Consider the following 57671-nt stretch of genomic DNA (forward strand, 5'->3'; position numbering starts at 1 on the left):
GCGAAGTTCCCCTTGCCGACCAGTTCGGTCTCCTCGGCGATGGTGACCCCGTCCTTGGTGACGTGCAGGCTGTAGAAGCAGTCTTTTTTAGGCAGTCCTTCGATGATCAGCGCCTTGATCCCCAGGCGGGCGAACTGATGGGCCGAGGTGCCGCCGGCGTTGCTTTCCTTGATGGTGCCCGTCAGCGGGCTCTTGGCCCCGCAGGACATGCGGCCGGACTGGGCGGCGGGGGTTCCGGAGAGCAGGCCCGGGGCGAAAACAAGCTTGTTGAGCTCTCCGAGGGGGTGACAGGTGGGCACGACCTCCTCGGCAACGATGGTCGAGGTCAGCCCGCGGCCGCCGAGTCCTGCCCACTTCTGGGGGACTTCTTCGACACAGGTGGTGAGGTCGGACATATTGACGCGAAAAATCTTATCCATTTTTTTATTCTCCCTTCCGGGGTTGACGAAACAAAATCTCCTTTCCGAAAGGGAGGCTCCGCCGTTTCCAGCGAAGCCCGTTGGCCCTGCACCCTGGGACGTTTCCTTTAGGCGGCTGGGCTCGGAGATATCTATTGTTGTAGGGGCAGGTGGGGGAACTATGTAGGGGCAATTCATGAATTGCCCCTACGAAAGGTCATCCGTATTACATCGCCGCCTTGTAGACACCGACGACGCAGTCGAGGGTGGCGGTGCGGGGGTTGGTCAGCATGCAGGCGTCCTTCATGGCGTTTTCGGCCATGATGCGCAGGTCGGTTTCCTGCACGTTGAGTTCTTTAAGGCCGGCCGGGATGCCGATGTCGGAGGAGAGCTGGCGGATGGCGGCGATCCCTTTGGCGGCAGCATCAACATCCGAGAGTCCGTCGATGTTTTCGCCCATGGCCACGGCGATGTCGGCGAAGCGCTTGGGATTGGAGATCATGTTGAACTCGCAGACCGAAGGAAGCAGGATGGCGTTGCAGACGCCGTGGGGGAGGTTGTAGAAGCCGCCGAGCTGGTGAGCCATGGCGTGAACGTAGCCGAGGCTGGCGTTGTTGAAGGCCATTCCGGCGAGGTACTCGGCGTAAGCCATCTTGTCGCGGGCCTCGAGGTTCTTGCCGTTGGCCACGACCGGACGCAGCCACTCGGCGATCAGCTCGATAGCCTTGATGGCGCAGGCGTCGGTGATCGGGGTGGCGATGGTGGAGACGTAGGCCTCGACGGCGTGGGTCAGGGCGTCCATGCCGGTGGCGGCGGTCAGGGCGGCGGGTTTGCCGACCATGAGAACCGGGTCGTTGATGGCGATGTTGGGGGTGCAGCGCCAGTCGACAATGGCCATCTTCACCTTGGTGTCGGTGTTGGTGATGATGCAGAAACGGGTCATCTCGCTGGCGGTGCCGGCGGTGGTGTTGATGGCGACGAAGGGGGGCATCGGCTTGATGGTTTTGTTGACCCCTTCGCAGTCGCGGATGTGTCCGCCGTTGGTGGCGACCATGCCGATCCCTTTGGCGCAGTCGTGAGAGCTGCCGCCGCCGAGGGAGATGATCGAGTCGCACTTCTCGTCCTGATAGACCTTCAGGCCGTCATGCACGTTCTTGTCGGTGGGATTAGGCTCAGCGCCGTCGAATATGACGACGGAAACGCCGGCTTCCTCCACCTGCTTCTTGATCTGGTCGGCCATGCCGATTCCCGAGATTCCCTTGTCGGTAACCAGCAGCGCCTTCTTGGCGCCGAGTGCCTTCACCTGCGCGCCGGTCTCCTTGGAGGAGCCGACACCCATGAGCGAAACGGTAGGGATGAAAAATCCGAAAGTCTGGTCTGCTAATGCCATTGTCCTGTTCTCCTTTTTTTGTTGGGGAATTCATTGTTCTGCCCGGACCTGCGCCGCAAGCAGATTAAATAAAACGATGGTTGGGTATACAGCAACAAGAATGCCATTTTCTCAACCAGCTATAAGCTGTTGAATATATAACAAATCTCACCCGGTAACGAAGGGATGGCTGAGAATGTCTAGTTGTTCAATCATGGATCTCATGGTTCCATTTTGGAACGAAACGTCCTTTATTGTTCCCCTTGAGCTGGTTGTGCCGATCGGGTTTTGGTGAGGAACCCGACATATACTCTAAAAAAACGAGTTTGCGCCGCGGATTTCCATTTCCCACTGGACTTTCTCCCGCAGACGGGAACACCCTGCCGGACAGACTTCGTGATTCGATCGGAATTTATTTGTGGTAAAAAGAAGAACAATTTTTTAGAATGGCGTATGGTTTGTGCATGAGAATTGCAAAACTGATTGATGCGAAAACATAAAACTCCGAACCGTACCGCCTAAGGGTCAGACCTACGGCGGACGGTCCGGGCCCTGCTGGAAACGGCACGGCCTCCCATTGTGGAAAGGAGACCTCTGGCTTCGCATGTGCGTACAGGCGAAATCGGCAGGGCTCTTCCACCAGGGAGAGCCCTTTTTGATGGCGTCGCAAAAAGTTCGCCCTACGGCGTTACGGCGTTTTTTCAGGACCTCGACATACCTGATGTATGCCTTCGCCCCTGAAAAACCACCAAGCCTTGTAGGACGAAATTTTTGCTTAGCCATCTTCTGAGTTTTTGCGAGTGCATCCTTTTTTATTCTTTGTTTTTCAAGATGGATTGTCTTGAATGGAGTTCCTGAGCGAATCGCTGCGCGCCGCCCTGGCGATGGTCCTAGCCGCCGACCGGGAGGTGGTGCATGCTGTCTGGACCTCCGTGTATACCTCGGGTTGCGCCATCGTCCTGGCGGCGCTGATCGGGATTCCCGCCGGCACCGGCCTCGGCCTCGGCCGCTTCGCCGGGCGACGGGCGGCGGTGACGGGGCTCAACACCCTGATGGCGCTGCCGACGGTGGTGATCGGGCTGGTCCTCTATGGCCTTCTCAGTCGCCAGGGGCCGCTGGGAGCGTGGGGCCTGCTCTTCACCCCGGCGGCGATGATCGTCGGCCAGACGGTGCTGGCGGCTCCGATCGTCGCCAACTACACCCTGGCGGCGGTCGCCGGCGCCGACCCCCGCATCATGACGACGGCCCTGACCCTCGGGGCGGGTCGCTTCCGTGCCGTCTGGCAGTTGCTGCTGGAGATCCGCTTCGGCATCATCGCCGCCGTGGTCGCCGGTTTCGGACGGGTCATCGCCGAGGTGGGGGTGGCCATGATGCTCGGCGGGAACATCCGCGGCTACACGCGGACCATGACCACCGCCATCGCCCTGGAGACGAGCAAAGGGGAATTCGCCTTCGGCCTGGCCCTGGGAATCGTCCTTATGGCGGTGGCGCTTGTCGTGAATCTTTTTCTGAACCTGCTGCAGCAGCGATAGCTCCTATGGAATCGATTCTTGCCGTACACAATCTGGAGTATCGCCGCGGGGACGGGGATTTCGCCCTGACCATCGAGCGGCTTGAACTGTTCTCCGGAAGGGTTCATCTCCTTGCAGGTCCCAATGGGGCCGGCAAAAGCACCTTGCTTCAGCTCCTTGCCCTGCTGCTGCCGCCCGATCGGGGAGAGATCCTGTTCGCAGGCGCCGCCGTAAAGGGAGCGGTGCAGCGACATAAGCTGAGACAGCAGATCACCCTGGTCGAACAGTCCCCTTTCCTGTTCGACACCACCGTCAATGAAAACCTCGCCTTTGGCCTGCGGCTGCGGGAAATCCGCGGCGATATGCAGCGTCACCGCATCGCCAGGGCTCTGCAGGCAGTCGGGCTGGAGGGTTTCGAATCCCGCCGCGCAAACACCCTCTCAGGCGGAGAGACGCGGCGGGTGGCCCTGGCCCGCGCCCTGGTCCTGAAACCCAAGGTCCTCCTCCTCGACGAGCCGACGGCCGGTCTCGACCGCGAATCTCTGCCCCTCTTCGAGAGCTGCCTGGCCGCCCTCCCCGGCACCGGGGTCTCCATCATCATCTCGACCCATGACATCGACCAGTCCCGCCGACTACAGGGACAGGTCCTCCACCTCGAAGCGGGCCGCCTGGTAGCGGCAGCCGTTCCGCCTTCCAAGTTCCGCACAATGGAGAGTTCCTCATGACCATCCGTTTCGAAGATGCCCGTTCCCTGATCCTGGAAAACGTCCCTACCCTCGGAGTTGAACGGGTGCCGCTTCTCGATGCCTCCGGGCGGGTCCTGGCCGAAGATGTCATCGCCCCCTGGCACATGCCCCTCAGCGACAACTCGGCCATGGACGGGTTCGCCGTACGTGCCGCCGACTGCGAAAGCGGAGAACCCCTCGTGATCACCGGCTACATCCCAGCCGGAGGCCGTCCCGAGCCGGCCGTGGTCTCCGGCGGTGCGGTCAAGATCATGACCGGGGCGCCCATTCCACCGCAGTGCGATGCCGTGGTTCCTTTCGAAGAGGCGGAGGAGTCGGGGGAGACGGTGCGAATTCTGGCGCCCGTGACCCTCCGGCAGCATATCCGCTTCCGCGGCGAGGACGTCTCCCCGGGAGACGTGATCATCCCGGCCGCCACCGTGATTCGCCCCCCCGAGGTCAGCATGCTCGCGTCCATGGGAATGGTGATGGTCCCCGTTCATCGCCGGGCGCGCGTCGCCATTCTTTCCACGGGGGACGAGCTCATCGAGCTTGGGCAGGCGCCGGCGGAGGGTAAGATCATCAACTCGAATTCCTTCTCCCTTGCTGCCGCGGTGCGGGAGTGCGGGGGCGAGCCGGTGATGCTCGGCATCGCCCTCGACACTCCCGAAGATCACCGGAAGAAACTGGCCGAGGGGCTCTCCTGCGACGCCCTGATCACCTCGGCCGGGGTGTCCGCCGGAGACCGCGACTTCGTCCGCGACGTGCTGGCCGATCTTGGGGTGAAGCAGCTCTTCTGGAAGGTCGCCATCAAGCCGGGAGGGCCGACCGCCTTCGCCCTCAAGGACCGCACCCCCGTCTTCTCCCTCCCCGGCAACCCGGTCTCCACCATGATCACCTTCGAGGAGTTCGTCAGGCCGGCCCTGCTGAGAATGATGGGGCATCGCCGGGTGGTGCGCCCCTTCGTGAAGGCGACCCTGAAAGAGGACGCCAGGAAGAAGCCCGGCAAGGTCAATTTCATACGGGTGAGGGTGGAGATAAAGGAAGGGCGCTACATCGCCTCCACGGCCGGCGACCAGCACACCGGCATCCTGCGGACGATGGTCAATGCCAACGGACTGGCCGTCCTGCCGCAGGAGGCCTCCTTTTTGCCTGCCGGCACCGAAGTGGATTTACAGATCCTGCGCGAAGAAGTGGCGATGCTGGAGAAATAGGCGAATAGTGGCTGTGCACCCATGTTTCAGGGCTGATCAAAAATGCCCAGGTGCAAGGCGGACGAAATCCTTCGGAATAAGGCGTACCTGCAAGGTACGTCGTTGACGAATGATGAGGACAACGCAGCAGATGGGCGTTTTTCATCAGCTCCTTTAGTGATCGACCGCCAGCATGACGTTGGAAGCCTTGATCACGGCGTAAGCTTCCTTACCTTCCTTAAGATTCAGGGCCTCCACCGCATCCTTGGTGACGATGGAGGTGATGGTGACGCCTCCGGGCAATTCGAGGAATATCTCCGAGTTGACCGCGCCGGCCACGATTTTCTTTATCGTCCCCTTGAGGCAATTGCGTGCGCTCAGTTTCATTTCGCTCCTCCGTTCCGAAAAGTGTTTCCCTCTTGCTCAAACCATATCAAGGGGAAAGCACTTTACAACGAGGGCGCTCTCGAACGCGCCGGAAATGACTCCCAACCGGCAGGTATGATATCTTGATCAACAGGAGATGCCGTGAACATCAGTAAATTCGTCACACCCGAGATCATCTTCGGCCGGGGCTCCCTGAGTCAGATCGGCGAAAGCGCAGCGCGCATAGGTGCATCGAAGGTCTTTTTGGTCAGCGATGAGGATGTGATCCATGCCGGCTGGGTCGATCAGGCTCTGCACTACCTGCATGCCTCCGGCCTGGAAACCGAAATCTTCTCCTCCCTCACGACGAATCCAAAGGACTGCGAGGTTACCGAGGGGGCCTTGAGGTATACGGCTTCCGGCTGCGACGCCATCGTCGCCGTGGGCGGCGGCAGCCCCACGGACGTGGCCAAGGCGGTCGCCATCCTGGCCAGCAACGGCGGCACTCTTCAGGACTACGAGGGGATCAACCGGATCATACGGCCGCTGCCGCCGATGCTGATCGCCCCCAGCACCGCCGGGGCCGGCTCGGAGGTGAGCCAATTCGCCATCATCGTCGATACCGCCCGCAAGCTGAAGATGTCCATCATCTCCAAGTCGCTGGTGCCCGACATCGCCATCGTCGACCCGGAGCTGCTCAAGACCAAGGACGCCGTGCTGGCGGCGGCCACGGGACTGGACGCCCTGACCCACGGCATTGAGTCCTACGTCTCTCTGGCATCCACCCCCCTGACCGACATCCATGCCCTGAAGGCGATCGAACTCATTTCCCGGAATTTGCGCCAGGCGGTGGCGGACCGAGGGGACATGGAGGCCAACACCAACATGGCCATGGCCAGCCTGACCGCCGGGATCGCTTTTTCCAATGCTATTCTCGGCGCCACCCACGCCATGACCCACCAGGTCGACGGGCTCATCGACCGGCATCACGGCGAGACCAACGCCTCTATTCTCCCCCACGTCATGGAGTTCAACCTGCCCGCCTGCCCCGAGCGGTTCAGGGAGATCGCCGTCGCCCTGGGAGAGGATGTGCGCGGGCTGGATCTTGCCGACGCCGCCGGACGCTCCATCGAGGCGATCCGCCGGCTCATCGCCGACATCGGTCTCGCCAAGGGACTGGGGGATATCGGACTGGAAGAGAAATTCATCCCCCTGCTGAGCCGCAACGCCATGAAGGACGCCTGCCTGGTGACCAATCCGCGCAACGCGACGCTGGAGGACATCGAAGCCATTTTCCGCAAAGCGATGTAAAACAAACGCAAGCTATAAGCTGTAAGCTGCAAGCTTTAAGATTAAAAGCTTCTGGCTTACAGCTTACAGCTTCCAGCTTACAGCTTGGATTTATGAAAAACAGGGAAAAACTGCTCGAACAGCTGACCGGTGTCGACTCCTCCAAGCTCAACTACTATGTCGAGCTGAAAAAGCGCAACCAGGAGGTTCTCACACAGAACAAACGCCTGGAGATCCTCCATCAGCTGGCCCGGGACATCAATATCGACATGTCGTTCTCCGACATCATCGGGCGGGCTTTCGTCAAGCTGCCTCAGACCCTCCCCTGCGACTTTCTCGGTCTGGTCACGGTGAAGGAGGGAAATCTGACGCTCAAGGCGATGATGCCGGAGGATTTCTGCCGGATTGACGACTTCCCGGCCCAATCTCCTTCGCTGAACGTCATCCGCAGTAAAAAAGCGGAGATCTTCCGGTTGACGCCGGAGGAACTCGGTCATGTCCGGATCGATCCTCGGTACCCCGACCCTTTGCGGACGTTGGCGGTGGCGCCGATGTTCAAGCGGGAAGAGGTGATCGGCGCCCTCATCGTCGCCAGCGCCGTCGAGTCAGCCTACAGCGAGACGGATCTCAGCTTCATTCAGCATCTGGCCGACCAACTGTCGATCAGCATTCAGAACGCCCGTCTCTACAAGCAGGTCTCGCGGGCGAAGAAGGAGTGGGAGGAAACCTTCAAGGCGGTGACCGATCCGATCTTTCTGGTCGACACAGACTACAACGTCCTGCTCCACAACGGCCGACTGCCGCCTGAGATGAGCGATTCCTGGAACCGCGCGCTCGGCAACAAGTGCTTTGCCAGGCTCCACGGCCGCACCGATCCCTGCCCCGAATGCCCTATCAAGGAGGTCCAGCGGACCGGCAAGCCGGTTTTCCAGCGCTGGCAGACCGAGTCCGGACTGCTCCTCGATCTCTCCTATTATCCGGTCCTCAACGAGGAGAAGCAGCTGGCGGCGGTGACCATCATCCTCAAGGATGTCACCCGCAAGACCAAGATGGAGGCACAGCTGGTCCATTCGGCCAAGCTGGCCGCCCTCGGCGAAATGGCCGCCGGGGTTGCCCATGAGCTCAACAGTCCGATGACCGTCATCATCGGCACCGGACAGATGCTGGCCCGGGAACTGCGTGATGAGGCCCTCGACGATAAAGCCGAGGTCCTCTCCGACATCATCAACTGCGGCCTGCGCTGCAAGCGGATCATCCAGAACCTGCTGACCTTCTCCCGCCAGGATCAGCTTCCAGCGACGGAGATCGACCTCAACGCCGAGGTGGAGCGGGTGCTGAGCCTTATTCAGTACCAGATCAATCGCAACCAGATCCGCATTGTCGAGCGCCTGAACCCCGACCTGCCGAAGATGCTCGCCAACGGCCCCCAGATACAGCAGGTGCTGACCAACCTCCTGGTCAACGCCCGGGATGCTCTGACGGAAACCGAGCATGAGGAAAAAATCATCGAAGTTTCCACCTTCCTTCGCGGGGAGGGGGGGGGAAAGTCCGTGGTGCTGAGTGTACGGGACAACGGAACGGGGATTGAAGAGGAGGACCTGAAAAAGATTTTCACGCCCTTCTACACCAGCAAAGAGGCGACCAGGGGAACCGGCCTGGGCCTTTCGGTGAGCCTTGGAATCGCCGAGTCCCACAACGGAACCATCGAGGTGGAGAGCCGGGCGGGCGAAGGGAGCACCTTCTCCCTCGTCATTCCACTGGAGAGGCAATAAGGACAGAGGACAGAGGACAGAGGACAGAGGACAGAGGACAGAGGACAGAGGACAGAGGACAGAGGACAGAGGGGAATTTGCCATCTTCGCCTTCCATGCTCAAGGGTTTTGTTTTGGCCGTCACCCGTCCTCCGTCTTCTGTCATCAAGGTTTTCAAGAACGAAGGTGATACTGAATTGACCCCGATCCGGATACTGATTATCGATGACGAAGCGGATGTCTGTACCTTTTTTCGTCGACTGCTGACGCGGAAGGGGCATGAGGTCGTCACTGCGGAAAACGAACGGGAAGCGGTGCGCGCGATCGAGTCGACCGGCTTCAATGTGGCCATGGTCGATCTGAAGCTGCCGGACACCGACGGGCTGACTCTTCTGCAGAAAATCAAGGCCCGCCAGCCCGGCTGCGAAGTCCTCATCATGACCGGCTACAGCACGATCAAGACGGCGGTTACGGCGATCCAGCTCGGCGCGTACGCCTATCTGGAGAAGCCTTTCGACGACATCGGTGAAATCGAGGCGCTGGTCGAAAAGGCGGCCTCCTATGCCCTGAGCCACCAGTTGGGGACGCATGTCGAAGAAGAATGGTCGGATATCGCCCGGGCCGTCGGCTTTCAGGTCGGCAATTCGCCGGAGATGCGGCGCCTGACTTCCCTGGCCTTCAAGATCGCCTCCAAGAACATCAACGTTCTGATCCAGGGAAAAACCGGGACCGGCAAGGAGGTCCTGGCCCGCTTCATTCACGCCGCCTCCAACCGGGCCGAGCAGGCCTTCATCCCCGTCAACTGCGGGGCCCTTCCGGAAAACCTCCTCGAAAGCGAACTTTTCGGCCATGAAAAAGGAGCCTTCACGGGCGCCGGCCAGACCCGGCGCGGCATCTTCGAACTGGCCAACCGAGGCACGCTCTTCCTCGACGAAATCGGCGACGCCAGCCCGCAGATCCAGGTCAAACTTCTGCGGGTCCTCGAAACCGGGGAATTCATGCGGGTGGGGGGAGAAAAACCGATCAGGACCGACGTGCGGGTGCTCGCCGCCACCAACGTCGACCTGGAAGGGGCGATTCGGGATAAGACCTTTCGAGAGGACCTCTTCTACCGCCTCAACGTGGTACGCCTTTCTATCCCCTCCCTGCACTCCCGGGCTGAAGACATCCCGCAGCTTGCGGAGCATTTCATACGGCAGCTCAGCCCCGAATTTCGCCTCTCCCCGGGCGCTCTGCACCAGCTGCAGGGGCATCACTGGCCGGGGAACATCCGCGAACTGGCCAACGTCCTCAAAAGGGCGGCGGTCCTCTGCCAAGGCGACACCATCCTGCCGGCGCACCTGGGCAGGGCCCTTGAAACGCCCTCTTCCGGGAAATCCGGAACGGCGTCCCCGGCCTCCCAGGAACGTCCCCCCCTCGCAGAATCGACTTCATTCGAGAGCTTCTGGGAGCATTACGGCAAGGAAGATGTTCTCGAGGAGATGAGCGCCGGCGAACTGAGCCAGATGCTCCACTCCCTGCGCGGCCTCGAAAACAGTCTGGTTTCGGTAATGCGCAGAAAAGGTTTCGGACCGCCGGCCCAAGAGGCGCTCAGGGAAAAAGAAGTGGAGACCATCAGAAAGGCCCTGGAGACGCATCGGTGGAACATCACCGAGACGGCCCAGGCACTCGGGATCGCCCGCAACACCCTGCACCGGAAAATAAACAGATTCAACCTGCGGGATTCCTGAAAAAACAATTTTACCGCAGAGAACGCAGAGGCCGCAGAGACAACCGATGGCTTTAACAGGGTTTTCCTCCGCGAACTCTGCGGTGAGATCAAATTTTTTGAAGCAAGGAGCCATGCCGTGCCTGAGAACAAACTGGTCTGCCCCCATTGCGGTAAGACGGTTACGACCTACCGCAACCCTTTCCCCACCGTGGACATCATCATCCGCCATGAGGGGAAGATCGTCCTGATCGAACGGAAAAACGAACCGAAGGGGTGGGCGCTTCCGGGCGGCTTCGTCGACTACGGCGAAAGCCTGGAACAGGCGGCCATCCGTGAGGCGGCTGAGGAAACCGGGCTGGAGCTGAACGATCTCCGCCAGTTCGGGGCCTACTCCGATCCAGACCGGGATCCACGCCAGCACAACATCTCCTTCGTCTTCACCGCGGAAGGCCGCGGAGAGCTGTGCGGAGGCGACGATGCGGCCAGGGCGGTGGTCTTTTCCCTGGACGAGCTCCCCTCACCGCTCTGTTTCGACCATGAAAAAGTTCTTACCGATTACCGCAACTGTTTATTTTCAACTGGAATCAAGGAGAAGAGATGATGAAGATCAAGGCTTTATCTTTCGTGGCAAAGTCCGGAACCGGCAAGACCACCCTTCTGGAGAAAGTGATCCGGGAACTGAAGGACCGTGACTACAGGGTGGGAGTCATCAAGCATGATGCTCACCGCTTCAACATCGACCATCCGGGCAAGGACAGCTACCGGCTCACGGCGGCCGGAGCGGACACGATGCTCATTGCTTCTCCGGAGAAGCTTGCCCTGATCAAGCAGCATCCGGTCTCTCCACCCCTTGATGAGCTGCTGGCAACCTATTTCTCGGATGTGGACATTGTTCTGACCGAAGGTTTTAAAAAAAGCGGCCTGCCCAAGATCGAGATCAATCGGCGGGAGCGCAGCGCCACATTGATTTGCCGTGGAGAAGAACATGATCCTACGCTCATCGCCGTCGCCAGCGATCAGTCACTGGAAGTAGATGTGCCGCTGCTTGATCTCAACGATACGTCCGCAATCGCCGATTTCGTCGAAGAGAGATTTCTGAAGTAACATCGAAAACTCCCAAAAGGTCATCAATAATGGCGACTCCGCTTGCGATGAAGATAATTTTTTATATGGTATTTATCTGACGCTTTTTTCGCCAGCCGGAAAGGACGGAGAGATGGGATTTTTTGACAGGATGTTCGGAGAGAAGAAGGAGTACCCGGAACTCGACCCATACAGCCCGACCTTGAACTGTCTGGAAAAGTTCCGGCCTCAGCTGGAGGCGTTATCGGCGGAAGCCAAACAACCCCTTGAGGTTATCCCCGGTGACGAGCGTGCCTTCGTATTCATCGGCAAGCCTCCGAAAAAATTCGGGATCGCCTGGATTGAAGAGGGGCAGGTCAACAACCTCAAAAACCGCGTGGATCCACAGAAGGTGCAGGCGTTGGCCGAACGTCTGCGGAAAATCTACGAAGCTAATCAGCAGGATGAAAGATTTTCCGCAAAGCTTGGCACCTGCAATCTTGTGGTGACGCCATCGGACAAATTCCGCAACGAGCTGAGAGAGGTCATTCAGGAAGCGACCCACTGAAGCTTACGCTGTTTTGAGCGTTTTGCCCCGGTTCCGGAGAACGGGGTACCGGACGCAACTCTCATTTCAGGCTGGCGAAAGATGAGAGACGCATCACCGGGGCAAGCGCTCCTTTTCCGTTCGGCGGCCACATTCATTGAGAAACCAGGTCATCCCCCTCCTTATTTCTTCAAAGCTCTTTCGATATCCACCATCTTCCCGATGAGGATAAGCATGTCGCTGTCCTTGATGACATAGTCGGGGCGGGGAACGGCGATGAATCGGTCGGATATCATGTCCTTTACCGCGATGACAGTGACCTGGAATTTCTTCCTGAGATCGAGGTCGATCAGGCTCCTTCCGATGAAATGACCGGGAGGATCGACCTCGGAGATCGAATATTCTTCCGCAAGAGGGATGAAATCCAGGATATTCGGGGTGGCCAGGGCGCGTGCGGTTTTGGCGGCCATGTCCTTTTCCGGGAAAATCACCTCCGTCGCTCCGACCTTCTCCAGGATGCGGCCGTGGTCCTCGCTGATGGCCTTCACCAGGATACGCGGGACCTTCATTTCTTTCAGGTAGAGAGTGATGAGGGTGGAGAGATGGGATCGCTCGCCGGTCGATACGACCACCGCATCCATTTCCCCGATCCCCTGGGCGAGGAGGAAATCCTTCTTCGACGCGTCGCCCAGGATGGCGTAGGAGGAGCAGTCCTGGACCTTCTGGACCTTCTCCTTGTCCGTATCGACGGCGATCACCTCCATGCCCTTCTCGTAGAGATTTTTCACCACATGGAAACCGAAGTTTCCCAGCCCGATGACGCAGTAGCGCTTTTTCATGTGATTATCCGATCATTATGTTTTCTTCCGCATACCGGGCCGCATAAGGTTTGCGGCGCCCGGCAATCGAAAAGGCCATCGTAAGAAGACCGACCCTTCCGACGAACATCAGAACGATGATGATGACCTTGCCTGCGCCTGCCAGGTTTCCCGTAGCCCCCAAGGAGAGGCCGACGGTGGCGAACCCGGAGACCGTCTCGAAAGCGTAATTCAGAAATTCGCGCGAGAGCTCGAATTCCACTTGGCTCTGGGCGATCAGCAGTCCGAAGAGGGCGATTCCGATAAAAATGACGGCCAGCAGGACCAGTGTGAGAGCCCTTGTTACAATCTCGTCGGGGACGGAGCGCCGAAAGAGGTTGGTGTTCGGATTCCCTCTGAGCCGGCTGTAGAGAACACCCAGGAACAGGGCAAACGTCGTGGTCTTGACGCCGCCACCGGCCGAGCCGGGGGAGGCGCCGATGAACATGAGGAACATGATGAGGAAGAGCGTCGGAGTTTGAAAGGCATTCAGGTCGATGGTGTTGAAGCCCGCGGTGCGGGCGGTCACCGACTGGAAGAGCGCGGTCCAGAATCCTTCCGCCACAGTCATTTCGGCGAAGGCGTGGCCTGCCTCCAGCCATCCGATGAGGACCGTGCCGTAGAGGATCAGAAAAACCGAGGTCAGCAGAACCACTCGGCTGTGCAGGGACAGCCGGGTGCGCTCCGTTCGCCGCCGCCGGATTCCCACCCTCAGCACTTCCTGGATAACCAGAAAGCCGATCCCCCCCAGGATGATCAGGGCCATGACGGTCACGTTGACCAGGGCATTGCCTCGATAGGCGACCAGACTGTCAGGGTAAAGGGAAAACCCCGCGTTGCAGAAAGCGGAAACGGAATGGAATATTCCCGAGTAAATGCCCTCCGCCAGACCGAGATCAGGGATGAAGGCGAGGGAGAGAAAGAGGGCGCCGACACCCTCGATGACGATGGTCATGAGGAAGATTCCCTTGATCAGCTCCGGCAGGGAGCCGACCGGCTTGTGCATGAGGGTCTCCTGAAGGACCCATCGGCCCCGCAAGCTCACCCCGGCCCGCAGATAGAGGAAGAAGTAGACGGAAAACGTCATGATGCCCAGACCGCCGATCTGGATGAGACCGAGGACCACCATCTGTCCGAACAGGCTCAGCCGGGTCCCGGTGTCCACCACGATCAGGCCGGTCACGCATTGGGCCGAAGTCGCCGTGAACAGGGCGTCCAGAAAGGAGAGCGCCTCGCCCCGGGCGGCCAGGGGTGTGGACAGAAGGAGCGCCCCCAGGAGAATGGCGGCGGCGTAGTACACCATGATCGATTCGCCGGGCGAGGGGTTCTTCCACCGGCTTTTCAGGGCTGCAAGCATTTACCCGTCCCGTCCTTGCTTACCATACGGCCAGTGTTCGGCCGACCTTGAATTCACTGGCAATTTGAGGCTTTGTCAGCCAGGACGGGGCCATTCTACACAAAATGTCTTTCCAGGCCAAAGCAATTCATTTTAGGGGAAGAATCCTCTTTCTATCCGGCAAAAGGGCCGGTTCATCCTTTTCCATCAGGGGCAGCGTGAAATGAACGCGCGTTCCGCTGCCAGGTTCGCTCTCGACCCAGATATGCCCGCTGTGGGCCTCCACGATGCTCCTGACGATGTGCATTCCCAGCCCAAAGCCACTGACGGCGGTCATCGACGCGTCGACCCTGTAGAACTTTTCGAAAATCCGCTCTATCTGCTCCGGGCCCATGCCGATCCCCTGATCCCCCACGGTCACCTGGATCTCACCATCGGTGCGCCGTGCACTGACCGTGATGCGTCCGCCCGCCGGTGAAAATTTCACTGCGTTGCTGAGAAGGTTTTCCAGGACCTGCCCGATCTTTCCTGCATCCAGCGAAAACCGAAGAGGCGAGTCCGGCAGATCGAGGACGAAGTCGTGCTTTTTTGTTATTTCGCGGTAGGATGCAACCGCCTCGTCGATGAGGCCCACGAGATCCTCCGGAGACTTCTTGAGGACGATCAGATGTCCCGCACGAAGTCGACTGAGGTCGAGGAGGTCGTCCATGATCTTGGCGAGAATCTCGGACTTCTGATAAATGAGTTCGAGGAATTCTCTCTGTTCCTCGGGACTGAAGGCATATTCGTCCTTGTGCTGAAGGAGTTCGACATACCCCATGACCGTCGTCAGCGGCGTGCGCAGCTCGTGGGCGGCGGTGGAGATGAACTCGTCTTTCAACTGATCGAGCTCGCGCTCACGGGTAATGTCCTGCAGCAGGGTGATCGTCCCGCTCAGCCGCCCCTCCGCCGTGCGAACCGGCATCGACCTAACCTTCAGGGTCTGAACGCCGGTCCCCTTCCGCGTCCCCACCTCCCACTCGACGGGCCCCTGTTCCTCTCCGCGGGTGCGGGTAGCGGCAATCTGCTGTCTGACCCTCTCTTCCGGCAGCAGGGCATCGACATGCCCTGAGGGGATGGCGGAGAAGGGGATTCCCAGCAGGCGCTCAGCGGCTTGGTTCATCAGGACGACTCGGCCTGAGAGGTCACTGACCACCAGGCCGTCTCCCACCGACTCGAGAATGGCATCGATCTTCTCCCGGGCCTCCTCCGCATTTTCAAAGGCCCGCTTCTGAGCCTCCTCCGCCTTCCTGCGCTCGGTGATGTCCCTGGTTAGGCAAAGGACCGCCGGCTCGCCCATGAAATCTACCCGGCGACCGCTGATCTCCACCGGCAGGAGGGAACCGTCCTTGCGCACCTGAACAGTCTCCATCCTGGCGCTGCCCTCACGCATAACCTTGTCGATGTAGTCGGTGATCCGTTGGTGCTCCTCCGGGGCGTGAATATCGTGTTTGGTCAGGCGCAGCAGTTCCTCCAGGCTGTATCCGAGGTTGCAGTAGGTCTGCGGGTTTGCTTCGAGCAGGCGGCCGTCCGGGGCCACGAGCACGATGGAGTCGAGGGCGCTTTCGAAGATGGAGCGAAACTTCCTCTCCGAGGCCTCCAGAAGATTGCGGGATTCAATTTCCCGCAGACGTCCGCTTCCCAGTCTCGCCAGCAGCTTGGCAAAACCGGAGAAGAACCCGATAACATCCTCGACCCGTTCCCTGCTGATGACGGGGACCGTCCCCACCGCCTCCAGATAGGGCTCCTCGTCCATGCCGAGTTCCAGTGCCTGACGGCGAAATCGCTCCAGGTCCGGAGCCTCGTAAAAGAACTGCGAAAGAAAGAGCGTCGCCAGATGCTCTCCCTCGACCATGATCGGAAATCCGATATGCACCAGGCCGTTGCGGCAAAAGGATTCAAAGTACTCGCCGGCGGCGGGGGGACGGCCATCCCGGATGAAGTGGGAAAAATCGGTATCACTGTCGATGCAACGCTGCAGGGGGACTGGAAAACGACGATGAAAGTAGGTGCAGACTTTTTGCCATCCGCAAGTGACCAGCACATTGCCTTCCACATCGACGATGGACATCGGCAGTCCCGAGGTCCGGGAGAAGCTCTGTATCAGCGGCCGAACGATGTCGAGATCGATCAGATCGGCAAAGCTGAGGGTCATGGCGGTTCTCCAGGCTGACCGGCTTTTGATGGGGTACCCCTAAGACAAGAATATCCCTTGCTTCACCTCATGCAATTAATTCCTCCTTATTATGGAAAATCTCCTTCAGGCAAGCCGCTCCAGCCAATTTTTCTCGCACTCGCAGAATCGCTCAAACAGGCCGGCGCCCCAGATATAGAGAGGGTGGGCGTCTCGATCAGCCCTGATCCGCCGGCAGAATTCCGGCACCCAGGGATGCAGCAGAGCCTGGCAGAAATCGCCCTGTTTGCGCACGGCCGACCGGGCCTCTTCGACATCGCCCCGGCCCAGGGCTTCCTCCTCGCACTCCACAAGAAAGTAGAGGAATTCCAGTTCGGTCGGGAGATAATCGGCCGGCTCCACGGAGCCGTCCACCGAAAGCTCCTCCCCGCGATAGGCCGCGGCGACCGACTGGGTGGAGAGCCCCATGAGGCGCTCGCCACCTTCAAGATAGACTGAGCCGTAAGGAGGGGCCGACGCCCCGCCCAGGCGGTTGATGAACAGCCCGGTAAAGGCGGCCTGAAGCTCCTCCGTCTGCGCTTCTCCCGCGAGCTTCGGAGGCTGCCGGGCTTCCGGGAAAAGCCCGGCGGCCCACACTCCTTCGCCCCGCGCGAGCGCGGCCGACAGTTCCTCATCCGGATAGCTGAAAAGGGTGGAGAAGAAAGCGTAAAGCTGTTTGCGTTCGCTGACATTCAACATGATGAAGTTCTCCTTGTATTTATTTATTCATATTTAAATATGCAATATCCGTGCGCAAGGAATCGGCAGGGAAGAATTGTGTCGGTGCAGGGATTTTTCCGGTTGGGGAGAATGAAGGAAAACGTTCTTTGGCCGAAAGGCCGGGGGGAATGGCGGGGTGAGCGAACAGATCCGTCAACAGTTGAAGAAATTGTCTCTTGACTTTTATCCGCCTATGCGGATAAATATTAATCATGAAAAATACAGCCCGACTCTTCAAGGCCCTGGCCGACGAAACCCGACTCCGCATCCTGGCGCTCCTTGCCCGGGGCGAACTGTGCGTCTGCGATCTCATGACGGTTCTCGATCTCCCCCAGTCCACCGTTTCGCGCCACCTGGCCTACCTGCGCAATGCCGGCTGGGTGGAAGACCGCCGCCAGGGGGTCTGGATGTATTACCGCCTGGCAGAGGGCGACCACCTCCTGCAACGGGAGCTGCTTCCGCTGCTGGCCGCGCGTCTCGAGGAAATCCCGGAAGCCCGCAAGGATCTGTCCGCCCTGAACGGCTACCTGGCCGACAAGCCCGGCAGGTGCGGATAACAAAAATCAGAACTACGAAATCCGAAACGAGGAAAATCCACATGAGCATACGCATCGGCATCAACGGCTTCGGCCGCATGGGGCGCCTCGCCCTGCGAGCGGCCTGGGACTGGCCGGAGCTGGAGATCGTCCATATCAACGAGGTGAAAGGGGGAGCGCAGTGCGCGGCGCACCTCCTCGAATTCGACTCGGTGCACGGGCGCTGGAACCGGGAAATCCGCGCCGAGGGAAGTGTCGTGATCATCGACGGCTCGGCCATCGGCTTCAGTGAATACAAGTCCCCCGGCGAAGTCCCCTGGGACGACCTGGGAGTCGACATCGTCATCGAATCCTCCGGCAAGTTCCGCACGACGGATCTGCTGCAGCCTTATTTCGACCGCGGGGTTAAAAAGGTAATCGTTGCCGCGCCGGTGAAGGAAGGGGCCCTGAACATCGTCATGGGGGTCAACGACGGTCTCTATGATCCGGCCGAACACCACCTGCTCACCGCCGCCTCCTGCACCACCAACTGCCTGGCCCCGGTGGTGAAAGTCCTGCACGAGAAGATCGGCATCGAGCACGGGGTGATCACCACCATCCATGACGCCACCAACACCCAGGTAGTGGTCGACGCTCCCCACAAGGACCTGCGCCGGGCGAGGGCGGCAGGCATGTCCCTGATCCCCACCACTACCGGCAGCGCCACCGCCATCACCCTCATCTACCCCGAACTCAAGGGGAAGCTCAACGGACATGCGGTGCGGGTGCCGCTCCTCACCGGCTCCATCACCGACGCCGTCTTCGAGATGAAGCGCGAGGTGAGAGCCGAAGAGGTCAACACCCTCTTCCACGAGGCCGCCGACACCTATCTGAAAGGAATCCTCGGCATCGAAGAGCGCCCCCTGGTCTCCATCGATTTCAAGAGCGACCCGAGATCCGCCATCGTCGACGCCCCCTCCACCATGGTCGTCGACGGCACCCAGCTCAAGGTCTTCATCTGGTATGATAACGAGACGGGCTACGCGAACCGGCTGATGGAGCTCGCGAAGAAGATCAGCTTACAGCTTGAAGCTTGAAGCTTGAAGCTTGAAGCTTACAGCTAGGGAATATGACCGACCTTCGCAACTACACCCTTGTCACCGGCGCCTATTGGGCGTTCACCTTGACCGACGGCGCCCTGCGCATGCTGGTCCTGCTCCATTTCCATGAGCTCGGCTATTCGCCGGTGCAGATCGCCTTCCTCTTTCTGCTCTATGAATTCTTCGGCGTCGTCACCAACCTGGTCGGCGGCTGGATCGGCTCGCACCTGGGGCTGAAAATCACCCTCTTCGCCGGCCTCGCCCTTCAGGTGGCCGCCCTTTTGGCCCTGGCGCTCCTCGACCCGACCTGGCCGGTGGCCTTGTCGGTCGCCTATGTCATGGGAGCCCAGGCTCTCTCCGGGATCGCCAAGGATCTCACCAAGATGAGCTCGAAGAGTGCGATCAAGGTGCTGATCCCGGAGGACGCCGCGGGGACTCTGTTCAAATGGGTGGCCATCCTCACCGGCTCGAAGAATGCCCTCAAGGGGGCCGGATTTTTCCTCGGCGGAGCACTGCTCGCCTGGCTCGGCTTCCGCATCTCGCTGGTGGTGATGGCGACAGGGCTGGCGCTGGTGCTGGCGGCGGCCGTTCTTTCGCTCCCCCGGGGGATGGGCCAAGCCGGAAAGAAGGTCAAATTCACCCGTATATTCTCCAAAAGCCGCAACATCAACCTTCTCTCGGCGGCCCGTCTCTTCCTTTTCGGATCGCGCGATATCTGGTTCGTGGTGGGGCTGCCGGTTTTTCTTTCCGCCAGCCTCGGCTGGAGCCATGCGGAAGTCGGCGGGTTTCTGGCCCTCTGGGTGATCGGCTACGGCGGCGTGCAGTCGCTTGCGCCAAATCTGCTAAGGCGCGGACTGGCCGGCGGCACGCCCCAGGGTGGGACGGCCAGCATCGGCGCATTTGTCCTTGCGGCACTGACGGTTCTGATCGCCCTGGGCGTTCAGGCAGGCCTCTCTCCCTGGCTGACCGTGGTGGCGGGGCTCGCCCTCTTCGGAATCGTCTTCGCGGTCAATTCCTCGGTCCATTCCTATCTGATACTGACGTACTCCGAGAGCGACCAGGTGGCCCTCAACGTCGGCTTCTACTACATGGCCAACGCCATGGGACGCCTGGCCGGCACCCTTCTTTCGGGAGTGGTTTTTCAGATAGCCGGCCTGACGGGCTGCCTGTGGGTCTCCGCCGCCTTCGTTCTCATGGCTGGCGGGCTGTCGCTTCTGCTGCCGAGGGGAGAGAGGGCGGCGGGCGCTGCGGCCTGAGCCGGATGCGAAAGGGGAAACTCTCTCCGGTCGGTGAGGCTCAGCACATATGAAACCCCGAATATCTCCTTGCCTCGCAGTTCCTTCACGGATATAATCCACCGATGCAAAGCGTTCACATCGATGATTCCCCGATGAAGAAGGTGGATGATGTCACAGGGGTCATTCTGGCAGGCGGCAGGAGTTCCCGCATGGGCAGAGACAAGGCTACCCTGGAGGTGGCGGGCACCCCTTTGTTCGAGCGCGTCCTTGACGTTCTGCAGGACTTTTTTGCCGCCGTTCTCATTGCCGGAGACCGCCCCGACCTGGCCCGGCCCACGGTACCGCATCATCCCGACATCTACCCCGGCAGCGCCCTGGGGGGGCTCTATACCGGCCTGCTCAAGGCGCGGACCGAGTGGATTTTCGCCGCCCCCTGCGACATGCCCCATCCCGATCCCGAGCTGATCAGGGTCCTGCTGGAGCACCGCGAGGGACACCAGGTCGTCGTTCCCCATACCAGCGCCGGATTTGAACCCCTCTTCGCCCTCTATCACAAGGACTGCCTGAAGCCCATGCGCGCCATGCTGGAGGAGGGGCACTACCGCATCTACGACTTCTACGATCAGATGTCCGTTCGCTATGTGAGCGAGGCCGAACTTCCTCCGGGCTGGAAGCAGTCGCTGATCAATGTCAACACCCCCGAAGAATATTCGAAGATCCGGAAGAAGACTTGAAAACAGAGGAAAACATGCTGACATACCAGCAGGCGATCGACGTGATTCTGCAAGCCGTCCAACCCCTGCCGCCGGTAGAGACGGCCCTGCCGGACGCTCTCGGAATGGTGCTCGCCGAATCGGTGGAAGCCTGCTGGGACCTTCCCCCGGCGGACAACTCGGCCATGGACGGCTATGCCTTCGCTTTTGCCGGACAACGCGAAGGGGATGAACTGGCGGTGGCGGGATTCGTCCCCGCGGGCGCCTCTTTCGCGGGCCGTCTTTCACAGAAGGAGGCGGTGAAGATCATGACCGGCGCTCCTCTGCCGCCGGAGTGCGATACCGTTATGCCGGTGGAAGATACCGCCTTGGAAGGGAACCGCATCCGTCTCACCCGCTCCCCGCAGAAGGGTCAGCATGTGCGCAGTCGCGGCGAGGAATTCGGCCGGGGGGAACCGCTCCTGGGTCCCGGCTGCCCTGTTTATTCCGGTGAAATGGGGCTGCTGGCGGCCGGCGGCATTACGGCTCTCAAGGTTCATCCCACCCCCCGCGTCGCCCTCCTCTCCACCGGTGACGAGCTGGTGGAGCTCGGCTCCGCCCCCGGCCCCGGGCAGATCGTGAACTCCAACTTTCACCTTCTCGCGGCCCGGCTTCAGGAGTCGGGGTGCCGTGTCGTACCCCTCGGCATCGCCCGGGACAATCCCCAGGACCTGAGCGCCAGAATAGCCAAGGGGCTCGAGGCCGACATGCTTATCAGCACCGGCGGGGTTTCCGTGGGCGACCGCGACTATGTGCAGGAGATCCTGCTGGAACACGGCTTCGAGCTCGGTTTCTGGCGGGTGGGAATAAAACCGGGCAAACCCGTCCTCTTCGGGACCGCGCGGGGCACGACAGTGTTCGGACTCCCCGGTAATCCGGCCGCCTCGGCGGCCACCTTCGAACTGTTTGTCCGCCCTGCCCTGCGAAGGCTCGCCGGACATCGCGATCCCCTGCCGCCGCGCCTGCGCGTCACCCTGACTGCCGACATCAGCGGAGGGGAAAAACGGCAGCGTTTTCTCTGGGGAACCCTGCAGGAGCGGGAAGGCCGCTATCTCTTCACTCCCTCACCCCGTCAGGGATCGGGTCAGAACCGCAGCATACAGGGGGCGCAGGCTCTGCTTCCGGTCCCGGGAGACAGTCCGGAGATAATCGCCGGAACGGAAATGGAGGTTCTGCTCCTTCGCCTGCCTCCGGGAGGGGCCTGAAGGGCGGCGGATAAAAGGTAGTCGTTGAGATTTACACCTTGAACGGTGTATATAATAGGGTTCGATAACGCTTCAACCCGCAAGACAGGAGAAAAACCCCATGTTCGGACTCGGAACCCAGGAACTGATCATCATCCTCGTGCTGGTGCTGATTATTTTCGGCGCCGGCAAGCTTCCCCAGATCGGAGGGGCGCTCGGCAAGAGCATTCGCAATTTCAAGGAGGGGGTCAAGGAAGAGGAAGAAGAAAAAAAGGAAGAAGAAAAAAAGCTGGAAGACAAGAAGGATGAATCAATCTGAAAACGACACGGTCCGGCTTCTACGGGAATAAAGCCGGACCGCGTCGTTTTTCAGTTTGCTTGTTTGATGCGCTCGCAAAAACTCAGAGGATGGCTAAGCCATCTTGCTTGTTTACTGCGGCGCGATGGTGATTTCCACGCGCCGGTTCAACTGCCGACCATAATCAGTGCTGTTATCGGCGATGGGGCTGGTTTCCCCGTATCCGATGGCGGTCATCCGCGCCGCGTTGACCCCCTGGCCGACCAGGGCGTTCTTGACATTGGCCGCCCGCCGGTCCGAGAGCTGCTGGTTGTACGTCTCCGAACCGGTGCTGTCCGTATGACCGGCGATAATGATGTTGGTCTGGGGATACTGGTTCAGCACCCTGGAGACCCGGGTGAGCTCATCGTAGAAGCCGGGCTTGACGGCCGACGAATCAACGTCGAACAGGGTATCCGCCTTGAAGGTCAGAGCCAGAGTGTTGGCGTTGCGCTGCACATTGGCCCCTTCCACCCCCGCCAGCTCCTGCCTGAAGGCCGCCTCCTGATTATCCATCATCCGTCCCATGGCTCCGCCGGCGACACCTCCGACCGCGGCCCCGATGGCCGCGCCGATCAGCGTCCCCTTGGTATCCCCGCCTATCACCTGTCCGGCCACCGCTCCCGTGGCCGCTCCGACGCCGGTTCCGACTGCCGCCCCTTTCTGGGTCCTGGTTGCCGGTTGCGCGCAGCCCGCCAGGGTCAGGGCTGCAATTACCATAAGAATCACTGTTCTCTTCATCTCTGTCTCCCGTCTGTCATATGAAGTACGCCCCTCGACCATCTGCTTAATTTTAACCATGCCGCCTGTCAAATGCAATCGCTCCGGGAAGGAGAGAAGGTTTAAAAGCTTGAAAGCAGAGCCTTTTTTATGGTAATTTGCGCCTCTGTAAAACCCCTTAATTTCCCATCTGGAGGTTTCCGCAATGAAGATAACCCGCGCCGAAGTGGAGCATGTCGCCCGTCTGGCCCGCCTCGCCCTCCAGGATGGCGAACTGGACAGGCTGACCGGGCAGATGGACGCCATCCTCGGCTATGTCGAGCAGTTGAACGAATTGAACACCGAAGGCATCATCCCCACCGCTCATGCCGTTCCGATGGAGAATGCCTTTCGCGAGGATGAGGTGAAACCCCCTATCGGCATCGAAAAAGCGCTGCGGAACGCCCCGGCCGCCGCCGAAGGCGCTTTCAAGGTGCCCAAGGTTATCGAATAAACAATGTAAAAGGACTTGAACGTGGAATTGACCGAACTGACCATACATGAGATGCGCCGCAGGCTCGTCGCCGGGGAGTTGACTTCAATCGGGCTGACCCGGGCTTTTCTCGACCGGATAGAGGCCACCGACCAGAAGGTGAACGCCTTTATCACCGTCTGCGGAGAGTCGGCGCTGGCGCAGGCGGTTGAGGCGGACAAGCGCATGGCAAGGGGCGAGGCCGACATTCTGACCGGCATCCCCGTTGCGCTGAAGGATATCTTCAATACCGAGGGGATCCGCACCACCTGCGCCTCGAAGATCCTGTCCGATTACATATCCCCTTACGACGCCACCGTGGTAGCCAAATTAAAGAAACAGGGGGCGGTGATCCTCGGCAAGCTGAACATGGATGAGTTCGCCATGGGAAGTTCCAACGAGAACAGCGCCTTCGGCCCGGTAAAAAACCCCTGGGATCTGGAGACGGTTCCCGGCGGCTCCTCCGGCGGCAGCGCCGCCTGCGTGGCGGCCCGCCAGTCGGCCGCCACCCTGGGGACCGACACCGGCGGCTCCATCCGCCAGCCGGCCTCCCATTGCGGGGTGGTGGGTCTCAAGCCGACTTACGGCCGTGTTTCCCGGTACGGGGTGATCGCCTACGCCTCCTCCCTCGACCAGGTCGGTCCGCTGACCCGGGACGTGGAGGATTGCGCGATCCTGCTCGGAGCCGTGGCCGGTCACGATCCGGCCGATTCAACCTCCGTCGACATACCGGTCCCCGATTACCTCGCCACCCTCGGTGCAGGCGTCAAGGGACTGAAGATCGGCCTCCCCAGGGAGTATTTCATCGAGGGCCTCGATCCCGATGTCAAGGCGGCCGTGGAACGGGCTATCGAGACGTACCGCGGGCTCGGCGCCGAGATCGTCGAGGTCTCTCTCCCCCACACCGACTACGCGGTAGCCTGCTACTACCTCATCGCCACCGCCGAGGCCTCCAGCAACCTGGCCCGCTATGACGGAGTGCGCTACGGGCTGCGGGTCGACGAAGGAAAGGGGCTCATCGACATGTACATGAAGAGCCGCGCCGCCGGTTTCGGAGCCGAGGTCAAGCGCCGCATCATGCTCGGCACCTACGCCCTCTCCTCGGGCTACTACGATGCCTATTACCTCAAGGCGCAGAAGGTGCGGACCCTGATCCGCCGGGATTTCCTCGACGCCTTCTCCAAAGTCGACGTCATTCTCACTCCGGTGGCCCCGACTCCGGCCTTCCGCCTAGGGGAAAAGGTGGACGACCCGTTGCAGATGTATCTCTCGGACACCTTCACCATCCCCGTCAACATGGCCGGAACCTGCGCCCTCTCCCTCCCCTGCGGCTTCTCCGGATCGGGGCTGCCCATCGGCCTGCAGCTCGTCGGCAGCCCCTTCGGCGAAGAGACCATCCTGCGCGCCGGTCACGCTTTCGAGCAGGCGACGGAGTGGCATAAAAGGAAACCCGTAATCTAGTCATTTGTCATTTGTCATTTGTAAGATCCTGAACCAATGACAAATGACCACTGACCAAGGACAAGATTTTATGAAATACGAAGTCGTCATCGGGCTGGAGGTGCACGTCCAGCTGACCACGAAGACCAAGATCTTCTGCGGCTGTTCGACCGCCTTCGGGGCCGCGCCCAATTCCCATACCTGCCCGGTCTGCCTGGGGCTGCCGGGCGCCCTGCCGGTGCTCAACGGGAAAGTCGCGGAATTCGCCATCCGGACCGGCCTGGCCACCCACTGCGCCATCGCCCCCCGGTCGATCTTCGCCCGCAAGAACTACTTCTATCCCGACCTCCCCAAGGGATATCAGATCTCCCAGTACGAGCTCCCCATCTGCGAGCACGGCCACCTGAAGATCGAAACCGAAGAAGGGGGACCGAAGACCATCGGCATCACCCGGATCCACATGGAAGAGGACGCCGGCAAGCTGATCCACGGAGAAACGGCCGAAACCGCAGGCAGCTCCTTCGTCGACCTCAACCGGGCATGCACCCCCCTGCTGGAGATCGTCTCCGAACCGGACATGCGCTCTTCGGACGAAGCCATCGCCTACCTGAAGAAGCTGCACCAGATCGTGGTCTACCTCGGCGTCTGCGACGGCAACCTGGAGCAGGGCTCCTTCCGCTGCGACGCCAACGTCTCGATCCGCCCCTGGGGACAGAAGGAATTCGGCACCCGCGCCGAGCTGAAGAACATCAACTCCTTCCGCTTCATCAAGCAGGCCATCGATTACGAAGTCGAGCGGCAGGCGGAGATCCTCGAGGACGGCGGCCGGGTGATCCAGGAGACACGCCTCTTCGACAGCGCCGCCGGCACGACCCGCTCCATGCGCGGCAAGGAAGAGGCTCACGACTACCGGTATTTCCCCGATCCCGATCTCGTCCCCCTGGTCGTCTCCGGAGAGTGGATCGAAGAGGTCCGCAAGAGCCTCCCGGAACTCCCCGAAGCGAAGATCGAGCGTTTCGTCCGCGAGTACGGCATTCCCCTCTACGACGCCGAGGTCCTCTGCGCCGACCGCGCCATGGCCGACTACTTCGACGCCTGCGTCGGTCTGCACGGCAACGGTAAAACCTGCGCCAACTGGGTCATGGGCGAGGTCCAGCGCCGTCTCAACGACGAGGGGATCGCCATCACCGGCGCCCCGGTCACCCCGACACTGCTGGCGGGGATGCTGCGGCGCATCGACGACAACACCATCTCCGGCAAGATCGCCAAGACGGTTTTTGACGAAATGTGGCAGAGCGGCAGGGATGCCGACACCGTCATCGAGGAGAAGGGCCTGAAGCAGGTTACCGATACCGGCGCCATCGAAGCGATCATCGACGAGGTCATCGCCGCCAACCCCGGGCAGGTTGAGGAATACCGCGGAGGCAAGGACAAGGTCTTCGGCTTCTTCGTCGGCCAGGTGATGAAAGCCTCCAAGGGCAAGGCGAATCCCGCCGCTGTGAATGAACTGCTGAAGAAGAAACTAAAGGGATGAGAAACGCGGGACGCGGGACGCGAAAATCTGTAATCCGCGTCCCTCATACCTCGCTCCTCGTTCCGATTCCGGAGGAATCATGTCCATAAGACCCATCCTGTTCGAAAACGGCATCCTGAAGATGATTGACCAGCGTCGGCTTCCCACCGAGGAGCTGTGGCTGGAATACACCGAATACCGGGGCGTGGCGGAAGCCATTCGCTCCATGGTCGTGCGCGGCGCTCCGGCCATCGGGGTGGCGGCGGCCTTCGGAGCGGCCTTCGGCGCCCGGGATGTGGCGGCGGACGATTTCGAGACTTTTTGGCCAACCTTCGAAGAGGTCTGCGCACATCTGGCCGCCACCCGTCCGACCGCCGTCAATCTCTTCTGGGCTCTCGACCGGATGAAGGCGTACGCCCGGGCCAATCGCAACCTCCCTCTGGACGAGTTGAAGCTGCGTCTTCTCGACGAGGCCGCCGCCATCGCTCAGGAGGACGACCGGATCAACCGGACCATGGGTCGGTTCGGCGAACCTCTCATCCCGCAGGAGGCCCGCGTCCTGACCCACTGCAACGCAGGTGCGCTGGCCACCGGGGGCTACGGCACGGCCCTGGGGGTGATCCGGGCCGCGGTGGAGGCGGGAAAAAAGGTGGCCGTTCTGGCCGACGAGACCCGCCCCTTTCTCCAGGGGTCGCGCCTGACCGCCTGGGAGCTGGCCCGGGACAATATTCCCGTCACCCTGATCTGCGACAACATGGCAGGCTATCTGATGAGCAAGGGTGAAATCGACTGTGTCATCGTCGGCGCCGACCGCATCGCGGCCAACGGCGACGTGGCCAACAAGATCGGCACCTACACGGTGGCGGTGCTGGCCAAAGAACACGGCCTCCCCTTCTATGTCGCCGCACCCATCTCCACCATCGATTTTTCCATCCCCGACGGCTCCCACATTCCCATTGAGGAGCGGGACGCCCGCGAAGTCACCCACAGCGGTGACCGGAGAATGGCGCCCGAGGGGATCGCGGTGCGCAATCCGGCCTTCGACGTGACCCCGGCCCGGCTGGTGAGCGCCATCATCACCGAAAGGGGAGTTGTCCAGGGGGACTACCTTCAAGGTCTGAAAGAACTGCTGGGAAACAAATAAATCGGCTGAATGTTTTCGACCACCCGTTCGCTTAGAAGCGTTTCCGGCAGGGTCGTGGCCGCCCGGACCCAATCGCCGGGAACGGCAAAAATCGCCTTATCCCGACCTACAAGGTCTCAGGTTGACATGGATATCGCTCTTCTGACCCGAAAACTTGCCCAGGCTCTGGCGGCCGGAAACGATGTGGATCTGACCGCCCTGGCCCGAGAACTCGGATTTTCCGAACCGAAGAAAAGCGCCACCAACCTGCGCCTGCTCAAGGGCGTCCTGAATGACGAAAACCTCCTGGCCGGGATCGTCCGGAGCGCCGGCGACGCCGCTTCCCCCGATCAGGCTCTCAACAGCCTGGAGCGCCTGAGCGCCGTCGTTCGGGCAGAAGAACTGGTTTCCGTACTCGGGAACGGGCCGTCACACCGCCAATTGCTCACCATTCTCGGCGCCTCCCCCTTTCTGACCGGCATTCTCTGCCGGAAACCCTCCTACTTCCAGGATCTTTTCCCCGGAGGGGAGATCGAGCGCCGCAAGGATGAAGCGGAGATGAGGGCCGAACTGCGCGAGCGCATCCCCGCCGATGCCGACTTTGTCGTCCTGCAGAGGGAACTGCGTCTCTACAAGTTCCGGGAGATTCTCCGCATCGCGAGCCGCGACCTGTGCGGAGTGGCCGACCTGGCCGAGGTCACCGGCGAGTTGTCTGCGCTGGCCGCCGCCTCGCTGCAGCGGTCTTACGAGATCTGCGACACTCTGCTGCGCTCCGAGTACGGCGCCCCCCTTCTCGCTTCGGCAGCGGATCAGCTTGCCGCCGAGGCCGAATTCACCATCTTCGGCATGGGCAAGTTCGGCGGCCGCGAACTGAACTTTTCCTCCGACATCGATCTCATCTATTTCTATTCCTCTGAAAAGGGGATGACGGCAGGCATCCCCGGCCCCCTGGGTGAAACCAGGAATCGCCTCCATCTGCATCAGTATTTCTGCAAGCTGGGAGAGATGATCACCAGAGCCGTCGGACAGGCGACGGAGGACGGATTCGTCTTTCGGGTCGACCTGCGGCTGCGCCCCGAGGGGAACAGCGGCGAGATGGCCAATTCCCTGCGCAGCGCGGAAATCTACTACGAGAGCTGGGGGCAGAGCTGGGAGAGGGCTGCAATGATCAAGGCCCGGCCCGTGGCCGGCGATATTCCTCTCGGCGAGCGACTGCTCAAGAATCTGGAGCCTTTCGTCTACCGCCGCTTCCTCGATTACGGGATGGTCGAGGACATCAAGGTGATGAAGCAGAAGATCGACCGCAGCCTGACGCGGGAGCGCGAAGGGGAACTCAACCTCAAGCTGGGCCGCGGCGGCATCAGGGAGATCGAATTTTTCATCCAGGCGCTTCAGTTGATCTATGCCGGAAAGAATCCCGCCCTCCGGGAGAAGAATTCCCTGGCGGCCCTGGAACGGCTGTGCCGGGAGGGATTGATCCGGCAGCAGGAGCATGACACCCTGCGCGAGGCCTACATCTTTCTGCGCACGGTGGAGCACCGCATCCAGGTGGTACAGGAGCGGCAGACCCACAACCTGCCTGTCCGGCCCGACGAAATGCTGGCCCTGGCCCGACGCTGCGGATTCCCCGACGCGGAGACCTTTGGCCGGACCCTGGAACGGCACCGCCGCGGAGTGGAGAATATCTATCGGGACCTTTTCTATACAAGCGAGGAGGAGATCCGGGAGGAGGTTCGCCCGGAGGTCGCCTTTCTTTTCGATCCGTCCGCTGATTCCGACCTGGTCAAGGACCTGCTGGAGGAAAAAGGGTTCAAAAACCCCGATGCCGCCTATGAGATCCTGCTGATGCTCAGGGACGGCCAGCCGCGTGCCCATCTCACCGAGCGGGGCCGACGGTTGTTCGAGCGTATTGCGCCGCTGCTGATGCAGGAGGTCATCGACTCTCCCGAACCGGACATGGCCCTGCTCAACCTGGAGCGCTTCCTCGAAGTACTGAAGGCCCGGGCTACCTTTTACGCCCTGCTGGCAGAGAACAAGGAGATCATCAAAGTTCTCGTTACCCTCTTCGGCACCAGCCAGTTCCTGTCGCGCATCTTCATCCAGCACCCCGAAATCCTCGATTCCCTGGTATCACGCTCCTATGCCGTCTCCTTCAAGGAGCGCAACGCCATGCAGCGGGACCTGGAACAGCTGATGCAATCGGCTGCGGATTACGAGGATAAGCTGGATATTCTGCGCAGGTTCCGCAACGAGGAGTTTTTGCGCATCGCCATGGGAGATATCCATGGCCACATGCCCCAGGGTCAGGGAGCGACCCAGCTCTCCACCCTCGCCGATGCCTGCCTCGAGAAGTCGCTGAAAATCGCCAGGGACGAATTGCTTCCCCGCTTCGGGCTCCCCTTCTGCAGGGACGAGAAAGGGGCGGAACACGAGGCCGCCTTCGCCATCGTCGGCATGGGAAAGCTCGGAGGCGTGGAACTGAATTACCACTCCGACCTGGACATCATCTTCGTTTACGAGGGCGAGGGGGAAACCCGCCCGGTCGCGGGAACCGACAAGGAACGGTTCCGGGAGTTGTCCAACCCGGAGTACTTCTCCCGTCTGGCCCAGAGGGTCATTTCGGTGCTGACCCTGATAACCCGGGAAGGATATGTCTACCAGATCGACACCCGCCTTCGGCCCTCGGGCAATCAGGGCCCACTGGTCACCAGCCTGCCGGCCTTTGAGCGTTATCATCGCTCATCGGCCCAGCTCTGGGAACGGCAGGCCCTCACCAAAGCCCGCGTCGTCGTTGGTTCGCCCGCCTTTGCAGGGCGCATCGAGGAACTGATAGGACAGCTGGTTTTCGAGCGGCCGCTGGCCGGTGACCTCAAGGAGGAGATTTACCGCCTGCGCGGCCGGATGGAGACGGAAATCGCCCGCGAGGGTGCGGACCACCTGAACATCAAGACGGGGCGCGGCGGAATGGTCGATGTGGAATTCCTGGCGCAGTACCTCCAACTGCGTCATGGCCAAGATCGTCCGAGCCTGCGGCAGACCAACACCCTCGGCATCCTGCAGGCTTTGCTGGATGAAGGACTGCTGACGGAGACCGACCATGAATCCTTGGCCGGAGGCTACAAATTCCTCCGGCGGCTGGAAAACAAATTGCGGCTGATCCATGACCAGTCCATCAACGAGCTTTCGGGGGAGCGCGCCTATCTCGTCAAACTCGCCCGGAGGCTCGGCTACGCCGATCGGCCGCTGAGCCCGGACAAGGTGCTGCTGGAGGATTATCGGCAGGTCACTGGAAAGATCAGGGAAATTTTCGAGAGATTTCTCGGTCCGGATCAGGCGCCCGAGAGCGTCATCTCCGAAAATCGTTAAAGGCAAGGCTTTGGGAATCCGATCTCTTTCAGGATCGCCGGCGGCACATCGAAATGGGACAAACCTTCCATGAAGACAGGGGCGTCCATTCCTGCCCGCACCCTTTCGAGGTAGGTTTGGATGACGAAGTCATGCAGAACCTTCCGCAGGCTCCTGGCACGGTAATCGAAAATCACCCCTATCTGAGCTTTCCCTGACCGATCGAGATCTCCCAAGGGGACCACATAGATCACCCGGGCAGACAGTTTCAACCGGCGCCGGGCGATGGTCAGGCCCAGAACCAGTTCCTCGCCGGGAGCCAGTTCCCGATCCAAATCGAACCGCCCTCCCAGATCAGACAAACTGGTGATGCTGATTTCAACCGTCTCATTCCTGACTTCCAGTGTTGCCGGAAGCGCAAGTCTGATCCGGATGCGGCTTCTGGCAGGCTTGTAAAAACGCCTTTCGAGCTCGGTCCACAGCTCCTCCAGGGAAAATGGAAGGCCCAGACGGTCCTGCTCTTCACAGCGGGTGCGGGTAAGCCACAGCACAGGAGCCCCATCCTCGGGAACCGGGGAACCATCTTCGGCGAGAAGAAGATCCGCGGCAGCCGGATTCTTCTGAACCGAATAACGCCACTCTCCGAGGAGCCCTGCCAGAACCAGGCGAAACGATTCATTGCGGACGAAAAGACAAAGGCGATTTTCCGACGGTTTGGGAAGAGTGCCTATCAGCATGTGGAAATCAGATCAGGACCCGCATGGGGTCCGTGAAAATCCATAACGACATCCATTAGCTCATATCCCTCGCCGGTTGGCCATTCAGAACGTCTTGAGGTTTTTATCCATCAGATGCCGAGGATGGACGTTCCCCAGAGCGCCGATCATGCTTCGCTTGAGATGGGAGTTTTCCCCGGCAAGCTCACGGATCAGTCTTTTCATCCGCTTGCGTTTTTGATCCACCACTCCACAGACCGGACAGGCGCAGCATATCACCGGAAAGGCGTTAGCCCGGGTGAAGGCCATGATATCCTGCTCCTCCACATAGACGAAGGGCCGGATCACCGTCTGCTCCCCGTTATCGGCCAGCAGCTTCGGGCTCATCGCCGCCAGGGTTCCCCCGTAGAACTGGTTGAGAAGCAGCGTCTCGATAAAATCGTCGAGATGGTGTCCCAAGGCGATCTTGTTGCATCCGAGTTCCCTGGCAACCGTATAGAGCACACCGCGACGCAGACGGGCGCAGAAGGAGCAATAGGAAGTTCCGGGGCGGCGTTTTTCCTCGATGATCCGGTAACAGTCGGTCGACTCCATCCGGTAGGCGAAACCATGCTCCTTCAGATGGTCCTCGAGAATCTCCTTGCGAAAGCCGGGATAGCCCGAATCGACGTTGACCGCCACCAGATCGTATTTCACCGGCGCCCGTCGGCGAAGGCTCTCCAGGATGTGAAGCAGGGAGTAGGAGTCCTTGCCTCCCGAAACCCCGACGGCGATCCGGTCTCCTTCCTCGATGAGGTTGAAATCGCCGATGGCCTTGCCGGTCAGCTTCTTGATCCTGCGATACAGTTTGTCTTCGATGAGAGGCAACGCCGTCATTCCGAATGCTTGACCTTCTATACGGTATCCAGGGACAATTCATGACCACCCGTTTCGCTCTGAGGTCAGACGGCTTTTTTCTTCCGTTCCTCCCGCCAGAGATCCAGCAGCAGGATGCCGACCCCCACGGTGATGGCCGAATCGGCGATATTGAAGGCCGGCCAGTGGTATTGGTACCAATGGACGTCGATAAAGTCGATGACTTCACCGAGCCTTATCCGATCGATGAGATTGCCCACCGCCCCTGCGAAAATGAGGGACAGGGCGACATGCAGCAGCCTCTGTTGCTCATTCAGCCGGTGCAGATACCAGACAATTCCGATGGCGGCTACAATCGAAACAGTAATGAAGAAAGGTATCCGAACCGCACTGTCGGCGAAAATGCCGAATGCCGCTCCCTTGTTGCGAACGTAGGTGATGTGGAAGAAATTCTCCACCACCGTCAGCGACTGGTGCAGGGCGAATCGGCTGTCGATGTACAGCTTCGTCGCCTGATCGAGGACCAGGACCACGGCGGAGATGATCAACAGCAGGCGGAAACGAGAGGGCACGGGATCTCCAGACTTTTAAGCCAGTGCCTCGCGGCAACGGTGGCAGACGGTCGGATGTTCGTCGCTCTGTCCTATGGTGGTGGCGTAATTCCAGCAGCGCTCGCACTTCTCGCCGAGGGCCTTTTCCACCCGCACCTTGAGCCCCGGGACCTCTTCACCGGCGACGGCCTCGGAAAGGCCTTCCGTGAGCTGAGCCTGGGAAACGATGAAGAGGGTGGCCAGTTCATTCTCATGGGCCTGAAGCAGCTCCCGCCACTCCCCTTCCGGCGCTTCGACCAGGACACGCGCGTCGAGGGAGTGTCCGATCTTCTTCTCGTTTCTGGCGAGTTCGAGGGCCTTGGTGACGTCGGTGCGCACCGACAGCAGGCGCTCGTAGCGCGCCTCGAGCCCGGCATCAAGCAGGCTCGAGTCGAACCGCGGGAAGGCGGCCAGATGAACGCTCTCCTCCCGTTCGCCGGGGAGTTCCGCCCAGATCTCGTCGGCGGTGAAGGAGAGGACCGGTGCGACCAGTCGGGTCAGGGCATCGAGGATGCGGTACATGGCGGTCTGGGCGCTGCGCCGGGCCAGGCTCTTGCCGGGAGAAATGTAGAGTCGGTCCTTGAGTACGTCTAGATAAAAGGCGCTCATGTCGACGCTGCAGAAGTTGTGCACCGCATGGTAGAGGACGTGGAATTCGTATTCCTCGTAAGAGCGCTCCACGCGGTTGACCAGCCCCTCCAGGCGGGAGAGGGCCCAGCGGTCGATTTCCAGCAGATCACCGTCGGGAACGCCGTCGGCGGCGGGATCGAAGCCGTGCAGGTTGCCGAGGATGTAGCGGGCCGTGTTGCGGATGCGCCGGTAGGCGTCGGAGAGGCGCTGGAGGATCTCCGGACTGATCCGGATGTCGTCGCGGTAATCCTGGGCCGCCACCCACAGGCGCAGGATCTCGGCGCCGAATTTCTTGATGACTTCCTCGGGGGCGATGACGTTCCCCGTCGACTTGGACATCTTCTTGCCGGCCCCGTCGACGACGAAGCCGTGGGTCAGCACCGCCCGGTAGGGGGCGACCCCCCGGGTGCCGACGGCGGCCAGCAGGCTCGAATGGAACCAGCCGCGGTGCTGGTCCGACCCTTCCAGGTAGAGGTCGGCGGGAGAGCTCAGGTTCGCGCGCTGCTCGAGGACGGCGGCATGGGAGACCCCCGAATCGAACCAGACGTCGAGGATGTCGGTCTCACGGGTGAATCCGGAATGGCCGCAGGCGGCGCAGGCGGTGCCTTCCGGCAGAAGTTCGGAGGGCTCTTTCTCGAACCAGATGTCGCTCCCTCCCTCCTCGAAGAGATCGGCGACATGGTGCATGGTTTTGCCGTCGGCCAGAGCCTCGCCGCACTTCTCGCAGTAGAAGACGGTGATCGGCACTCCCCAGCTGCGCTGGCGGCTGATGCACCAGTCGGGGCGATTCTCGATCATGCCGTAGATGCGTTCGCGACCCCAGCGGGGGATCCACTGGACGTCGTTGATCGCCTCCAGCGACTTCTGCCGCAGATCGCCTGCGGCCATGGAGATGAACCACTGCTCGGTGGCGCGGAAGATGATCGGCTTCTTGCAGCGCCAGCAGTGCGGATAACTGTGGGAAACCCTCCCCTCCTTCAGCAGGGCTCCGACCTCGGCCAGTTTCTCGTTCACCGCCGCGTTGGCGTCGGTGATCTTCATCCCCCCGAATAGCTCCAGATCCTCCCGGTAGCGGCCGTAGTCATCCACCGGGTTGTAGATCTCCAGTCCGTACTTCAGACCGACCTGGTAGTCGTCCTGTCCGTGGCCTGGGGCGGTGTGAACGCAGCCGGTGCCGGCCTCAAGGGTGACGTGGTCGCCGAGCATGATCAGGGAGTCGCGCTCGTAGAGGGGATGACGGCAGTTCTTCCCCTCGAAGATGGGAGCGTCAAAGGTGGCCAGGACCCGGAAGTCCTCAATGCCGGTCTCGCGCAGGACCTGCTCGTGGAGCCCCTCGGCCACGACCAGGACCTCTCCGCCGGTTTCGACCGCCACGTAGGGGAGTTCCGGGTTAAGGCAGATGCCGAGGTTGGCGGGGATGGTCCAGGGAGTCGTGGTCCAGATGACGAAGAAGATGTCCCTGCCCGCCAGGGCGGAGAGTTCAGCCGGCAGTTCACCCCGGTAGGGGAACTTCACGTAGATCGAGGGAGAGGTGTGATCAGCGTACTCGACTTCGGCCTCGGCCAGGGCGGTGACGCAGGAGGAACACCAGTGAACCGGCTTCTTCCCCTTGAACAGGCTGCCGCGCTCGGCGAACCGGGCCAGCTCCCGGGCGGTGGCCGCCTCGTAGTCGTGAGTCATGGTCAGATAGGGATTGTCCCACTCCCCGAGCACTCCCAGGCGCTGGAACTCGGTGCTCTGGATATCCACCCATTCCCTGGCGTAGGAGCGGCACTCGCGGCGCACCTCGGCCTTGCTCATCTCCCGCTTCTTATTCCCCAGCTTTTTGTCCACCATCAGTTCGATGGGCAATCCGTGGCAGTCCCATCCCGGCACGTAGGGGGCGTAGAAGCCCTGCATCCGCCTGCTCTTGATGACGATGTCCTTGAGGATCTTGTTGAGGGCGTGGCCGATATGCGTATGACCGTTGGCGTAGGGAGGTCCGTCATGGAGGATGAAGGAAGGACGGCCCTGGCCCGCTTCCTCGATCTTCCGGTGGAGGCCGTCATTCTCCCACCGCTGCAGGATTTCGGGCTCGCGCTGAGGCAGGTTTCCCCGCATGGGAAAGTCGGTGACGGGCAGGTTGAGGGTCTCTTTATAATCCATATCGGTCCTCCCGGAAAACCTCTGGGGTGGCAAAAAGTCAAGTCATGTAAATTAACAAAAAGGACCGATGTATTCAAGAGAAAAGGGCGTAGAAAGGGCGCGTCACGGGCACGGGAGAGGATCTGGAGCCGTCAGGTGGAGCGTTGCCCGGTGCGGGAGAGGAGCAGATAGCCGACCACCCCGGCGAGCAGGGAGGCGGCGAAGATGCCCACCTTGGCGTCGGTGATCAGTTCGGTCGGACGGAAGGCGAGATTGGTGATGAACAGGGACATGGTGAATCCGATCCCCGCCAGGATGCCGGCGCCCAGGATCTGCGGCCAGCGGACTCCGGACGGCAGGTCGCAGATTCCCAGACGCACGGCGATCCAGGAGAAGATGAAGATCCCTGCCGGTTTGCCAAGCAGCAGCCCCAAGGCGACTCCCAGAGTGACAGGGTGGGTCAGGGAGGTCGCCAGGTCTGTTAAACCGATCGTCACCCCGGCATTGGCCAGGGCGAAAATCGGCATGACGCCGTAGATGACCCAGTTGTGCATTTCGTGCTCCATGCGCTGCAGGGGGCTGATGGCGTCGTGGCAGACATGCTCCAGGGCCAACAGGGCGCCCATACGCTCTTCCTTCTGGAATGGTCCCTCCTCTCCTTCGATCTCCTGATAGCGGTCCAGGAGTTCCTGTGTCTTGTGCAGAAAATCCTCCTTATTTACACGGGGGATCACCGGAATGGTGGCGCCGATGAGAACCCCGGCCACGGAGGCATGAATCCCTGACTTGAGCATCGCCACCCAGAGGCAGAACCCCACCAGGGCATAGAAGTTCGGGCTCTGGATCCCGAGGCTGTTTCCGATCATCAGCACGATCATGAAAATCGCCGCCAGGACCAGGGCAATTTCGGAGACATCCCCCGTGTAGAAAAGGGCGATGACCAGAACGGCGCCCAGGTCATCCACGATGGCGAGGGCCGTAAGGTAAATAGCCAGAGAGCGCGGAATCAGCTTCCCAAGAAGGGCGATGACCCCAAGGGCGAAGGCGATGTCGGTGGCCATGGGGATCCCCCACCCGCTCGTCTCCTGGCCTTGGGAGTTGATCATGAGATAAATCACGGCGGGCACGACCATCCCTCCGAGAGCGGCGGCGATGGGAAGGGTCGCGCTTCGCAGGCTGGCCAGCTCTCCGGCGAGGAACTCGCGCTTGATCTCCAGTCCCACGACAAAGAAGAACACAGCCATGAGCCCGTCGTTGATCCAGTGGTGCAGCGATTGGGTCAGGCCGAATTCGTTGAATCCGATACCCAGCTTGATTTCCCAGAAATGATGATAGAAATCCCGGGCCGGGGAATTGGCGAGCACCATCGCGAGGACGGTAGCCCCCAGCAGGACGATGCCTCCCGAAGCCTGGCGCTTGAAGAAATCTTCGAAAGGGCGCAGCAGAATGGCAAGCTTGTAGGTGAATTCATCTAATCTTAATGGCATGTTAGGAAGTTTGCCATTCGAGTGCCGAGAAATCAAGAAAGAGCTGCACAAAAGAGGCGTTGGAATATGGATTTTTCATCCATACCCGATAACCTTTGATATTAGGCGCTCACAAAAAGTCCATTTTCAGCTGTTTTTACCGGCTCCCCGGAAACCGCGACATGCTCCCAGCCCTCTCCTCCATTCTCATCGCAATACTGGTGGCGCCCCTGCTGGGGCGCCTCCGCCCCCATCTCGCAGGATGGATTTGCGCCATCATCCCCCTGGGGCTGACGGGCTATTTCCTCGGGAAGCTCGGTCATGTCTCCGGCGGGCAGAGCATAATGGAAAGTTATCCCTGGATTCCGGCTCTGGAAGTCAATCTTTCCTTCTATCTGGACGGACTGAGTCTCTTGTTCGCCCTCCTGATCACCGGCGTCGGAACGGTCATCATGATCTATTCCGGAGCGTACATGGAGAAGGACGCCCGTCTGGGACGTTTCTTCGGTTACCTGTTCGCATTCATGGGGGCCATGCTCGGCCTGGTGCTGTCCGGCAACCTCATCACCCTTTTCCTCTTCTGGGAGCTGACCGGCATCACCTCCTTTTTCCTCATCGGATTCGACGACCGGCAGGAGTCCGGCCGCTCGGCGGCCCTGCAGGCCTTGCTGGTGACCGGACTGGGCGGGCTGGCCATGCTGGCCGGCTTTCTCCTGCTCGGCCTCGTCGCCGGCAGCTTCGAATTGTCCACCCTGCTGACGGCCGGCAACGGCGTGCGCAGCCACACGCTCTACCTTCCGATCCTGTTGCTGATCCTGGCGGGCGCCTTTACCAAGAGCGCCCAGTTCCCCTTCCACTTCTGGCTCCCCTCGGCCATGGCGGCGCCGACGCCGGTGAGCGCGTACCTTCATTCGGTGACCATGGTCAAGGCGGGGGTCTATCTCCTCTTCCGCCTCAGTCCGGTGCTCGGGGGGACGGCCGCCTGGCACGGCCTGCTGGAACTGGCGGGCGGCACGACCATGTTGCTGGGCGCCTGGCTGGCCTTTCTGCAGAGCGACCTCAAACGCATTCTCGCCTACTCCACCGTCAGCTCCCTGGGGACCCTGGTCTTTCTGATCGGCCTCGATCTCCCCTTCGCCACCGAGGCCGCCCTGGTCTACCTGCTGGCGCATGCCCTCTACAAGGGTTCGCTATTTATGGTCGCCGGAGCCCTGGACCATGCCACCGGCAGCCGGGACGTAACAGTTCTCGGGGGGCTGTTTCCCCGAATGCCGCTGCTTGGCACGGTCGCCGTGATGGCGGCCATATCGATGGCCGGCGCCCCTCCCTTGCTCGGCTTCATCGCCAAGGAGCATTTCTATGAAGTGGTGCTGACGGCGCCCCGGGCGATCCTGGCGAGCAGCGCGATGGCGATCCTGACCAGTCTGCTGATTGTGGCGGCAGCGACCGTGGTCGCCTGTCGACCCTTCTTCGGCCGTCCTGCCGACACCCTGGAAGAGCCGCATGGCGTTCCGCTCAGCCTCTGGCTCGGCCCCGCCCTGCTGGCCGCCCTGGGCCTCCTTTTTGCGATTTTTCCGGGACTGGCCGATCTGCCGCTCCTCGTACCGGCGGCGGGGGCGGTCCTCGGGGCGCCGGTGCGCTTCGAACTTCATCTGTGGCACGGCTTCAGCTGGGTCCTCCTGCTCAGCGCCGTCACCCTGGCCGGCGGAGGCGTCCTGGCCTGGCGTCACGATCCCTGTCGCCAGTTTGTCCGGCGCTGGGCCAGTGTGGCGGCCTGGGGGCCGGCCCGGGGGTATGAAGGGGCGCTGGCGGGGCTGGACATCCTGGCCCGCGGGCAGACCCGAATCCTGCAGAACGGCCGGCTGCGCATCTACCTGCTGGTGACTGTGGCCTCCACGGTGGCACTGGTCGGTTTCACCTTGTTTACCCGCGCCGGCATCCACCTCGAATTTGGGCTCATCCCGTTACGTCCCCGCTACCTGGCAATCATGGCGCTGATTCTGGCCGCCGCCTGGGTGACGGTTCGGGTCGGCTCCCGCCTCGCATCCATCGTCGCCATGGGGGCGGTCGGCTATGGGGTGGCGCTGATCTTCGTCCAGTTCGGCGCCCCGGACCTGGCCATTACCCAGCTCACCATCGAGACGATGACGGTGCTGCTGTTCGTCCTGGTGATCCACCGGCTGCCCCTGTTCAGCCGGATTTCCCACGGCTGGAGCCTCCGCCTCGATGCCGTGGTGGCCCTGGCTGCCGGTGGTCTGATGACCGTGCTGGCGCTGGTGGCTCTGACCGAGCACAGGGGCTCTCGCCTTGCAGAGTATTTCGCCGAGCAGAGTCTGCCGGCCGCTCACGGGCGCAACATCGTCAACGTCATTCTGGTAGATTTTCGCGCCATGGACACCCTCGGAGAGATCACCGTGCTGGCGCTGGCGGGCGCCGGGGTCTTTGCCCTGTTGAAACTCGGCGCCAGGAAAGGGGGCAAGTGATGAAATCGCTCATCCTCAGAACCGCGACCCGGTTTCTGATGCCGATGATGCTCCTCTTTTCGGCCTTTCTGCTTCTGCGCGGGCACCATCTTCCCGGCGGCGGCTTTGTCGGCGGCCTGGTCGCCGCCGCCGCCTTCAGCCTCTATGCCTTCGCCTTTGACGCCCGGGAGGCCCTTTTGCTGCTGCGGGTCGATCCGCGCAGCCTGGTCGGCGGCGGGCTGCTGCTGGCGCTGGGGAGCGGTTCCCTGTCGCTGCTGGCCGGCGACCCCTTAATGACCGGGCAGTGGGGCGCCCTGGATCTGGGAAAAGTGGGGGAGTTCAAACTGGGGACACCTCTCTTCTTCGATGCGGGTATCTACCTGGTGGTGCTGGGGGCGACCCTGGCCATGATTCTAACCATGGCGGAGCGAGAATAATGGAATTGCTGATGGCGATCGTTATCGGCGGCCTCTACGCCGCCGGCATCTTCATGCTGCTTCGACCGAGTCCGGTCAAGCTGGCCATCGGCCTCGGGCTGCTGACCAATGCCGTGAACCTGCTGATCTTCGTCGCCGCCGGGCTGACCCCGGGACGCGCGCCACTTGTCGAGGCCGGGGCGGTCCGTCCGGCTGGCTCTTTCGCCGATCCCCTGCCCCAGGCTCTCATTCTGACGGCTATCGTCATCGCGTTCGGTGTCCTGGCCTTCACCCTCGTGCTCCTTCGACGCGCCGCCGAGACCCTGGGCGTGGACAACCTGGACGATATGAGGTCAACCGATTGATGCAGCTGCTTCTGGTTCTTCCCATCGTCCTGCCGGTGACGACGGCCGCTGTCTGCCTGCTGCTCTGGCGCTTCGGCGCCGTCCAGCGGGCCATCGCCACCGTCGGCGCAGCCGCCCTGCTGGGCAGCGCCTTGGCCCTGCTGGCGGCCGTGCGCCGAGAGGGGATGCTCGTCCTCCAACTGGGCAACTGGCCCGCCCCCTTCGGCATCACCCTGGTTGCCGACCTCTTCAGCGCCATCATGACCGTGCTGGCCGCCGTAATAGGTCTGGCGGTAGTTGTTTATTCGCTGGCCACCATCGACATCCGCCGCGAAGCCTTCGGTTACTACCCCTTCCTCCATATCCTGCTGGTGGGCGTGTGCGGCTGCTTTCTGACCGGCGACCTGTTCAACCTCTACGTCTGGTTCGAAGTGATGCTGATGGCCTCTTTTGTCCTGCTTTCGCTGGGGGGAGAACGCGGTCAACTGGAAGGGGCGGTCAAATACGTCACGCTCAACCTGCTGGCCTCGACCTTCTTCCTCTCGGCGCTCGGTCTCCTCTACGGCATGGTTGGTACGTTGAACATGGCCGACGTTGCCCGGCAGCTTGGCGAGGTCGGCCGGCCGGGGCTCGTCTCGACCCTGGCCATGCTCTTTCTGGCGGCCTTCGGCATCAAGGCGGCCCTTTTTCCCTTCTTCTTCTGGTTGCCGGCGTCCTATCACACCCCGCCCGTGGCGGTTTCCGCCATTTTCGCCGGCCTGCTGACCAAGGTGGGGGTCTATTCCCTGATACGGGTTTTCACCCTGCTGTTTATCCAGGATGTCGGCTACACCCATGGCCTGATCCTGGTCATTTCCGGCCTGACCATGGTGACCGGAGTGCTCGGGGCCATCGCCCAGAACGAATTCCGTCGCATCCTTTCCTTTCACATCATCAGCCAGGTCGGCTACATGGTCATGGGTCTGGCGCTCTTCGCCCCCCTCGCTCTGGCCGGCTCGATCTTCTACATCATTCATCACATCATCGTCAAAACCAACCTCTTCCTTGTCAGCGGGGTGGTCCTGAAACTGCGCGGGACCCTCGAACTGAGCCGTCTCGGCGGCCTCTACCAGCGAGCCCCCACCCTGGCATTTCTCTTTCTGGTCCCGGCCCTCTCCCTAGCCGGCCTCCCCCCTCTGTCGGGATTCTGGGCCAAGCTGCTCCTGGTCCGGGCCGGCCTGGAGACCGGCAGCTATCTCATCGCCGCCACAGCCCTGGGAGTCGGCCTGCTCACGCTTTTCTCCATGACCAAGATCTGGGGGAAGGCCTTCTGGGGCGGCCCGCCGGAGGCGGCCGGAGGCAATGCGACGACGGAAGAAGTCCGGCTCCCTCTCGCGGCACGGCTTTCGCTCTACCTGCCGATGACCGCCCTGACCCTGCTCACGGTCATCATCGGTCTGCTGGCTCAACCGGTCTTCGAGATCTCCCTGCAGGCCGCCCAGCAGCTGCTCGACCCGGATATTTACATCCACGCCGTTCTCGGAGGAAAGAAATGAACCGGTTCTGGGGAATCATTTTTCTGCCGCTCGTCTGGATGACGTTGACCGGCGATTTTTCCGGTGGAAACTTCATCCTCGGCCTGCTGCTCAGCTCCCTGGCACTATGGGTGGCCCATCCGGTAGGGGAGGGGGTTCCCCTGATCCATTATGTCCGCAAGGGGCGCCGCTGGTTCGCTTTCAGCCTTTTCTTTCTCCGGGAACTGATCTGGGCGAGCCTGCGGATCACCTGGGATATTTTGACCCCAAGGCACCGGATGCGTCCCGCCATCCTGGCGATCCCCCTGGACGTCAAGACCGATCTCGAAATCACCACCCTCGCCAACCTGATTACCCTGACGCCCGGGACTCTGAGCCTGGACGTTTCGAGCGACCGGAAAGTGCTCTACATCCACGCCGTGTACGTCCACGACGTGGCAGCGTTCAAAAAATACATCAAGGACCGCCTCGAACGGCGGGTCCGGGAGGTGTTGCGATGATCCTGCAGGCGACGGTTCACTACCTGGTTTTCCCTATGCTGACCGGAGCGCTGGTCCTGGCTTTCATCCGCCTGCTGCGCGGCCCGACCACGGCGGACCGGATCGTCGCCTTCGACCTGATCGCCGCCGCCTCGGTGGGGATCATCGTGGTTACCGCCATCGTCACCGAACAGGCTGTGCTGCTCGACGCGGCCAGTATCTGGGCGGTGATCGCCTTTGTCAGTGTCATCGCCTTTGCCGATTACATCGAGCGCCGGGGGGGGGTATGAGCGAGATCGTCGTTGCCGCCCTGCTGGTTTTCGGCGCCGCCTTCATTCTGGTTGCGGCGATCGGCCTGGTGCGCATGCCTGACATCTTCCTGCGCATGTCCTGCAACGCCAAGGCCTCCACTCTCGGCATCGGTCTGCTGCTGCTCGGCCTGGCAGTTCATTTCGGTGAGATGGATGTGAGCGGCCGCGCCCTGGCCACCATCGGCTTCATTGTCCTGACCACTCCCATCGCCTCCCACCGCATCGGCCGGGTGGCCTATCTCGACGGGACGCCCCTGTGGGAGGGAACGATCGCCGACGAGATGCGCGGAAAATATGCGTCCGGCGAGGTAATGGCGGAGCGGAAGAAAGAGTAGCTTGGGCGACGGCCGGTGGCGAAAACTCTCGGCCTGCCGCGGGTTCCCCGCTGGCGCCTGTCGGCGCGCATCCATCATCGCTCGGGGGTCTTCGGACTCTTCGACGGAGTCCGCGGGGGCTCCAATTTCATGGGTCTGGGCGTGACATATCGGTTTTGATCTGGCATACATTAAAGAGTCTTTCTTCTTTCGGAAAGCAGGAATCGCATGACGTTATCACCGTTGCCTGCAGAGGACTTGCGGGCTCTGCGAGAAGAACTGGGCGATCGTGACGCCCTCAGCATCGCCGACGACCTGGGCCGCCTTGAGCCGGCGGAACGGGCCAAGGTCTTCCGCCTGCTGACAAAGCAAAAAGCCTTGGCCGTCTTCCAGTTGCTGGACACCGCCCACCAGGAGGAGTTGGTGAGCGGGCTGCGGGACGAGCAGGTACTGCGGCTGGTCCAGGAGCTGGATCCGGACGACCGGGCGCGGCTCTTCGACGAAATGCCCGCCGCCGTGGTGCGCCGTCTGCTTGCTGGCCTGAGCCCCCGCGAGCGGCGCCTGACCTCGATGCTGCTGGGTTTTCCGGAGGAGTCGGCCGGACGGATCATGAGCCCCAAGTTCGTCCGGCTGGTTCCGGAGATGACTGTGACCGAGGCCCTGGAAAGGGTACGCCGGCGGGGAAGGGATGCAGAGACGATCTATGCCCTGCCGGTCACCGACGAGGAACTTCGGCTGGTGGGGGCCGTGGAACTGCGGGACCTGCTTCTGGCCGAACCGGAGACCCGGGTAAGGGAGATCATGAACCCCGAGGTCCGCGCCGTGCGGGTGGACGAGGACCAGGAAAAAGTGGCGCGGCTGATCCAGGCGGCGGACCTGCTGGCGCTGCCGGTGGTCGACATGGAAAACCGGTTGGTGGGGGTGGTCACCGTAGACGACGCCATGGACGTGCTTGGAGCCGAGGAAGAAGAGGACCTGGCCCGCACCGGCGCCTCCGAGCCCCTGGGACGCCCCTATTTTTCCGCCTCCATCTTCCGGCTGGCGCGCAGCCGGGCCACCTGGCTCCTCCTCCTGGCGGTGGCCGCCATCCTCACCGTCAACGTCCTCAGCGCTTTCGAGCACACCCTGGAATCGGTGGTCACCCTGACCCTGTTCATCCCCCTGCTGATCGGCACGGGTGGAAACGCCGGCGCCCAGTCGGCGACGACCATCGTGCGCAGCATGGCCATGGATGACATCCGCCCCGGAGACATCATGCGGGTGGTCCTGCGGGAGGGCCGGGTGGGACTGCTGCTGGGGACCATGCTGGGCGGACTGAGCTTTATACCGGTGTGGCTATTCACCGGCCGCTCTCTGGCACTGGTCATCTCCCTCACTCTGATCACGGTCTGCACCCTGGCCTCCCTGGTCGGCTCCCTGATGCCCCTGCTCGCCCGGCAGATCGGGGTGGACCCGGCCGTGGTCAGCGCCCCATTCGTGACCACCATCGTCGATGCCAGCGGTCTGCTGGTTTATTTCCTGATCGCCCGGGCGGTCCTGGGAATCTGACAGATCGGCAACCCGGCGAAAAATAGGATCTCTATGCCCGGTCCAGACTCTGACCATTCCGAAACCGCCTGGCACGCCCTGTCCGGGGAAGAAACCCTGGCGCGGCTCGACGCCCGGGAGGCAGGACTGACCCCCGAAGAGGCCGGCCGTCGACTCGCCGAATTCGGCCCCAACCGTCTGCCGCCTCCCACGCGGAATGGCCCCCTGCTGCGTTTTCTCCTCCAGTTCCACAACGTCCTCATCTACGTCCTTCTGGTCGCCGCCGTCGTGACCGCCTTTCTCGGGCACTGGGTCGATTTCGCGGTCATCCTGGGGGTGGTGGTGCTCAACGCTCTGATCAGCTTCATCCAGGAGGGGAAAGCGGAGAAGGCCCTGGAGTCGATCCGCCGCATGCTTTCGCTGCACGCCACCGTACTGCGCGGCGGCCATCGCCGGCAGGTGGGGGCGGAAGATCTGGTCCCCGGCGACATCGTCTTTCTCCAGTCGGGGGACAAGGTGCCGGCCGATCTGCGCCTGCTGCAGATCCATGAGCTGCAGGTGGACGAGGCGATGCTGACGGGCGAATCGCTCCCGGTGAGCAAGTCGGCGGAACCGGTGGCGGCCTCGGCGACAGTCGGCGACCGGACGGACATGGCTTTCTCCGGCACCATGGTGACGTCCGGACAGGGAACCGGGGTGGTGGTGGCGACGGGGGGGGAAACCGAACTGGGGCGCATCAACGAGATGCTCGCGCAGGTACAGACCCTCACCACCCCCCTGCTGCGGCAGATCGGGGAGTTCGCGCGCCGTCTGACGGTCATCATCATCGTCCTGGCCGGCGGCACCTTGGGTTTCGGCGTCCTGCTGCGGGGCTACTCCCCCGGCGAGATGTTCCTGGCGGCGGTCGGCCTGATGGTGGCCGCCATTCCCGAAGGCCTGCCCGCCATCATCACCATCACCCTGGCCATCGGAGTCCAGCGGATGGCCCAGCGCCGAGCGATTATCCGCCGGCTGCCGGCGGTGGAGACGCTGGGAGCGGTGACCGTCATCTGCTCCGACAAGACCGGGACCCTGACCCGTAGCGAAATGACGGTGCAGGCGGTGGTCACCACCGATCATCGCTTCGAGGTCAGCGGCGTGGGGTATGATCCGCACGGTGTTTTATCGATTGCGGGACAGGAGGTCTGTCCCCCCGACTATCCCGTTCTGGAAGAAATCGGCCGGGCGGGTCTGCTGTGCAACGATTCGATTCTGGCCGGTGAGGAAGGGGAATGGCGGATTCAAGGAGATCCCACTGAGGGGGCTTTGCTGGTTCTCGGGCGAAAGATGGGGATCGATCCCGACCTGGCCGGAGAAAGATGGCCGCGCGACGACATCATCCCCTTTGAATCGCAGCACCGTTTCATGGCGACCCTGCATCATGACCATGAGGGGCACGGATTTATCATTCTCAAGGGCGCGCCCGAACGCCTGCTGCTGATGTGCGACCGGCAGCGCAGCGGCAAGGGGGACTTTCCCCTTGATTATTCCTTCTGGCTGGGGGAGATGGAGAGACTGGCCGTGCAGGGGATGAGGGTGCTGGGCATCGCTTCCGCACCCGCGCGGGCGGAGCAGGACAAGCTGCTTTATGAGAACGTCGAGAACGGGATGGTCCTGCTCGGCCTCGTCGGCATCATCGATCCCCCCCGGGAGGAAGCCATTGTCGCCGTCCGCCAATGCAGGTCGGCAGGGATCCGGGTCAAGATGATCACCGGAGACCACCTGATCACTGCCAGCGCCATCGCCCGGCAGATGGGTATCGGCAGCGGGCAGGCCGCCCTCTCCGGCGAGGATCTCGAAAAGATGGATGATGCGGAGTTGCAGCAGCAGGTCCGGACGGTCGAGGTTTTCGCCCGCGCCGCCCCCGAGCACAAGCTGCGGCTGGTTGAGGCTCTGCAGGCCAACGGGGAAGTGACGGCGATGACCGGCGACGGGGTCAACGACGCCCCCGCCCTCAAGCGTTCAAATATCGGCGTAGCCATGGGGATCAAGGGGACGGAAGTGGCCAAGGAAGCGGCCGAGATGGTCCTGACGGACGACAACTTCGCCTCCATCGCCAGCGCGGTGGAAGAGGGTCGGACCGTCTACGACAACATCCGCAAGGCGATTTTGTTCATTCTCCCCACAAACGGCGCCGAGGCGCTGATCATCCTGGTCGCCATCGCCTTGGGCCGGAGCCTGCCGATTACTCCGGTGCAGATTCTGTGGATCAACATGATCACCGCCGTCACCCTTGCCCTCGCTCTGGCTTTCGAGCCCCCGGAGAGCGATGTCATGAGCCGGCCGCCCCGAGATCCGCGGGAACCGATCCTCGGCCCCTTTCTGATCTGGCGCCTGGTCTACGTATCTTTCATCCTGGTGGCCGGCACCTTCGGCCTTTTTCTCTTGGAGCGGGAAAGCGGCGCCGACATCCAGACCGCCCGCACTGTCGCGGTCAACACCCTGGTCATGTTCGAGGCTTTTTATCTGCTTAACTCCCGCTACCTGCACCGCTCCGTACTTTCACGCGAGGGTCTGCTGGGCAATCGCTACGTTTTGCTCGCCATCGCCCTTGTTATCGCCTTCCAGCTTCTGTTCACCTACGCGCCGCCGATGCAGCTGCTGTTCGACACGGTCGCGATGGATGCCATGGCATGGCTGCGGGTCGTTCTGGTTTCCTTCTCGGTTTTCGTCCTGGTGGAAGGGGAAAAGCTTGTATTTCGTTTCTATTACCGGGATTGACGGAGAGAGGGGCTGATGGAGAATATTCCGCGGGGCGTTTTATGGATCGGACTCTACCTGGCGCTGGTGACGACGCCGCTTTTCTTTCTGCTGCTCGGGCCGATGCCTCCGGGGAGCGGCTTCTGGAACGATCTGTCCCTGGCCCTGGGGTTCGCCGGAACTGCGATGATGGCAGTCATGTTTGTGCTGACGGCCCGCTTTCATCGGGCGACCGCCCCTTTCGGCATCGACCTCATCTACTACTTTCACCGCCTGACCTCCCTGGCAGCCTTTATTTTTATTCTGGCCCATCCGTTCCTCCTGATGGCCGAAGAACCCGCTCTTCTGTCTTTCCTGCATCCTCGTTTCATCCCCTGGCACCTGACCAGTGGAGTCCTTTCGTTTCTGCTTCTCTCGACGCTCATGGCGACCTCGCTCTGGCGCAAGCCCCTGGGCATTCACTACGACAGCTGGCGTCTGGGACACATGGTCCTTGCGGTCGCCGCCTTGGCGCTGGCTGTCGCCCACATTGCAGGGACGGGGCACTTCAGCGCCGTCCCCTGGAAGAGCGGGTTGTGGATGGCCATTGCCCTGTCCTGCCTGGCCGTCGTCGCCTATGTCCGCCTGCTCAGGCCTCTGCAGATGCTCCGGCGCCCCTACAGGGTGCAGCAGGTCAACGCCGAACGAGGCAGCACCTGGACCCTGGTTCTGAAACCCCAGGGACATGGTGGATTTCGCTTCCTGCCGGGGCAGTTCGCCTGGCTGACCCTCTGGAGTTCGCCCTTCGCCATGAAAGAACATCCCTTTTCCATTTCGTCGAGCGCGCAGACGACCGGGGAGCTGCACTTCACGATTAAGGAGCTGGGCGACTTCACCCGCCGCATCAAAACCGTGGAACCCGGCGCCATCGTCTATCTCGATGGACCTTACGGATCCTTTTCGGTGAATCGCAGCCGGGCGCCCGGCTTTGTTTTCGTGGCCGGGGGTGTTGGAATCGCCCCCATCATGAGCATGCTGCGCACCCTCGCCGATCGCGGCGACGGACGCCCTTTGCTGCTCTTTTATGCCTATCACACCTGGGAGAGATTGACCTTTCGCGAGGAGTTGGAGAATCTCAAGGACCGGCTCAATCTGAACCTCGTCACCGTGTTGAGCGAGCCGCCCGGAGACTGGGAGGGGGAGATCGGGTTTCTCAGGGAGGAAATCTTCGCCCGGCATCTGCCGGCTGACAAGATGCCAAGAGAATGTTACGTCTGCGGTCCGACACCCATGATCGAAGTGGCGGAGCGCGCCCTATCGCGCCAGGGCGTGCCCCTCGGCCGAATTCACTCAGAGCTGTTCGACCTCGTTTAAGAAGGGGATTTCAAATCGTGCGCCTTCTTCTCGCCAGAGCCCTGGCCCTGCTCAGCTCCCTTCTCCTTTTCCTGCTGGCGGCGCTCTTCGCCTGGCTGCTGAACCGGCCGTGAAAAACTGATCCCCGGGCCGCCTCAGGGGAGCTCAAAACGGAAATCCGACGGGCGTACGGTAAGCACGTCGCACGGCGCATGGAGCAATACGTGTTCGGCCACGCTTCCTAGGAGGATGTAGGGCAGCCCCGAGCGCCCCTCGGTTCCCGTCGCGACGAGCTCCGCCTTCAGCTCTCCTGCCATTTGTGAAATCAGCATGGAAGGATGACCGTGTCGGAAATGCCGCTCGATCTGCCGGCCGGCCAGATCGATTCCCTGGAGAAACTCATCCATTTTCGTCTCTGCATGACCCCGGGACATTTGATGGTATCGAGCCAAGGCGTCTTCTCCACCTCCGGCCAGTGCAAGGCGTCCCTGCCCCCAGAGCTCATAAACGTGCAGCAGGTCGATTCGGGCTCCGGGGGCCAGAGCCAGGGTTGTGAGAAGCGCCCGCTGCGAACCTTCGGAAAAGTCCGTTGCCACCAGCACCCTTTCGTAAGCTCCGACGGGCGGTTTCCTGACCGTCAGCACGGGGAATTCCCCCTTGCGCACCACCTTTTCGGGCGTGGTGCCGAGGAATCGGTCCCGGATGGAATGACTGCCATGCGCAGCCATGACGACCAGCTCGGCCGACACCTGGCGGGCATGGCGGATGATGACGACAAAATCCTTGCCGACCTCGACCCCGCAATGCAATGGGATATCCTGCCCCACCGTCTTCTCCGCCTGGCGCTGCAGCCGTTCCTCGGCCTCCCGTGTCGCTTCCCGGAAAAGCCTTTCGTCCCCGGACCCTTCCGGCAGGCTCAGGCTGGAGCTGTTCTCCAGGACGTGCAGCAGCTCCAGGCGAGCACCGTGTTCGCGGGCGATGAAGGCCGCCCGCCGGAGGGCGATCTCCGAATTCGCAGAAAGATCGCTGGCGGCCAAAATGACTTCAGGACGAGCCATGGCGAAAACTCCTTTCTTCGGAGTTGGCCTTCTTCAGACACTCCCGGATCGCGTCCGGATGCCCAAGGACCAGAAGGATATCATGTGGCCGGAGAGTCTCTTCGGGTGACGGCGAGAGGATCCTCTCCTCTCCGCGTTGCAGTCCGATGACGGAGATCCCGTGCCGATGGCGAAAATCCAGTTCGGTCAGGGTCTTTCCCGACCAGCTGGATCCGCTATCCAGGGGGATTTCCGCCACATGGAATTTTTGTTTTTCCTCTGCCTCAGCTTCCACCTCCTCCAGGAGCCTTCGCGCCATTTTCAGCCCCTCTTCGGTCCCGAGCAGCACCAGCCTATCGCCGGGGAGTAGGAGAAAATCGGAACCCGGATCGAAATGGCTGCGTCCGGCCCGGTCCACCGCCACCACCGAAGCCCCGGTCCGGGATCGCAGGGACAGATCACCGATCTTTTTTCCGCTGGCCAACGAATCCGGTCTGAGTTTGACCTCTTCCAGGGTCACCGGCCACGGTGTCAGTTCGGTGAATTCCTCCCGGGAGTCGGTCAGGTAATCGACCGCCTGTTCCGCCGCGTCGACAAAGGGCCAGAGCACTTTGTTGGCTCCGGCCTGGCGGTAGGTCTCCGCCTCGCTCCGGTTGTGTGCCGTCAAAACGATTTTCCCCGGATATCCTTTTTCCCGCAGGGCGTGAAGCAGAGAGAGGTTGGGCTCGCGCCCCGGGATGGCGTTGACCACCCAGCGGGAATGCCGGAAGGGAAGGTGCTCCAGGATTTCCGGATCTTCGACTGCCCCGTAGCGGACGGAAATCCCTTTCGCGGGTTCGGCGGACACGACCTCGGGATCGAAATCGACGGCCAGCACCCGCTTTCCCCGACGGACCAGGTTCTCGGCGATATTGCGCCCATAGCGGCCCAGGCCGAAGAGAATGACGTCGACCTTCTCCGGCTCCCCGCCGCTTTCCTCCTCGGCCTCCCGATAAGGAACTCTGCGTTCGAAGATCCCGAGGAAAGGCGAGATCCGCTGGTAGATGGGATGGGAGTAAAGAATCAGATACGTGGACAGGCCGATGGTGATGAGGCCGACGAGCGTGATCAGCCCCAGGGTTTCCCGGTCGATATGTCCAAGGCTGACGCCCAGGGCGCCCAGGATCAGCGAGAACTCGCTGATCTGGGCCACGGTCAGCCCGGCCAGGAACCCGGTCCGCTTCCGGTATCCCATGAAGCCCATGATCGCCATGACGATCAGGGGGTTGCCGATCAGAACGAAGGCTGAGAAGATGAGAGCCGGTACGACCTGGGCTTCCAGCATGGAAAGATCGAGCTGCGCTCCCAGGCCGATGAAGAAGAAGAGCAGCAGGAAGTCGCGCAGGCTGACCAGCCGCGAGGCGATCGTCTCCCGGAACGCCGTTGAGGCCAGGGAGACGCCCGCCAGAAACGCGCCGACCTCCTTGCTGAAATCGAGGAAATCTCCGACGGCGGCAAGGAATATCGCCCAGGCGATGGCGAAGAGAAGGAGCAGTTCCTGGGTGCGGGCCAGATGAGGGAGGAGGTACGGCAGTACGAATCGCATCAGCAGAGCCACGCCGCCGATCAGGAAGGCGCCTTTCAGCAGGACCAGAAGGCCGTCTATCCAGAGATGTCCCGTCGCTTCCCCGGCTCCCAGGGCCGTCAGGCCGATCATCGCCAGGATGACGGCGATGTCCTGGACGATGAGGAATCCGACCGCGATGCGCCCGTGCAGGGCATCGATCTCGCGCTTGTCGGAGAGAAGCTTGACGATGATGATGGTGCTGGAAAAAGTCAGGGCGACGGCCACATACAGGGCGCCGACGATGGAAAACCCCAGTGCCTGAGCAATGAAGAAGCCGAAGAGGGAGGTAAAGGCGACCTGCCCCAGCCCCGTTGCCATGGCCACCGGGCCCATGGTGCGGATCAGGTGAAGATCGAGCTTGAGGCCGACGACGAACAGGAGAATGGCGATGCCGATCTCGGCCAGCAACCCCAGCCGTTCGTCGATCCCCACAAGGTCCAGCCCCGAAGGTCCCACAAGGATGCCGACGGCGATGAAGGCCACAATGAGCGGTTGGCGAAATTTCAGGGCCAATGCCCCCAGGAACGCGCTGGCGGCGAGGATCAAGGCGGTCTCATAGAAGAGATTCTCCAGAAGCATGATCAGAATTCCCGGGATGTTTCTTTCGGATATTTTGACCGGGTGGGAGGGATCCCACTTTATCCAGCCCGCCCTGAGACGATCTGTTGGATTATAACAAACGGGAGAAGGGCGGCTCAGCGAAAGGGTCCTTCTTGTACCCCACCTTTAACTTGATACACTTCAATTGTCGGATTCGCAGTCGGATAACGTTACAGATTCTCAGTGGTTAACGAAGAGGAAGGTAATCCTTGGCCGATCCCATCCTGAAGACGGGGCGGAACTGCTGGCGCATCGAGCCGAGCCGGCGGGCCGCTTTCCTGATCGATGGAGAGGCGTATTATTCTGCCTTTGCCGCGGCCGTGGAACGAGCCCGCAGACAGGTGCTCATTCTCGGCTGGGACATCGACAGCCGCGTCCGCCTCTTCAGGGATGACCTGCAGCACCGGCTTCCCGGCGACCTGGGAAGCTTTCTGAAGGAAGCGGTGTCCCGGCGCAGGAGCCTCCATATCCATATTCTCGACTGGGACTTCGCCATGCTGTACGCCCTGGAGCGGGAGATGCTGCCGATCTTCAAGTTCGGCTGGGGGACTCATCGCCGCCTGCACTTCGAACTCGACGGCCGGCATCCGGTGGGGGCGTCCCACCATCAGAAGATTGTGGTGGTCGACGACAAGGTCGCCTTTGCCGGCGGCATGGACCTGGCCAGCGGCCGCTGGGACACTCCCGAACACGATCCCACAAATCCCCGCCGCCGCGACAACGGCAAACCCTACCTCCCCCATCACGATGTCCAACTGATGGTGGACGGTCCGGCGGCGGCGGCCCTGGGGGAACTCGCCCGGCAGCGGTGGCAAAGAGCCACCGGCAAAAAGCTGAGACCGCCCCGGTCCGGCCCGAGCGATCCATGGCCGCCCGACATCGGCCCGGATATGCAGCAGGTGTCCGTCGGCATCGCCCGCACCGAACCGCCCCACAACGGGCGGCCCGGCGTCCGTGAAATCAAGAATTTCCATCGGGACGCCATCGCCGCCGCCCGTTCCGTGATCTACATCGAAAACCAGTATCTGACCTCGGCGGCGGCAGGAGACGCCCTGGCAGAGCGCCTCGGGGAGGAAAACGGTCCGGAGGTGATCGCCGTCGTCCCCCGTGAATGCTCGGGCTGGCTCGAAGAGAGCTCCATGGGGGTGATACGGGCCCGGCTCCTGCGGCGCCTGCAGGCTGCGGACCTCCATGGCCGGCTCAGGATCTGTTATCCCGTTTTCAAGGGGACTGATATATACATCCACTCCAAAGTCCTGGTGGTGGACGACACCCTGCTGCGAATCGGATCCTCCAACCTCAACAACCGCTCCATGGGTCTGGACAGCGAGTGCGACCTGATCATGGAAGCCGGCGGCAATGCGGAACATCGGCAGGAGATCGCTCGGTTGAGGAACCGGCTGCTGGCGGAACACCTGGGGCTCTCCTCCGGACAGGTGGCCGAAATGATCGCCGAAAAAGGCTCCGTGAGAGAAGCCATAGACGCTTTGCAGGGATCCGAGCGAAACCTGGAACCCCTCGTCGTCGAAGAGGAAGACCTGTTGGAGGAACTCATACCCGGAGCGACACTTCTCGATCCGGAACGACCCGTCAAGTTTGAGGAGCTGATAAAAGACATGGTGCCCAAAGAAGAGCCGGAATCGCCCGAAAAAGATGGCAAGCCCCGAATGTACCTGCTGCCCGGAGCGATCATCCTGGCCCTGGCGCTGACTGCCGCCTGGCGGCTGACTCCCCTGAGCGAATGGCTGGATTTTCGGACACTCACCGAATGGGGGCAGACGATCGGCGACAGCGTATACGCGCCTCTGCTGGTGATAGCGGCCTTCACGATCGGCGGACTGGTCATGTTCCCGGTTACCGTGCTGATCCTCGTTACCGCCCTCGTCTTCGGCCCCGTCATCGCGTTTATCTATTCACTCGTCGGCAGCGCCTGCAGTGGAGCTCTCACTTTCGGCCTGGGCCGGATACTGGGCCGGGAGACCGTTCGCAAGCTCTCCAAGGGTCGTCTGAACCGCCTGAGCCGGCTTCTTTCCCGCCGGGGCCTGCTCGCCGTCACGGCCGTTCGGATCATCCCCATCGCCCCCTTTACCGTGGTCAATCTCGTCGCCGGTGCTACCCATATCCGGTTTCGCGACTTCTTCCTGGGCACCCTGTTGGGAATGACTCCGGGCATTCTGGCCATTACCATCTTCGAAAAAGGGCTGGAGAGCGCCATACGGGAGCCCCAGGCCAAGAATTTCATCCTCCTCCTGGTCATTCTGCTGTCGATCTGGGTGGGGATCTGGCTGCTGCGGCGCTGGATAAGCGCCAAGGAAGAAGAGGTCTGAAGGGGGATATGATTGAAAGGAGCTCGGGACAAATAGAGGAAGGCGGCCGTGTGGTCACCCTTCTCTCCTATAACGTTCACAGCTGCGTTGGTCTAGACAGGCGCCCCGACGCCGACCGCATCGCCAGCATCATCCGCAAGCTGAACCCCGATGTGGTCGGGTTGCAGGAAATTACTAATCGTTTCGGCGGCGCCGAAGAGGCGGCGCAGCTCGAGTTTCTCGCCGCCGCCACCGGGATGAGGGACGTGCCCGGCCCGACGCTCCTTCATGCCCAGGGCGATTACGGCAATGCTCTCCTTACCCGGGGAGAGATGAGATCGGTGCGACGCATCGACCTGAATTTCAGAAGCCGGGAGCCGAGGGGCGCCCTCGATGTCGAACTGGATCTTGACGGATACCCCCTGCGAGTCATCGTGACCCATCTCGGGCTGCGCCCTTCCGAGCGCCGCTTCCAGGTGCGGCGGTTGATCGAACTGTTCGGTGCGTCCCCCGCCCGGCCGCTGGTTCTGATGGGGGACATGAACGAATGGTTCCCCTGGGGAAGGCCCGCCCGCTGGCTTCACCGCTACTTCGGAGGGTTGCCGCTGCTGCGCACCTATCCGACCTCCTTCCCCCTCTTTGCCCTGGACCAGATCCTGGTCTACCCCCGGGAAGCCCTGCGGGGCCTGGAGGTGATCGTCACACCCGAGACAAGGGTCGCCTCCGATCACCTTCCCCTTATGGCGCGGATCGCTCTCCGCTGATAAAAAAACCGAAGCCTTGGGGGCTTCGGTGCATGTCGGGAAAGCTCTGTTTCTTAAAGTTCGATCGAGACGTCTGAAAGCAAGCAAAAAGCATTCTCACGCCCGTTCGCTTCTCTCACTCAAGACGCAAAGACCGCGAAGAAGACAAACCCATTCTCTTCAAGGTTTTCTTTGCGTCTTTGCGTGAAATGTCTTTCAGGCGTTCCCCTCAGGCTCCAGGGCGTGCAGAACCTTGGCGAGGGTCTGTCTGCGATCCTTCAGCGCCTCACGGTAGTCCTGACTGTCGGTGTTGGATATCTCCATGCCCAAATCGGAAATATCCGAGCTGAGAACCTCGATCAGAATTCTGTGCTCCTCGGGGGTCAAATCCAGATGAATCATAGAGTACCTCCTTTCAACGGTTCGACTGGGACAGACTGCTGGCCGAGGCGAATCATTGAGTTTTGGTCCTATATCCATTTTAGGCCATCAGGCACGAGAAGCAACAGGGAGAGAAGCGGAAATTCTATGGCGATTGCCCTTTCGGCCGGCCCTGGCTGAGTTGGCTTATTCGGCGGCAGCCGGCTCTTCCTCCTCTGCGGGTTTCTTCTTGCCGAAGAAACGGGCGATCCAGATGCCCACCTCGTAGAGGATGATGAAAGGCAGGGCGATGGCGGTCTGGGAGAAGACGTCCGGCGGGGTCAGGATGGCGCCGAGGACAAAAGCCGCCAGCAGGGCGAACTTGCGGTTTTTGGCCAGCCAGTGGTAGTCGACCACTCCCATCCGGGCCAGAAAGAAGATGACGATGGGCAGCTCGAATACCAGGCCGAAGGCGAAAAGGAGCTTGCTCGACAGGGAGAGGTAACCGCCCATGGAGAGCATGGCGTTGATCTCCCCGGTGCCGGTGCCGAACTTGATCAGAAAGGTAAAAATAGTCGGGAAGACAAAGACGAAGCCGAAATAGGTGCCGAGACCGAAACAGAGGCAGCTTGCGAAAACAAAAGGAATCGCAAATTTTTTCTCGTGGGCGTAGAGGCCCGGAGCGACAAAGCCCCAGAGCTGCCAGAAGATCACCGGAAGGGCGATGAGCGCCCCGGCTATGGCGCCGATCTTCAGATAGGTGAAGAAGGGTTCGGTGGCGGTGATGAAGACCAGTGAACTCCCTTCGGGGAGGGCCGCGCGGACAGGATCGGCGATGAATTCGAAAAGCCGCTCGGCAAAACCGTAGCAGGCGATAAAGGCCACCAGCCAGGATCCGGCGGCGATCATAAGGCGCTTGCGCAGCTCTTCAAGGTGTTCCGTGAAAGGGAGTTGTTTATCCGCCATTGGACGGTTCCTTCAACTCCGATTCGGTCGGTTTCTTCACCTCCGGCTCGGCCCTCTCCTTCTCCTCCGGCATGGCCGGCTTCGCCTCCGGCTTGGCCGGCTCCTTCGAATCCGAGTCATCGGGCTTCCGCGGTTCCGGAGCATCCGGGACCGGGGCTTTCTGCTCCTCGGAGTAGGGCTCGGGGCTGGCGCCCGGAGGCTGGATCTTCCCATCCCGAAGCAGCTTGTCTCGGGTTTCAGAAGTGCGGCTTTCTTCGTGGAAAGTATGCTTCAGCTCATCGGTGGCGCGCCTGAATTCGGCCAGCCCGCGGCCCAGAGCCCGGGCGATGTCGGGGAGCTTTTTCGGTCCTATGACGATAAGCGCCAGGGCCAGGATGAGCAGCAGCTCGGGCATGCCGATTCCGAACATGGTATGATACCTCTCAGGAAAGAAACGGGGAAGTTTTGCCGGAGTGCTGAGAATAGCCCCAATCCCCACCCCTGTCAAGACCCAAGGGGATCATATAAGGGTTTGACATAGCAGGGGTTTTAAACTAGTATACGGCGGCAAACACTGCCAGGAAAGGGTTACGATGGACCAGGAAGAGATCAAGCAGGAGATTCGCCGTATGGCCAGGGAGCGCAACGCGCTTCTTCTGGCACACAACTACCAGCGGGACGAGGTCCAGGAGATTGCTGATATCACAGGGGATTCCCTCGCGCTCTCCATGGAGGCCGCCCGCACGGACCGGGAGGTCATCGTCTTCTGCGGCGTGCACTTCATGGCCGAAAGCGCCTCGATTCTGGCGCCTGACAAGATCGTGCTCCTTCCCCGACTCGACGCCGGCTGCCCCATGGCCGACATGGTCACTCCGGAGGGGCTGCGCCGGATGAAGGCCGAGCACCCCGGGGCCACGGTCGTCACCTACGTCAACTCCAGCGCCGACGTCAAGGCGGAGAGCGATATCTGCTGCACCAGCTCCAACGCCGTCAACGTGGTCCGCTCCGTGAAAACCGAGGAGGTCATCCTGGTGCCGGACCGCAATCTCGGAAAGTACATCGCCGCGCACACGGACAAGACCTGCCATCTCTGGGAGGGATACTGCCCCACCCACGACCGGCTCCTGGTGAGCGACGTGCGGCGGGCTCAAAAGGAGCATCCGGACGCCCTGTTCATGGCCCACCCCGAATGCCCCCCCGAGATCCTGGAGATGGCCGACCACATCTGCTCCACCAGCGGCATGTATGACTACGCCCGCAAGAGCCCGGCGAAGAAGTTCATCGTCGGGACCGAGGCGGGGATCCTCTACCGGCTGCGCCGGGAGAATCCGGACAAGGAGTTCTTCCTCCCCACGTCCCGGCTCATCTGCCCCAATATGAAGCTCACCTCCCTGGAGGACATCCTCAAGAGCCTGCAGACCATGAGCCC

General features: G+C 61.4%; 52 protein-coding genes and 2 riboswitches (1 of these 54 only partly in view). Of the genes, 34 read left to right on the forward strand and 18 right to left on the reverse strand.

What is annotated here, in order from left to right; all coding sequences use genetic code 11:
- Both DTF_RS27230 and DTF_RS0110625 read right to left on the reverse strand, forming a co-directional pair.
- A partial coding sequence (locus DTF_RS27230) for an aldehyde ferredoxin oxidoreductase N-terminal domain-containing protein (RefSeq protein ID WP_304412866.1) occupies window positions 1–419 on the reverse strand: 419 nt, incomplete at its 3' end.
- A gap of 21 nt (window positions 420–440) precedes the next feature.
- A riboswitch (molybdenum cofactor riboswitch) is annotated at window positions 441–558 on the reverse strand.
- A gap of 66 nt (window positions 559–624) precedes the next feature.
- Complete coding sequence (locus DTF_RS0110625) at window positions 625–1788, reverse strand: iron-containing alcohol dehydrogenase (protein WP_027715302.1); 1164 nt, start codon at window positions 1786–1788, stop codon at window positions 625–627.
- Between the two features lie 469 nt (window positions 1789–2257).
- A riboswitch (molybdenum cofactor riboswitch) is annotated at window positions 2258–2373 on the forward strand.
- A 239-nt stretch (window positions 2374–2612) separates the two neighbouring features.
- On the opposite strand from DTF_RS0110625, the gene DTF_RS0110630 reads away from it, so the two are divergent.
- From DTF_RS0110630 to glp (DTF_RS0110640), 3 genes are read left to right on the forward strand one after another with little or no spacing between them, the layout of a single operon-like run.
- On the forward strand, window positions 2613–3299 hold the full coding sequence (locus DTF_RS0110630) for an ABC transporter permease (RefSeq protein WP_027715303.1): 687 nt from the start codon (window positions 2613–2615) through the stop codon (window positions 3297–3299).
- A gap of 5 nt (window positions 3300–3304) precedes the next feature.
- Window positions 3305–4003 carry an energy-coupling factor ABC transporter ATP-binding protein gene (locus DTF_RS0110635; RefSeq protein WP_027715304.1) on the forward strand — a complete coding sequence of 233 codons (699 nt, stop codon included), beginning with the start codon at window positions 3305–3307 and terminating at the stop codon, window positions 4001–4003.
- The gene (gene glp, locus DTF_RS0110640) at window positions 4000–5217 is read left to right on the forward strand and encodes a gephyrin-like molybdotransferase Glp (RefSeq protein ID WP_027715305.1); all 1218 of its coding nucleotides are present in this window, start codon (window positions 4000–4002) and stop codon (window positions 5215–5217) included. The genes DTF_RS0110635 and glp (DTF_RS0110640) overlap by 4 nt, the downstream gene beginning before the upstream one ends.
- Window positions 5218–5370: 153 nt before the next feature.
- Here glp (DTF_RS0110640) and DTF_RS0110645 read toward each other — a convergent pair whose 3' ends face one another.
- Window positions 5371–5583, reverse strand: coding sequence for a molybdopterin-binding protein (locus tag DTF_RS0110645; protein WP_027715306.1), 213 nt, complete (start codon window positions 5581–5583; stop codon window positions 5371–5373).
- 141 nt (window positions 5584–5724) lie between these two features.
- On the opposite strand from DTF_RS0110645, the gene DTF_RS0110650 reads away from it, so the two are divergent.
- From DTF_RS0110650 to DTF_RS0110675, 6 genes are all read left to right on the forward strand, one after another.
- A complete protein-coding gene (locus DTF_RS0110650) occupies window positions 5725–6873 on the forward strand; it encodes an iron-containing alcohol dehydrogenase (RefSeq protein WP_027715307.1) in 1149 nt (382 codons plus the stop codon).
- Window positions 6874–6965: 92 nt separating this feature from the next.
- Complete coding sequence (locus DTF_RS0110655) at window positions 6966–8624, forward strand: ATP-binding protein (RefSeq protein ID WP_027715308.1); 1659 nt, start codon at window positions 6966–6968, stop codon at window positions 8622–8624.
- 176 nt (window positions 8625–8800) lie between these two features.
- The gene (locus DTF_RS0110660; RefSeq protein WP_027715309.1) at window positions 8801–10333 is read left to right on the forward strand and encodes a sigma-54 dependent transcriptional regulator; all 1533 of its coding nucleotides are present in this window, start codon (window positions 8801–8803) and stop codon (window positions 10331–10333) included.
- Window positions 10334–10450: 117 nt separating this feature from the next.
- The gene (locus DTF_RS0110665) at window positions 10451–10915 is read left to right on the forward strand and encodes an NUDIX hydrolase (protein ID WP_027715310.1); all 465 of its coding nucleotides are present in this window, start codon (window positions 10451–10453) and stop codon (window positions 10913–10915) included.
- Window positions 10915–11418, forward strand: coding sequence for a molybdopterin-guanine dinucleotide biosynthesis protein B (gene mobB / locus DTF_RS0110670; protein WP_027715311.1), 504 nt, complete (start codon window positions 10915–10917; stop codon window positions 11416–11418). Before DTF_RS0110665 ends, mobB begins: the two co-directional genes overlap by 1 nt.
- 112 nt (window positions 11419–11530) lie before the next feature.
- Window positions 11531–11944, forward strand: a complete 414-nt coding sequence (locus DTF_RS0110675; RefSeq protein ID WP_027715312.1) for a hypothetical protein — start codon at window positions 11531–11533, stop codon at window positions 11942–11944.
- Window positions 11945–12105: 161 nt separating this feature from the next.
- Here the strand turns inward: DTF_RS0110675 and DTF_RS0110680 are convergent, their stop codons facing one another.
- From DTF_RS0110680 to DTF_RS0110695, 4 genes are all read right to left on the reverse strand, one after another.
- Window positions 12106–12762: a TrkA family potassium uptake protein gene (locus tag DTF_RS0110680; RefSeq protein ID WP_027715313.1), complete on the reverse strand. Its 657-nt coding sequence runs from the start codon at window positions 12760–12762 to the stop codon at window positions 12106–12108.
- A gap of 4 nt (window positions 12763–12766) precedes the next feature.
- Complete coding sequence (locus tag DTF_RS0110685) at window positions 12767–14137, reverse strand: TrkH family potassium uptake protein (RefSeq protein ID WP_051361227.1); 1371 nt, start codon at window positions 14135–14137, stop codon at window positions 12767–12769.
- 127 nt (window positions 14138–14264) lie between these two features.
- Entirely contained in the window at window positions 14265–16310 is a 2046-nt protein-coding gene (locus DTF_RS0110690) for a PocR ligand-binding domain-containing protein (RefSeq protein WP_027715315.1), read from the reverse strand.
- Window positions 16311–16415: 105 nt separating this feature from the next.
- A complete protein-coding gene (locus tag DTF_RS0110695) occupies window positions 16416–17027 on the reverse strand; it encodes a molecular chaperone (protein ID WP_027715316.1) in 612 nt (203 codons plus the stop codon).
- Between the two features lie 233 nt (window positions 17028–17260).
- Here DTF_RS0110695 and DTF_RS0110700 point away from each other — a divergent pair, with 233 nt between their 5' ends.
- The 6 genes from DTF_RS0110700 to tatA all read left to right on the forward strand — a co-directional run bounded on the left by DTF_RS0110700 (window position 17261) and on the right by tatA (window position 22156).
- Entirely contained in the window at window positions 17261–17605 is a 345-nt protein-coding gene (locus DTF_RS0110700) for a metalloregulator ArsR/SmtB family transcription factor (RefSeq protein ID WP_027715317.1), read from the forward strand.
- 41 nt (window positions 17606–17646) lie between these two features.
- Window positions 17647–18660 (forward strand): ArsJ-associated glyceraldehyde-3-phosphate dehydrogenase, encoded by a 1014-nt coding sequence (locus DTF_RS0110705; protein WP_027715318.1) that lies wholly within the window; start codon window positions 17647–17649, stop codon window positions 18658–18660.
- Between the two features lie 32 nt (window positions 18661–18692).
- The gene (arsJ, locus tag DTF_RS0110710) at window positions 18693–19919 is read left to right on the forward strand and encodes an organoarsenical effux MFS transporter ArsJ (RefSeq protein WP_027715319.1); all 1227 of its coding nucleotides are present in this window, start codon (window positions 18693–18695) and stop codon (window positions 19917–19919) included.
- Window positions 19920–20023: 104 nt separating this feature from the next.
- On the forward strand, window positions 20024–20635 hold the full coding sequence (locus tag DTF_RS0110715) for a molybdenum cofactor guanylyltransferase (protein WP_226989288.1): 612 nt from the start codon (window positions 20024–20026) through the stop codon (window positions 20633–20635).
- Window positions 20632–21858 carry a gephyrin-like molybdotransferase Glp gene (gene glp / locus DTF_RS0110720; protein WP_051361228.1) on the forward strand — a complete coding sequence of 409 codons (1227 nt, stop codon included), beginning with the start codon at window positions 20632–20634 and terminating at the stop codon, window positions 21856–21858. Before DTF_RS0110715 ends, glp (DTF_RS0110720) begins: the two co-directional genes overlap by 4 nt.
- Window positions 21859–21958: 100 nt before the next feature.
- Entirely contained in the window at window positions 21959–22156 is a 198-nt protein-coding gene (gene tatA / locus DTF_RS0110725) for a twin-arginine translocase TatA/TatE family subunit (protein ID WP_027715322.1), read from the forward strand.
- A gap of 111 nt (window positions 22157–22267) precedes the next feature.
- On the opposite strand, the gene DTF_RS0110730 is transcribed toward tatA, so the two are convergent.
- A complete protein-coding gene (locus tag DTF_RS0110730) occupies window positions 22268–22915 on the reverse strand; it encodes an OmpA family protein (protein ID WP_027715323.1) in 648 nt (215 codons plus the stop codon).
- Between the two features lie 184 nt (window positions 22916–23099).
- On the opposite strand from DTF_RS0110730, the gene gatC reads away from it, so the two are divergent.
- The 5 genes from gatC to glnE all read left to right on the forward strand — a co-directional run bounded on the left by gatC (window position 23100) and on the right by glnE (window position 30847).
- On the forward strand, window positions 23100–23387 hold the full coding sequence (gene gatC / locus DTF_RS0110735) for an Asp-tRNA(Asn)/Glu-tRNA(Gln) amidotransferase subunit GatC (protein WP_027715324.1): 288 nt from the start codon (window positions 23100–23102) through the stop codon (window positions 23385–23387).
- A 21-nt stretch (window positions 23388–23408) separates the two neighbouring features.
- Window positions 23409–24866: an Asp-tRNA(Asn)/Glu-tRNA(Gln) amidotransferase subunit GatA gene (gene gatA, locus DTF_RS0110740; protein ID WP_027715325.1), complete on the forward strand. Its 1458-nt coding sequence runs from the start codon at window positions 23409–23411 to the stop codon at window positions 24864–24866.
- Between the two features lie 70 nt (window positions 24867–24936).
- Window positions 24937–26379, forward strand: coding sequence for an Asp-tRNA(Asn)/Glu-tRNA(Gln) amidotransferase subunit GatB (gatB, locus tag DTF_RS0110745; RefSeq protein WP_027715326.1), 1443 nt, complete (start codon window positions 24937–24939; stop codon window positions 26377–26379).
- A gap of 79 nt (window positions 26380–26458) precedes the next feature.
- Window positions 26459–27502, forward strand: a complete 1044-nt coding sequence (gene mtnA, locus DTF_RS0110750) for an S-methyl-5-thioribose-1-phosphate isomerase (RefSeq protein ID WP_027715327.1) — start codon at window positions 26459–26461, stop codon at window positions 27500–27502.
- A gap of 126 nt (window positions 27503–27628) precedes the next feature.
- Window positions 27629–30847 (forward strand): bifunctional [glutamate--ammonia ligase]-adenylyl-L-tyrosine phosphorylase/[glutamate--ammonia-ligase] adenylyltransferase, encoded by a 3219-nt coding sequence (gene glnE, locus DTF_RS0110755; protein WP_027715328.1) that lies wholly within the window; start codon window positions 27629–27631, stop codon window positions 30845–30847.
- Here the strand turns inward: glnE and DTF_RS0110760 are convergent.
- The 5 genes from DTF_RS0110760 to nhaA all read right to left on the reverse strand — a co-directional run bounded on the left by DTF_RS0110760 (window position 30844) and on the right by nhaA (window position 37228).
- Window positions 30844–31563: a PilZ domain-containing protein gene (locus DTF_RS0110760; protein WP_027715329.1), complete on the reverse strand. Its 720-nt coding sequence runs from the start codon at window positions 31561–31563 to the stop codon at window positions 30844–30846. The two genes, glnE and DTF_RS0110760, sit on opposite strands and share 4 nt — an antisense overlap.
- Before the next feature lie 84 nt (window positions 31564–31647).
- Entirely contained in the window at window positions 31648–32409 is a 762-nt protein-coding gene (ttcA, locus tag DTF_RS0110765) for a tRNA 2-thiocytidine(32) synthetase TtcA (RefSeq protein WP_027715330.1), read from the reverse strand.
- Window positions 32410–32483: 74 nt separating this feature from the next.
- Window positions 32484–32969: a signal peptidase II gene (lspA, locus tag DTF_RS0110770; RefSeq protein WP_027715331.1), complete on the reverse strand. Its 486-nt coding sequence runs from the start codon at window positions 32967–32969 to the stop codon at window positions 32484–32486.
- 15 nt (window positions 32970–32984) lie between these two features.
- A complete protein-coding gene (ileS, locus tag DTF_RS0110775) occupies window positions 32985–35762 on the reverse strand; it encodes an isoleucine--tRNA ligase (protein WP_027715332.1) in 2778 nt (925 codons plus the stop codon).
- A gap of 131 nt (window positions 35763–35893) precedes the next feature.
- The gene (nhaA, locus tag DTF_RS0110780; protein WP_027715333.1) at window positions 35894–37228 is read right to left on the reverse strand and encodes a Na+/H+ antiporter NhaA; all 1335 of its coding nucleotides are present in this window, start codon (window positions 37226–37228) and stop codon (window positions 35894–35896) included.
- A gap of 161 nt (window positions 37229–37389) precedes the next feature.
- Here nhaA and DTF_RS0110785 point away from each other — a divergent pair, with 161 nt between their 5' ends.
- Genes DTF_RS0110785 through DTF_RS26540 form a run of 11 tightly spaced genes read left to right on the forward strand, consistent with a single transcriptional unit; the run spans window position 37390 to window position 48666 of the window.
- Window positions 37390–39690 carry a putative monovalent cation/H+ antiporter subunit A gene (locus tag DTF_RS0110785; protein ID WP_027715334.1) on the forward strand — a complete coding sequence of 767 codons (2301 nt, stop codon included), beginning with the start codon at window positions 37390–37392 and terminating at the stop codon, window positions 39688–39690.
- A complete protein-coding gene (locus DTF_RS0110790) occupies window positions 39690–40106 on the forward strand; it encodes a Na+/H+ antiporter subunit B (protein ID WP_027715335.1) in 417 nt (138 codons plus the stop codon). The genes DTF_RS0110785 and DTF_RS0110790 overlap by 1 nt, the downstream gene beginning before the upstream one ends.
- Window positions 40106–40450: an NADH-quinone oxidoreductase subunit K gene (locus DTF_RS0110795; protein WP_027715336.1), complete on the forward strand. Its 345-nt coding sequence runs from the start codon at window positions 40106–40108 to the stop codon at window positions 40448–40450. The genes DTF_RS0110790 and DTF_RS0110795 overlap by 1 nt, the downstream gene beginning before the upstream one ends.
- Entirely contained in the window at window positions 40450–41964 is a 1515-nt protein-coding gene (locus DTF_RS0110800) for a Na+/H+ antiporter subunit D (RefSeq protein WP_027715337.1), read from the forward strand. Before DTF_RS0110795 ends, DTF_RS0110800 begins: the two co-directional genes overlap by 1 nt.
- Window positions 41961–42443, forward strand: a complete 483-nt coding sequence (locus tag DTF_RS0110805; protein WP_027715338.1) for a Na+/H+ antiporter subunit E — start codon at window positions 41961–41963, stop codon at window positions 42441–42443. Before DTF_RS0110800 ends, DTF_RS0110805 begins: the two co-directional genes overlap by 4 nt.
- Window positions 42440–42712, forward strand: a complete 273-nt coding sequence (locus DTF_RS0110810; RefSeq protein WP_027715339.1) for a monovalent cation/H+ antiporter complex subunit F — start codon at window positions 42440–42442, stop codon at window positions 42710–42712. The genes DTF_RS0110805 and DTF_RS0110810 overlap by 4 nt, the downstream gene beginning before the upstream one ends.
- Window positions 42709–43068, forward strand: coding sequence for a monovalent cation/H(+) antiporter subunit G (gene mnhG / locus DTF_RS23085; protein WP_051361229.1), 360 nt, complete (start codon window positions 42709–42711; stop codon window positions 43066–43068). The genes DTF_RS0110810 and mnhG overlap by 4 nt, the downstream gene beginning before the upstream one ends.
- Before the next feature lie 15 nt (window positions 43069–43083).
- Window positions 43084–43227: a hypothetical protein gene (locus DTF_RS26535; RefSeq protein WP_155890787.1), complete on the forward strand. Its 144-nt coding sequence runs from the start codon at window positions 43084–43086 to the stop codon at window positions 43225–43227.
- Window positions 43228–43275: 48 nt separating this feature from the next.
- Entirely contained in the window at window positions 43276–44595 is a 1320-nt protein-coding gene (gene mgtE, locus DTF_RS0110825) for a magnesium transporter (RefSeq protein WP_035056807.1), read from the forward strand.
- Window positions 44596–44628: 33 nt separating this feature from the next.
- Window positions 44629–47334, forward strand: a complete 2706-nt coding sequence (locus DTF_RS0110830) for a cation-transporting P-type ATPase (RefSeq protein ID WP_035056811.1) — start codon at window positions 44629–44631, stop codon at window positions 47332–47334.
- Between the two features lie 15 nt (window positions 47335–47349).
- Window positions 47350–48666: a ferric reductase-like transmembrane domain-containing protein gene (locus tag DTF_RS26540; protein WP_027715342.1), complete on the forward strand. Its 1317-nt coding sequence runs from the start codon at window positions 47350–47352 to the stop codon at window positions 48664–48666.
- Between the two features lie 134 nt (window positions 48667–48800).
- Here the strand turns inward: DTF_RS26540 and DTF_RS0110845 are convergent, their stop codons facing one another.
- A complete protein-coding gene (locus DTF_RS0110845; protein WP_027715343.1) occupies window positions 48801–49703 on the reverse strand; it encodes a universal stress protein in 903 nt (300 codons plus the stop codon).
- Window positions 49690–51867, reverse strand: coding sequence for a cation:proton antiporter (locus DTF_RS23090; RefSeq protein ID WP_051361230.1), 2178 nt, complete (start codon window positions 51865–51867; stop codon window positions 49690–49692). The genes DTF_RS0110845 and DTF_RS23090 overlap by 14 nt, the downstream gene beginning before the upstream one ends.
- A gap of 230 nt (window positions 51868–52097) precedes the next feature.
- Between DTF_RS23090 and DTF_RS0110855 the strand changes: the two genes are divergently transcribed.
- Both DTF_RS0110855 and DTF_RS23095 read left to right on the forward strand, forming a co-directional pair.
- The gene (locus tag DTF_RS0110855; protein WP_027715344.1) at window positions 52098–54215 is read left to right on the forward strand and encodes a VTT domain-containing protein; all 2118 of its coding nucleotides are present in this window, start codon (window positions 52098–52100) and stop codon (window positions 54213–54215) included.
- Between the two features lie 8 nt (window positions 54216–54223).
- Entirely contained in the window at window positions 54224–54958 is a 735-nt protein-coding gene (locus DTF_RS23095; RefSeq protein ID WP_051361231.1) for an endonuclease/exonuclease/phosphatase family protein, read from the forward strand.
- Window positions 54959–55153: 195 nt separating this feature from the next.
- Here DTF_RS23095 and DTF_RS0110865 read toward each other — a convergent pair whose 3' ends face one another.
- From DTF_RS0110865 to DTF_RS27590, 3 genes are all read right to left on the reverse strand, one after another.
- On the reverse strand, window positions 55154–55339 hold the full coding sequence (locus tag DTF_RS0110865; protein WP_027715345.1) for a hypothetical protein: 186 nt from the start codon (window positions 55337–55339) through the stop codon (window positions 55154–55156).
- A 165-nt stretch (window positions 55340–55504) separates the two neighbouring features.
- Window positions 55505–56263 (reverse strand): twin-arginine translocase subunit TatC, encoded by a 759-nt coding sequence (gene tatC, locus DTF_RS23100; protein WP_035056815.1) that lies wholly within the window; start codon window positions 56261–56263, stop codon window positions 55505–55507.
- Complete coding sequence (locus DTF_RS27590; RefSeq protein WP_051361232.1) at window positions 56253–56672, reverse strand: twin-arginine translocase TatA/TatE family subunit; 420 nt, start codon at window positions 56670–56672, stop codon at window positions 56253–56255. The genes tatC and DTF_RS27590 overlap by 11 nt, the downstream gene beginning before the upstream one ends.
- Window positions 56673–56835: 163 nt before the next feature.
- On the opposite strand from DTF_RS27590, the gene nadA reads away from it, so the two are divergent.
- A protein-coding gene (nadA, locus tag DTF_RS0110880; protein WP_027715346.1) for a quinolinate synthase NadA crosses the window boundary here: on the forward strand, window positions 56836–57671 show its 5' portion. It continues 85 nt past the right edge of the window; only the first 836 of its 921 coding nucleotides appear in the window; its start codon is at window positions 56836–56838; its stop codon lies off the right edge, out of view.

Source organism: Desulfuromonas sp. TF (assembly GCF_000472285.1).
Lineage (GTDB): Bacteria > Desulfobacterota > Desulfuromonadia > Desulfuromonadales > ATBO01 > ATBO01.

Coding starts and splice junctions, on each gene's coding strand:
- DTF_RS0110625 (WP_027715302.1), bottom strand. CDS start 1,788: ATGGCATTAGCAGACCAGACTTTCGGATTTTTCATCCCTACCGTTTCG.
- DTF_RS0110630 (WP_027715303.1), top strand. CDS start 2,613: ATGGAGTTCCTGAGCGAATCGCTGCGCGCCGCCCTGGCGATGGTCCTA.
- DTF_RS0110635 (WP_027715304.1), top strand. CDS start 3,305: ATGGAATCGATTCTTGCCGTACACAATCTGGAGTATCGCCGCGGGGAC.
- glp (WP_027715305.1), top strand. CDS start 4,000: ATGACCATCCGTTTCGAAGATGCCCGTTCCCTGATCCTGGAAAACGTC.
- DTF_RS0110645 (WP_027715306.1), bottom strand. CDS start 5,583: ATGAAACTGAGCGCACGCAATTGCCTCAAGGGGACGATAAAGAAAATC.
- DTF_RS0110655 (WP_027715308.1), top strand. CDS start 6,966: ATGAAAAACAGGGAAAAACTGCTCGAACAGCTGACCGGTGTCGACTCC.
- mobB (WP_027715311.1), top strand. CDS start 10,915: ATGAAGATCAAGGCTTTATCTTTCGTGGCAAAGTCCGGAACCGGCAAG.
- DTF_RS0110675 (WP_027715312.1), top strand. CDS start 11,531: ATGGGATTTTTTGACAGGATGTTCGGAGAGAAGAAGGAGTACCCGGAA.
- DTF_RS0110680 (WP_027715313.1), bottom strand. CDS start 12,762: ATGAAAAAGCGCTACTGCGTCATCGGGCTGGGAAACTTCGGTTTCCAT.
- DTF_RS0110685 (WP_051361227.1), bottom strand. CDS start 14,137: ATGCTTGCAGCCCTGAAAAGCCGGTGGAAGAACCCCTCGCCCGGCGAA.
- DTF_RS0110690 (WP_027715315.1), bottom strand. CDS start 16,310: ATGACCCTCAGCTTTGCCGATCTGATCGATCTCGACATCGTTCGGCCG.
- DTF_RS0110695 (WP_027715316.1), bottom strand. CDS start 17,027: ATGTTGAATGTCAGCGAACGCAAACAGCTTTACGCTTTCTTCTCCACC.
- DTF_RS0110700 (WP_027715317.1), top strand. CDS start 17,261: ATGAAAAATACAGCCCGACTCTTCAAGGCCCTGGCCGACGAAACCCGA.
- DTF_RS0110705 (WP_027715318.1), top strand. CDS start 17,647: ATGAGCATACGCATCGGCATCAACGGCTTCGGCCGCATGGGGCGCCTC.
- arsJ (WP_027715319.1), top strand. CDS start 18,693: ATGACCGACCTTCGCAACTACACCCTTGTCACCGGCGCCTATTGGGCG.
- DTF_RS0110715 (WP_226989288.1), top strand. CDS start 20,024: ATGCAAAGCGTTCACATCGATGATTCCCCGATGAAGAAGGTGGATGAT.
- tatA (WP_027715322.1), top strand. CDS start 21,959: ATGTTCGGACTCGGAACCCAGGAACTGATCATCATCCTCGTGCTGGTG.
- DTF_RS0110730 (WP_027715323.1), bottom strand. CDS start 22,915: ATGAAGAGAACAGTGATTCTTATGGTAATTGCAGCCCTGACCCTGGCG.
- gatC (WP_027715324.1), top strand. CDS start 23,100: ATGAAGATAACCCGCGCCGAAGTGGAGCATGTCGCCCGTCTGGCCCGC.
- gatB (WP_027715326.1), top strand. CDS start 24,937: ATGAAATACGAAGTCGTCATCGGGCTGGAGGTGCACGTCCAGCTGACC.
- mtnA (WP_027715327.1), top strand. CDS start 26,459: ATGTCCATAAGACCCATCCTGTTCGAAAACGGCATCCTGAAGATGATT.
- glnE (WP_027715328.1), top strand. CDS start 27,629: ATGGATATCGCTCTTCTGACCCGAAAACTTGCCCAGGCTCTGGCGGCC.
- DTF_RS0110760 (WP_027715329.1), bottom strand. CDS start 31,563: ATGCTGATAGGCACTCTTCCCAAACCGTCGGAAAATCGCCTTTGTCTT.
- ileS (WP_027715332.1), bottom strand. CDS start 35,762: ATGGATTATAAAGAGACCCTCAACCTGCCCGTCACCGACTTTCCCATG.
- nhaA (WP_027715333.1), bottom strand. CDS start 37,228: ATGCCATTAAGATTAGATGAATTCACCTACAAGCTTGCCATTCTGCTG.
- DTF_RS0110785 (WP_027715334.1), top strand. CDS start 37,390: ATGCTCCCAGCCCTCTCCTCCATTCTCATCGCAATACTGGTGGCGCCC.
- DTF_RS0110790 (WP_027715335.1), top strand. CDS start 39,690: ATGAAATCGCTCATCCTCAGAACCGCGACCCGGTTTCTGATGCCGATG.
- DTF_RS0110795 (WP_027715336.1), top strand. CDS start 40,106: ATGGAATTGCTGATGGCGATCGTTATCGGCGGCCTCTACGCCGCCGGC.
- DTF_RS0110800 (WP_027715337.1), top strand. CDS start 40,450: ATGCAGCTGCTTCTGGTTCTTCCCATCGTCCTGCCGGTGACGACGGCC.
- DTF_RS0110805 (WP_027715338.1), top strand. CDS start 41,961: ATGAACCGGTTCTGGGGAATCATTTTTCTGCCGCTCGTCTGGATGACG.
- DTF_RS0110810 (WP_027715339.1), top strand. CDS start 42,440: ATGATCCTGCAGGCGACGGTTCACTACCTGGTTTTCCCTATGCTGACC.
- mnhG (WP_051361229.1), top strand. CDS start 42,709: ATGAGCGAGATCGTCGTTGCCGCCCTGCTGGTTTTCGGCGCCGCCTTC.
- mgtE (WP_035056807.1), top strand. CDS start 43,276: ATGACGTTATCACCGTTGCCTGCAGAGGACTTGCGGGCTCTGCGAGAA.
- DTF_RS0110830 (WP_035056811.1), top strand. CDS start 44,629: ATGCCCGGTCCAGACTCTGACCATTCCGAAACCGCCTGGCACGCCCTG.
- DTF_RS26540 (WP_027715342.1), top strand. CDS start 47,350: ATGGAGAATATTCCGCGGGGCGTTTTATGGATCGGACTCTACCTGGCG.
- DTF_RS0110845 (WP_027715343.1), bottom strand. CDS start 49,703: ATGGCTCGTCCTGAAGTCATTTTGGCCGCCAGCGATCTTTCTGCGAAT.
- DTF_RS23090 (WP_051361230.1), bottom strand. CDS start 51,867: ATGCTTCTGGAGAATCTCTTCTATGAGACCGCCTTGATCCTCGCCGCC.
- DTF_RS23095 (WP_051361231.1), top strand. CDS start 54,224: ATGATTGAAAGGAGCTCGGGACAAATAGAGGAAGGCGGCCGTGTGGTC.
- DTF_RS0110865 (WP_027715345.1), bottom strand. CDS start 55,339: ATGATTCATCTGGATTTGACCCCCGAGGAGCACAGAATTCTGATCGAG.
- tatC (WP_035056815.1), bottom strand. CDS start 56,263: ATGGCGGATAAACAACTCCCTTTCACGGAACACCTTGAAGAGCTGCGC.
- DTF_RS27590 (WP_051361232.1), bottom strand. CDS start 56,672: ATGTTCGGAATCGGCATGCCCGAGCTGCTGCTCATCCTGGCCCTGGCG.